A 56,022-nucleotide genomic window follows, 5' to 3' on the forward strand; every position below is an offset into this window, starting at 1 on the left:
AAAATCCATAACATGGTAATGTATATTTGTAACTATCGTAATGATTTATGGTCGTTACAAAAATCCTGAGACAACAACCTGATTATACTGCACTCCCTCTCAGGAAGACAGGTAAGGAGGCACAGGAATGAATACAAAGGATCTGCTTTTGCAGGAATGGAAGTACGTCTATGACCAGGAAGACTGGTATCCGCCGCTTCAACTTGCTCTGGAAGGAGTCGATGCCGCCCAGGCGAGCTGGAGACCGCCCGGTGAAGCACCAACACGATTTGGGAAAACGTCAGCCATCTGCTTTTTTACAAGGAGCGACTGCTGCATCGGCTTGCCGGAACGCCTTTTCCCCATGAGGATGCGACCAATGAAGAGACGTTTGCTCCCACCGGAGGCGCAGGTGACGAAGAAGCGTGGCAGGCGACGCTAAAGCGCATGGAAGAAGTTCATCTGCACATTCAGGAAGCACTTTCAGCCCTGACAGATGAAGAGCTGCTTCGCCCCTTGCCGACCAGGACAGTCCTCGATAGCGCGATGAGTCTCGTCCTGCACGACGCCTACCACACCGGACAGATTGTGCAACTGCGCAAGCTGCAAGGTTCCTGGCCGGCCCAGCGTTAAGGCCGACAGTATTCCACGTGCTGCCGCCCAAGCAAGCCGATCCATTGTAGTGGCGGTTTGAGGATTGCGACGATTCTGCTGACCCGCCCGGCGTGGAATCCGTTTTTTTGGACAGGGAAAAAATTGCAAACCGCCGAAAAGTATTGTAATCGATAAATTATTTTATATAATGGATGGGTATAACAATTTCATACACAGTATCCTCATCTTCACGATGGGGGTAGAGGTCGCGGTTTTTATAAGATTCTGTACGAGATGCAGCCGACATCGATGACTACAGATGAGGGAAAAACCGCCGAAGTCTGCGCTGAATCGCTGTTCGCGCAGGTTGGGGCTGTACTCGAAAGGGACAGAACTGTCACGTTTGTCAGCCAGGGCAAACGTGTTGAGCTATCTTCCGTGAAGGCTTGGTGGGGATTGGAGTATGCCGCCCTGTGCCTGTATGATGGCCACGGCGGTTTTTCATTTTCCGACCTTCCTTCCGCAAAAACTTCTATCATTATAGAAAGGTCGTGTTCACACATCATGTCTACGCAACAACTGCAACGGGGCCTGAAATCACGCCACCTGACGATGATCGCCATCGGTGGCTCGATTGGTACAGGACTGTTTCTGGCGAGCGGCGGGTCGATTCACTCCGCAGGTCCGGGCGGTGCCCTGCTCGCCTATATCGCAATCAGCTTTATGGTCTACTTCCTGATGACAAGCCTCGGGGAAATGGCTGCCTACATGCCTGTCCCTGGTTCCTTTAGCACGTACGCTACGCGGTTCGTCGACCCGTCGCTGGGCTTTGCCCTCGGCTGGAACTACTGGTACAACTGGGCGATTACGATTGCCGTCGAGCTGTCAGCCGCAGCCCTGATTATGAAATACTGGCTGCCGGACGTGCCCGGCATCGTCTGGAGCGCCCTGTTTCTCGCTCTGATGCTCGGCCTCAACCTGTTGTCGGTCAAGAGCTTTGGCGAATCGGAATACTGGTTTGCAATGATCAAGGTTGTCACGATTATCGTCTTTATCGTCATCGGCTTGCTGATGATTTTTGGCATCATGGGCGGGCAGGCAGTCGGCTTCAGCAACTTTACCAAGGGCGATGCGCCGTTCAGCGGCGGCTTCATGGCGATGGTCGGCGTCTTTATGATCGCGGGCTTCTCCTTCCAGGGTACAGAGCTGGTCGGTGTGGCCGCAGGGGAGAGCCAAAATCCGGCCCGCAATGTGCCCCGGGCAATCCGTCAAATCTTTTGGCGCATCCTGCTCTTCTACATCTTGGCGATCCTGATTATCGGTCTGCTCGTTCCGTACGACAACCCCAACCTGGTCAGCGGTGATATCACGGACATCGCCATCAGCCCGTTTACGATTGTCTTTGAAAATGCCGGCTTTGCCTTCGCAGCATCGGTGATGAACGCGGTGATCCTCACCTCGGTCCTGTCTGCGGGCAACTCCGGGATGTACGCTTCCACCCGGATGCTGTGGAACCTCGCCAAAGAAGGAAAAGCGCCAAAATGGCTGACCAAGGTCGCGCGCAACGGCGTACCAATCTACGCGCTGATGGTAACCACATTGGTCGGCGGCGTCGCCTTTCTGTCATCGCTGTTTGGCGATGGAGCGGTCTACATCTGGCTGTTGAACGCCTCCGGGATGTCCGGCTTTATCGCCTGGCTGGGAATTGCCATCAGCCACTACCGCTTCCGCAAGGCGTATCTCTTGCAAGGCAGAAGCCTCGCTGACCTGCCATACCGGGCGAAGTGGTTCCCGTTTGGCCCGATCTTCGCGTTCATTCTTTGCTGCATCGTGATTATCGGCCAAAACTACGGGGCATTCCTGGGCGAGAACATCGACTGGTACGGCGTGCTCGTCTCCTACGTCGGCGTCCCGCTGTTCCTCGTCCTCTGGCTCGGGTACAAGTGGAACAAAAAAACCAAGCTGGTACCGCTGGATAAAGTCGATTTTAGCGTGAAGGAATAGCATGCAGGCAAACGAAAGGCTCCGCCAAGCGATATGGCGGAGCCTTTTCTGCTATTTGGAAAGTGACTGTACAAAGCGCTCCATGCGATCGAGCGCCTTTTTCAACTGCTCCATCGATGTCGCGTAGGAGCAGCGGATATGTCCCTCGCCGCTTTGGCCAAATACATCGCCCGGTACGACCGCCACTTTTTCTTCCAGCAGCAGCCTTTCCGCGAAGTCAGGGGCGGACAGTCCGGTTGCCGCCACGGACGGGAAGGCATAGAACGCTCCTTCCGGCTCATGGCAGGCGAGGCCGATCTGCTGGAAGCCGTCGACCACGTAGTTGCGCCGCTGCCGGTAGCTCTCGATCATCCGCTCCATGTCCGCGCGACCGTGGCGCAGCGCTTCCAGTGCGGCCATTTGCGCCATCGTCGGGGCGCAGAGCATCGTGTACTGGTGGATTTTCAGCATGCCCGCGAGCAATTCCGGCTCGGCGCAGACGTAGCCCAACCGCCAGCCTGTCATCGCGAATGCCTTGGAAAAGCCGGAGATCAAAATCGTCCGCTCCTTCATTCCAGGCAGCGCGGCGATGCTGTCATGCATCTTGCCATACGTCAGCTCGGCGTAAATTTCGTCGGAGATGACCAACAGATCATGCTTTTCGAGAATCGGCAGAAGCGCCTTCCACTCCTCAGCGCTCATCGTGCTGCCGGTCGGGTTGTTCGGATAGCAGAAAATAATTGCCTTGGTGCGTGGCGATATATGCTTCTCCAGCTCTTCAGGAGTCAGCTTGAACTGGTTGTCCATCGTCGTTTTCAGGAAAACCGGCACGCCTCCCGCCAGACGGATCACCGGTTCGTAGGAGACGTAGCAAGGCTCCACGACCAGCACTTCGTCACCCGGGTCGAGGATCGCGCGCAACGCGATGTCGATCGCTTCGCTGGCCCCGACTGTGACGAGAATTTCCTTCTCCGGATGGTAGCTGACCGAAAAGCGCTCCTCCAGGTATTTCTGAATCTCGACGCGCAGCTCCAGCATCCCCGCATTGGAGGTGTAGGCTGTATACCCCCGCTCCAGCGAGGAGATGGACGCTTCCCGCATCCGCCACGGCGTCACGAAGTCCGGCTCCCCGACCCCGAGGGAAATGACCCCCTCCATCGACGCCGCCAGATCAAAAAAGCGGCGAATCCCCGATGGCTTGAGCGATGCGACAGTAGAGGACAAACGACGTTTGACGGTCAATTGCTGTGTACTCACGGAGTGACCACCATCCTGCGATCTTCGTCACGGTCTTCAAGCTGAATCCCGTCGTGCTTGTATCGTTTCAAAATAAAATGCGTCGCCGTGGAGACGACCGAGTCGAGCGTCGCCAGCTTTTGCGAAACGAACGAAGCGACTTCCCGCATCGTCTTTCCTTCCAGCACCACGGACAAGTCGTAGCTGGCCCCGGACATCAGGTAGACGGCCTTTACTTCGGGGAAGCGGCAGATGCGCTCCGCCACCTCGTCAAAGCCCACGTCGCGCTTGGGCGTCACCTTCACGTCGATCATCGCGTTTACGTACGGATGGTCGTCGACCCGCTCCCAGTTGATCAGAGCCGGGTATTTGACGATCACCTTTTCTTCTTCCAGAGCGGCGATCGCCTGCTCCACCACCTCTGCCGGCTCGGCCAGCATTTTGCCCAATTGCGCTGCCTCCAGCTTGCTGTCCTCTTCCAAGAGACGCAGCAATTCCATCTGTTTGTGACGATCCATTCTCCACCACTCCTGTCTTTTTTCTCGATATAAGCAAAAACGCCTCAGCAACCGGACCGATTTGTTGACTCGGTTCCGATTGCTGAGGCGAACGATCGCGGTACCACTCAGCTTTTTTGCCCTTTTCGCAAAAGGCAAACTCACGCAGTCCCAAAAGGACATGCACCCGGTAACGTGGGTTATCCGCTGCTTTCTACAGGAAGTTCCATTCAAAAGCAGTGCTCCGAGGCGGCGTTCAAAAAGAGTTTGCGGCCACCCTTCCAGCAAGCAGGCGGCTCTCTTGGCGTCAAATCCCTTTTTTACTGTCCTCTTCACGGCAGTTGTCGTGTTCATTTACTGAATGACTCAGATTATAGAAAGGTTTTCGCCCCTTGTCAACCGGGTTTTCCTGACAGAAACGGGACTTCTCCCCGATTTATCCGGCAAATATCGCGAACAATTCGACCAGTCCAAGCAGCGCGAAAAGCGCCAGGCAGCCGAGCAAGACGGCATTTGTCACGCTCTTGTTGCGGCAGTCGGCGGGGACCAGATTGGAATTGAGCAGCAGCAGCAAGGAGATGGCCAAAAACGGCATAAACAGCGATCCAAGTGCGCCGTAGACGAGAATCAACTCAACCGGCCTGCCGAAAAACAGCAAGATCATCGGCGGAAATGTGAGCCACGCCAGATAGAAGCGATAGGCTGGCGATTTTCCCGATACATCCTGCTCGGTTCTACCGGCGTTTTTGGCGCGGAGGATGCGGATGAAGTCGGCAAAAAGATACGGCCCCCCGTTCCACACACCGAGCAGCGACGTGCAGGCGGCAGACCAGAATGCGAGCAAAAACATCCAGCGCATCGGCGCACCGAATTGTTCCCCCAGCATCTCGGCGAGCGTGATCAGTCCGTTGTCGTCGCGGATGCTGACACCCGATCCGGCAAGAAACTGTGCCCCGATGACCAGCCCTGCCAGCGTGAACAGCGCGGTAAGGGTATAGGCGATTTTGGCATCGAGGCGCATCGTGGAGATCCACCTTTTGCCCGTCCAGCCTTTTTCACGCAGCCAATAGCCGTACGACGCCATCGTGACCGTCCCGCCGACGCCGCCGACAAGTCCCAGCATCAGCAGCACGGAGCCTTCTGGTACGCGCGGAACAAGACCTCCGGCCAATGCGCCGATCCCGGGCAGGAAGAGAATCGCCGTACCGATGACGGTCACAAACATCATCCCGGTCAACACGGTCATCACACGCTCAAACAGCACGTAACGGTCCGTCCAGACGAGCAAGAATCCGGCGATGGCGTGGAGGATAGCCCAGACCCACAGCGGCATGATCGGCAGCAGGGCGTGCATCGCCATGCCCGATGTCGATGCGGCTGTCGCGCCGTAGACGAGCCCCCAGACGATCACATATGCGCCAAAATAGTTTGTGGCCCACGAGCCGAGCTTCTGCCATCCTTCGAGGATCGTGCTTCCGGTAGCCAGATACCATCGTCCGACCCCTTCGTTCAACGTGTATTTGAGAATCGCGCCGACGATGACCGCCCAGACGAACGTCATGCCAAAAGCAGTGCCGATGACGAGCGATGTGACGAGGTCAGCAGTGCCTACCCCTGTCGCAGCCACGAGCAGTCCCGGTCCGATCTGCCGCAGCTTGTCTCTCCAGGATACAGGCGCAGTCGGGGGATGATGTCGCTCTGTGCGCTCGCTTTTCATCGCATGACCTCCGTTCTCGTCTGGAATTTCCCGCGTTCGCAAACAGTGTATTCAACGGGTCTCTCCATTATGGCTATTCCTTGTCCTCCTCTGGCATGCCCGGGTGCTGCTTTCCAAAATGAAAAAGGCAGTCAAATCGGGACGAAACCCTGAATTTGACTGCCCTTTTTGTTATGCTTCGAACGCTTTACACTTTGACTCGCTTCAGGAAAAAGGCGATAAACAGCCCGATGGCGGCAGCTATCGTCCCGAACAGGAAAGCACTTTGCACCCCTGTGGTAAAGGCGATTTGAAGCTGCAGAGGGTCCTCCGGATTGGGGGACTGGGCGAGAAATCGCGCTTGCCCGGCTGCCATGATGGACACAGCGACCGCTGTTCCGACAGCACCGGCTACTTGCGTCAATGTATTCATAATCGCCGTGCCATCAGGGTACAGCTCCCGCGGCAGCTGGTTCAGCCCGTTTGTCTGGGCTGGCATCATAACCATCGAAATGCCGACCATCAAGGCGACGTGCAGGCCGATAATAAACGCGGACGGTGTCTCCATGGAAATGTTCGTAAACAAGTACAGCGTCACAAGACAGATGCTCAAACCAGGAATCACCAGCCATCTCGGACCGTACTTGTCAAACAGGCGGCCCATGACAGGCGACAGAAACCCGTTGATCAAGCCACCCGGCAGCAGGATCAACCCTGCCGCGAAGGTCGTCAATGCGAGCGACGTCTGCAAGTACAGCGGCAGCATGATCATCGACGAGAGAATCACCATAAAGCTGGCGAGCACGAGCAACAGACCGATGACGAACATCGGATAGTGAAACACGCGCATGTTCAGCATCGGCTGTTCCATTTTCAACTGGCGCAAGACAAAGAGCAGCAGCGCAATCCCGCCGACGATCAAGGAAGCGATGACTACCGGATTGGCAAATCCGCCTTCGCCTTCCCCGGCATGGCTGAACCCGTATACGACGCCGCCAAAGCCAAGCGTGGAAAGCACGATCGAAAACACGTCAATTTTCGGTTTGGTCGGTACCGTGACATTTTGCATGTACGTCATCCCGAACAGCAGGGACAGCAGCAAAAACGGCAAGCTGATCCAGAAGATCCAATGCCAAGACAGGTATTGCAGAATCAATCCTGACAACGTAGGGCCTACCGCAGGGGCGAACATGATGACCAGCCCCATCATTCCCATCGTGGCACCGCGTTTGTGCGGAGGAACGATAATGAGAATGGTGTTGAACATCAATGGCAGCATCAGCGCAGTTCCGATTGCCTGGACACAGCGGGCGATCAACAAGAAGCTGAAACTAGGAGCAACAGCCGCAATCAGTGTGCCAACAATGGAAAAGGCCAGAGAAATGATGAACAACTGCCTGGTCGTGAACCACTGCAGCAACAGGCTGGATACCGGTACCAAGATCCCCAGGGTAAGCAGGTATCCTGTCGTCAGCCACTGAATCGTCGCGTGCTGGACACCAAAAATTTGCGTCAGGTCCCGAAGCGCCATATTCAGCGAGGTCTCACTGAAGAGACCGATGAATCCCGCGATCAGAAAAGAGGCGATGATGTGTGTGGTGCGGTACACCTTCTTCTCTTCCGCTTGGACGACATCATGTTTCGTTGCGACTTCCATTTTGTTTGTAGCTCCTCTCCTTCTATCCAATAACTCGGTTTCTCTATTTGTCAAATGTACCATATTCCATTACGTTTACGTCAAGAACCGAACTGCTGGGGAGTTTTCCATTTGCAAGTTGGCCCGCTTTCGTTACCATACATAGTAAGAGCTTTCATGCAAAGGAGGAAAATGCAAGATGAAAACGGCATTTCACGATATTGTTGACGAATCGCGAATCGGCTTGTCCGATCACGGAAACGTAAATGACATCCTCGCCAGAGCAACAGCCGAAACTCTCAGTCCTGCTGACGAAGACAGGCAAAAGGTGTTGTTTCTGGCGATCGACATGCAAAACGACTTCATGGAACGCGGCGAGCTTGCCGTGCCGGGCTCGCATCAGGACGTCGCCAGGGCAGCGCGTTTTCTATATGAAAACATGGAGAAAATCACACAGGTCGCCGTCTCCCTGGACACGCATCAGCCGCAGCAAATTTTTCATCCGAGCTGGTGGATCGACGAGCACCATCATCACCCCGCTCCCTTTACGATCATCAGGCGACAAGACGTGGAAAGCGGAAAATGGCGGGCCGTCAGCCATCCGCAGGAAAGCCTGGCGTACGTGACGCACCTCGAAGAGCAGAGCAAAAAGGAACTGTGCATCTGGCCTTACCACTGCCTGGAAGGAAGCTTTGGCGCCGCGCTTGAGAGCCAATTTTCCCACATGGTCTACTTTCACTCTATCGCCCGCCAATCCGTGCCGATACGCATCGTCAAGGGCAAGGAACCACTGAGTGAAATGTACGGCATTTTCAAACCGGAGCACGGTACATACAAAGAGGAGCAGCTCGGTTTTCTGCACAGCCTCAAGCAGTACGAGCGGATCATTGTCACAGGCGAGGCGAAGTCGCATTGCGTGCTGGAGTCGCTCGGGCAAATGCTGGAGTTTTACGCGGACGATCAGCAGGTTACGTCCAAAATCGTCGTCCTCGAAGACTGCATGAGCCCCATTCCCGGATTTGAGGAGCAGACCGAGCAGACATTTGCCAAGTGGAAAAAAGCGTACAACATTACACTCACTGACTCTGCTTCCTTTTTCCTGTAAGCGAGAAAGCAGAGCGGGCCATTCCCGGGATCGGACGAGCGGGAATGGCCTTATTCTGTAATGTGCAACTGGCCATCCAAGAGCTTGACGTTTCCCATTCGATATAACTATAATGGTTACAACGGTGGTGATGCCTTTTGAAGCAGATCAGTTCACGCTTTTCCATTGCAGTGCATACCCTCTCCCTGATCGCCCTCGAACCCCATGACTGCACCGGAGACTACATCGCGGGCAGCGTCAATACGAATCCCGTCGTCATCCGCAGAATCATGGGCATGTTGAAAAAAGCGGGGTTGGTAGAGGTGCGACCGGGAGTAGGAGGCGCTTCGCTGCTCAAACAGCCGGAGCAGATTACGCTGCTCGACATTTATCGGGCTGTGAACGTGGCAGAAGAGAGCCAGCTCTTTCGCATCCACGACAAGCCGAACATCGCATGCCCGGTCGGACGCAATATCGAACAGGTCCTGCAAGCGGAGCTAACAGATGCGCAAGCCGCGATGGAACAAAGGCTCGCCCAGACTTCGCTCAGCCAGTTGATCGGACAGTTTACGTAAAATACTTGCTCTTTTGTCAGGGCATTTATTTTATACACCTGTTGTAACTTTTGTTGTTATAACAGGAATACTTACAACAAAATGGAGGAATTGGCCATGAAGATGTTGGTGACAGGCGCAACAGGCAAACTCGGATCAAAAGTAGTAGAGGCTCTGCTGAAAACCGTACCGGCAAGCCAGATCGCTGTCAGCGTACGCGACCCACAAAAAGCGGAAGGCCTTCGCGCGCGCGGCATTGACGTACGCCCGGGAGATTTTAACGATCCGGCGAGCCTCGATGCTGCCTTTGCCGGAGTCGACCGAATCTTGATCATTTCTGCGGATGGCGACAATGAAACGAGAATTCGCCAGCACACGAATGCAGTAGAAGCGGCAGCGCGTGCAAACGTACGCTTTATCGCCTACACGAGCCTGGCAAATGCGAAAGAAAGCAAGCTGTTCCTCGCCCCTCCCCACCAGGCGGCAGAGCAAGCCATTTTGAAAACCGGCATCCCCTACTCCTTCCTGCGCAACAACTGGTACCTGGAAAACGAGACTGCGAGCATTCAAGGTGTGCTGGCAGGCGCTCCGTGGGTCACCTCAGCCGGTGCCGGAAAGGTAGGCTGGGCGCTGCAGCAGGATTATGCAGAAGCTGCGGCAGCCGTCCTCGCCGGCGAGGGGCATGAACATACGATCTACGAACTGTCCGGCAAGCTGCTCACGCAGGAAGAACTGGCGTCTGCTGTCGGCGCTGTTCTGGGCAAGGACGTGCCTGTACAGCAAGTCGACGACGCTGCCTATGCCGATATTATGAAGGGCGCTGGCGTACCGGACTTCGTGATCCCGATGCTGGTCGAGATTCAAAAAGGCATCCGCGAAGGTGCGCTCGAGGTAGAGAGCAACGATTTCGAAAAACTGCTCGGAAGACCTGCCACGCCTGTCGACCGGGCACTGCGTCAAATTGTGGACAGCATTTCCTGAACAAAAACACCGACCTTTCTTCTCCCCGATAGAAAGGTCGTTTTTTTTGGAAACATACGATTGACATTGACGTATACGGAAAGGTGTACAGTATGGGTGTCAGGAGGTGACGGCATGGAATACTCGGTGCACAAGCTGGGCCGATTGGCCGGAGTGAGTACGAGAACGCTGCGGTATTACGATGAGATCGGGATTCTGAAGCCGGCCAGAATCAACTCGTCGGGATACCGGATCTACGGGCAGGCAGAGGTTGGTCGCTTGCAGCAGATTTTATTCTACAAGGCATTGGGCGTCAAACTCGACGTGATCAAGCAAATAATGACCTCTCCCGGCTATGACGAAGCCCGGGCACTGCAGGAACATCGCGCACAGCTCCTCGACAAGCGAAAACAGTTGGATGCGCTGATCGCCAATGTGGAGAAAACGATCGCATCCCGGGAAGGGAGAGCTACGATGACCGACCAGGAAAAATTCGAAGGCTTCAAGCAGCAGTTGATCGAGGAGAACGAAGCGAAATACGGAAAGGAAATCCGTGAGAAATACGGCGAAGATGCTGTCAAACGCTCTAATGAAAAGCTGAAAAACATGACCCAGGAAGAGTATGACGAAATGAAGCGACTGGGGCAAGCGGTGCTGGATACGCTGGCAAAAGCGTTTGAGACCGGTGATCCCGGCAGCGAACTGGCACAACAAACGGCAGAGCTGCACAAGCAATGGCTGACTCATAGCTGGAGCGCCTACAGCAAGGAAGCGCATGCTGGCTTGGCGCAAATGTACGTAGATGACGAACGGTTTACCGCCTACTACGAGAAACAGCCGGGCATGACCGCGTTTTTGCGCGACGCCATTCACATCTACACAGGCGTGAAGTAAAAACAAGAAGGCCCCGTCACATTGATGGCGGGACCTTCTTCGTATTTCTCCGAGAGTCGCATGCTTCTAGCTCGTTTGCAGCAAGTAGCGGTCAAAGTCGGCCTTGGTCAGAGGCTTGCTGAACAAATACCCCTGCCCGTGGTCACAGCCGTTGACCTGCAAGGCTTTCACCTGGTCGGTCAGCTCGATTCCTTCGGCGATGACATTCATGTTCAGGCTTTCGGCAATCGTTACGATCGCTTTGACGATCGCCTGGCTTTCCTGATTGTGGTGAATATCGCGAATAAACGAGGCGTCGATCTTGATCGTATCGACAGGCAGGCTTTTGATGTAGCTAAACGAGCTGTAGCCCGTACCGAAGTCGTCGATGGAAATCTGGATGCCGATGCTGCGAATTTGCTGCAGCACCGCGGTAGCTTCCTCCATTTTCAGGAATATGCTCTCCGTGATCTCCAACTCCAGCCATTCGGGAGAAAGCTGCGTTTCCTCGAGGATCTGCTGAATGACCGACACCAGGTTCTTTTGATAGACTTGGCGCGCAGACAGGTTGACCGAGACTTTCAGGCTGTGTCCTTCGTCGTGCCACACCTTGTTTTGCCGGCATGCCTCGCGCAAAATCCATTCGCCCAGCGGCAGGATCATTCCCGTCTCCTCGGCGATCGGAATGAAACGGTTGGGGGCAATGACGCCAAGCTCCGGGTGAATCCAGCGGACGAGTGCCTCCATCCCTGTCAGTCGACCTGTCCGAATATCCATTTTGGGCTGGTAGTGCACCTGGAAATGCTCCAGTTCGATCGCTTTGCGCAGCTCGTTTTCCATCAGGATGCGCTCCAGTGATTTCGTCTCCATCGTCTCGTCAAAAAAGTCGTACCCGCTGCGGCCGCGCGCTTTGACCGTATACAGCGCCGTATCCGCCCGTTTGAGCAAGTCCTCGGCCTGATCGCCGTCCTTGGGGAACAGCGAAATCCCGATACTGCAGGACAGGTTCAGCTCTTGTCCCAAGATGGAAAACGGCTGCTGCATCCGCGAAATGATCTGCTCTGCCACGTTGGCTGCTTCCTGTTCATTCGCCAGTTGATGCAGCAAAATGGTAAACTCGTCTCCGCCCAGACGCGCGACCATATCGCCCGGCTTGACTGATTCGCCAAGGCGTTTGGCGGCTTCTACCAGCAACATGTCTCCCGCCTCATGTCCCAATGTGTCGTTGACGTCCTTGAACCGGTCCATGTCGAGGAAAAGGACGGCAAGCCGGGAACGAAAGCGCTTTGCCTGGCGTATTTCCCTGTTCAGGTGCTGGATGTACATCCGTCTGTTCGGCAAATCGGTCAGCGGGTCGTGGTACGCGAGATGATGGATCATCTCTTCGGAATGCTTGCGTTCGGTGATGTCGCGGGTCACGAGAAGCAAGCTCTTCACCTGATCCTGCTCGTCTGCGACCGGATTCATCTTCGTCTCTGTCCAGATCGTCTCTCCGGATTGTGCCTTGAGCCGACATTCCACGAGGTATTCCTTGCGCGAACTGCACGTGTAACGGATCGCCGACTCCATCACGTCGCGGTCCTCATCGACTACCCAGTCCAGCAGGCTGTACGTCTTCTCATTCGCGATCTCGTGTCCGAATACTTGTTTGTGCGAAGAAGACAGGTACTGAAAGTTCCCATCGGTGTCGATAATCGAAATGACGTCGGAAGTGTTTTCGGCGATGAAGCGGTACAGCTCCTCGCTCTTCTTGATTTCCTCTTCCATTTGCTTGCGGGCGGTGATGTCGTTGCGAATGGAGATGTACTGGTAAATTTTCCCTTCTTGGTTGATGAACGGTACGATCGTGGTATCGACCCAGTACAGGCTGCCATCCTTCGCCCGGTTGCAAATCTCCCCGCGCCAAATTTTTCCGGAGCCGATACACGCCCACATGTCCCGGAAAAACTGCTTGGGATGTGTACCCGAATTCAACAGGCGATGATCCTGACCGATAAGTTCGTGGCGTCCGTATTGGGAGATGCGGCAAAACTCGTCGTTTGCAGACAGAATCGCGCCGCGCTGATCCGTAATCGCGACGATCGTCGATTGATCCAGCGCGTAGCGGACATCCTTCAGTTTTTGCAGTGCCTGTTTGAGCTTGTCGTCCTTTTCGCGCAACAGGTCTTCCCATTCCTGTGCAGAAAGTTCTGCCATCGTTTGGTATGCCATATCTGATCCCTTTCCAATGTGAATGATATACGTAGCTTTTATACGGTACCGCGTGAATTTGCTTTATTGTACCATGGAACAGATTGGATTCGGGGATTTTGCAGGCGCCGATTCGTTACATTTTTGAAAACACGGGCACGGGATAAAAAAGAGCCATCCTTCTCGGGATGGCACGTCGCATGATTAAATGATCTTGTTTTCCGCCAGCTTTTGAATCTGCTCGTCGGTGTACGCCAGCTCTTTCAATACTTCCTCGGTATGCTGGCCGAGCAGTGGAGCAGGGCGGTTGATTTGTCCCGGTGTACGCGACATTTTGGCCGGGATGCCCAGGCTCTGGACTTTTCCCGCCAGCGGATGCTCGTATTCCACGACCATCTCCCGCGAACGAATCTGCGGATCATTCAAGGCTTCGTCGTAGCGGTTGATCGGACTGGAAGGCACGCCCGCCGCATCCAGTCTGGCCAGCCAGTAGTCAGTGTCCTGCTGTTCGAGCACTTCCTGGATCACCGTCTCCAGTTCATCGAGGTTGTTTTTGCGGTCCGTATTGGTCACAAAACGCGGATCGGCAATCAACTCCTCGCGCTCGATAACATCCCGGCAAAACGCTTCCCACAGCTTTTGATTGCCCGCGCCGACGAGAATGTGTCCATTGCGGGTGGCAAACCCTTGATACGGTGCCGTTACGCGGTGAGCGGAGCCATTCGCCATGGATACTTCTCCCGCGCCGAAGTAGGCGGCAGACTCCCATACCGTCCAGGCAAGACCCGAATCGACGAGGGAGATGTCGATATACTGTCCCTCGCCCGTCTGCAGCTTGTGGATGTACGCCGCCATGATCGAGTATACAGCCGTTACCCCTGCTGCGATGTCGTGGATGGCGATGCCGTTTTTCACCGGACGTCCGCCCTTCTCTCCAGTCATGCTCATCAGCCCGGACAAGCCTTGGGCCATGATGTCGTAGCCGCCCTTGTGGCTGTATGGTCCTGTTTGTCCGTAACCGGAGATCGAGCAGTAGATCAATCCGGGATTGATTTCACGCAATGTATCGTAGTCGATCCCCAGCTTTTTCACAGTTCCGGGGCGAAAGTTTTCAATGAACACATCTGCTGTCTTGACCAGGTCCAACAGGATCGCTTTGCCGGCTTCTTCTTTGATGTTGAGGCGAATTCCCCGCTTGTTCCGGTTTGCCATCATAAAGCTGTAGCTCTCCTGATCGACGTACGGCCCCATCGTCCGGCTGTCATCGCCGTTTGGATACTTCTCCACCTTGATGACGTCCGCACCGAGATCACCGAGCACCATCGTGCAGTACGGTCCGGCCAGAACTTGCGACAAATCCACCACTTTCATGTTTCGTAACGCTTGTTGCATTATTGTAAGCCTCCACGTTGTATTTACCGTTGTATCAGAATGCTCCGGTTGAGATCGGCTACGGACGTACTCCCGGAGAGAGCCATCGCCACATCCAGTTCGTTCAGCAGCGTGTCGATCACGCTGGCGACGCCCTTTTCTCCGGCAACTGCCAGGCCGTAAATGAATGGTCGGCCGATCAATACCGCATTCGCTCCCAATGCAAGCGCCTTGACGACATCTGCGCCAGTGCGTACGCCGCTGTCGAGCAGAAGCGGGATTTTACCGGCGACAACCTCGGCAATCGCAGGCAGCGCCTCCAGCGAAGCGATCGCTCCATCCATTTGTCGCCCGCCGTGGTTGGAGACGATGATTCCGTCTACGCCGTGCTCCAGCGCCAGCTTGGCATCTTCCGGGTGCAGGATTCCTTTTACGAGAATCGGCAATTTCGTCTGTTCGCGCAAATAGGCGATATCGTTCCAGGTGAGGGCAGGCGTATAGATCGTGCGCAAAATCTCTTCGACCGCTTTCTCCGGCGTCACTTCCGACAGACGCGAGCAAAAGACCGGGTCAGTGAGGTAATTCGCCATGCCTTTGCCTTCGCGCAGCGGCGAGTAGCCATTGCGGAAATCCCGCCGCTTCCAGCCGAGCATGATCGTATCTACGGTCAGGACGATTGCCGAATAGCCAGCCGCTTCTGCCCTTCTGACCATGCTGGCGCTGACTTCCCGATCGGTCGACCAGTAGAGCTGGTACCAGCGGGGAGCATCGCCCATGACTTCGGCGATTTCTTCCAGCGAGTAGGAGGACACGGTGCTGACCACCAGCGGTACGCCGGCTGCCGCTGCTGCCCGCGCCGTCGCCAGTTCGCCCTCGGGATGGGAAATCGCCTGCATCCCGACCGGAGCGAGAAATACCGGCGTTTTCAGGTTTTGTCCGAACAAGCTGATTTGCATCGTGCGGCTACTCACATCGCGCAGCATCCGCGGCACGATCGCCCAGCGGGAAAACGCTGCCCTGTTGGCGGCAACCGTCTCCTCCGCTCCCGATCCTCCGTACGTATAATCAAACGGACCTGGAGGCACGAGCTCTCGCGCCCTCTGCTCCCAATCCTCGAAGGAAATCGGCAGTGCCTCCGTCTCTTTTTGTACTTTTGTGAATAGCAAGGTTTCCTTATTTGTTGGCGCCATGTTGCTCTCTTCCTTTCTTGGTTAGCGAAAATGTGGTTTTCTCTTCTCCAAAAAAGCCTGTACGCCCTCTTTGTAGTCATCGGAATCAAACGATTGCAGCACCATCTGGGCGATTCTCTCGTCTTCCTCCGTATGGCCTTCGAGAATGGCTTGCACCATCTGTTTGGTTCCGCGCAGGGAAACCTGGGAGCGCTCCGCGAGCAACTGGGCGAATTCGTACGTCTTTTCCATGATCTCGTCCGTATCGTACAGGCGATCGATCAGGCCGATGCGGTACGCTTCGGCTGCATCCAGCGCGTTGGCCGTATACAAAATTTCCTTGGCCTTCGACGGACCTACGAGATCGACGAGGCGCTTGGTGCTCGTCAAATTGTAGACAATGCCCAGCTTGGCCGGGGTGATGGCAAAAATCCCGTCTCCCGCGCTAAAGCGGAAATCACACGACAGCGCGATGTCCAGTCCGCCGCCTACAGCGTACTTCTGAATCATCGCGATCGTCGGCTTGGGAAAGCGATGCAGACGGTCAACCGCCTCCATCGAACGGTCATTGTACGCCCTTGCCTTCTCCGCAGACGAGCGATTCGTCAAAAATTCGCTGATGTCCGCTCCGGCGGCAAACGCCGTATCGTCTACCCCGCGAATGACGACGATCTTGGTCTCGTCATCAGCTTCCAACTCATCCAGTATCTCCGTCAGTCCGATCCACATGTCCAGCGTAAACGCGTTGCGCTTTTGCGGCCGATTGAGCACAATCGTCGCCACCGCTCCCGTTTTGGTGATGTACAAACTTTTTTCTTCCATCCTATTTTCACACCTCCCTGTCAGATTTGCACTAATCTTTTTTATACTTCGCTGCTAGTTTGTTCCCCAGCGATTGCAAACTTTGTACCATCACAATCAAAATGAACACGGTCACGTACATGACGTCGACCTCGTAGCGCAGGTGGCCGAATCGGTACGCCAAATCTCCCAGACCGCCAGCTCCGACGAGACCGGCCATCGCCGTCGCGCCGATCAGGTTGATCAGGGCAATCGTCAAGCCGAGGATAATCGTAGGGCGAGCCTCGCGCAGCATCACATGCCAGATGATGTGGCGGGTGCGAATGCCCATCGATTTGTACGCTTCAATCACGCCGCTGTCCACTTCCACCAGCGCATTTTCCATGAGGCGTGCGATCGAAGGGGCAGCGTGTACGATCAGCGGAACGATCGCTCCCTTGATCCCGATCGAGGTGCCGACGATCAGCTTGGTAAACGGCAGGATAAAGAACAGGAGGATAATAAACGGAATCGAACGAACGATATTGATGATGACGTTTAACACCTGGTAAACCAGTCGATTTTCCAGCGCGTTTCCCGGTCGGGTCAAAATCAGCAATACCCCCAGCGGCAAACCGATCAGTACGGAAAACACGAGCGAGATCGATACCATCTGAAAGGTCTGGATGATCGACTCGCCGATGATGGGCATGCGCCCTTCGATAAACTGCTGCAGCTCACTCATCTGCCACTTTCACTCCTTCTACCTTTACTCCTTGCTCGACCAGATAGGCAATCGCCTTTTCCGTCTCCTCCTGTTCGCCCAAGAGATGCACGACCAGCGTACCGATCTTTTCCTGTTTGAGCTGGATGATGCCACCCGCGAGGATGTTGGCAGATACCGCAAAACGGCTGCTCATCGACGTCAGCACCGGCTTTCCTGTACTCTCACCGACAAAGGAGAGGCGAACCACCGGCCCTGTCGCCCGCAACTCTTCGAGCAGTGCGGGAGGCAGCTCCTTGTGGTAGGTGCTGTTGACGAACCGCTTCGTCGTCGGATGGGCAGGCTGTGCGTAAATATCGACGGTTCTCCCCTGTTCGATCACACGGCCATTTTCCATTACCGCTACACGGTCGCATATTTTTTGGATCACGTGCATTTCATGGGTAATCAACAAAATCGTGATGCCCAGCTTCGCGTTGATTTCCAAGAGCAGCTCCAGGATCGACTCTGTCGTTTCCGGGTCCAGTGCGCTGGTCGCCTCATCGCTGAGCAGGATTTCCGGCTCCTGGGCGAGAGCTCTGGCAATCGCCACCCGCTGCTTCTGCCCGCCGGAAAGCTGACTCGGGTAAGCGTCGTGCTTGTCCTCCAGTCCGACGATGCGCAAGTACTTGGAGACGCGCGCGTCGATCTCCTCCTGCTTCACATCCGTCAAACGCAAGGGAATGGCGATGTTCTCATACACCGTTGCCGTCTTGAGCAAATTGAAGCCCTGAAAAATCATGCCGATCTTGCGGCGCACCTGCAACAGCTCTTCGGCAGACAGATGGGTTACATCCTGCCCGCCGAGAATGACGGAGCCGGACGTCGGCGCTTCCAGCAGGTTGACACAGCGAATCAGCGTGCTTTTGCCCGCACCGCTGTAGCCGATAACGCCAAAAATTTCTCCCTTTTTGACTTCCAGGGAAACATCCTGAATTGCCTGAATTTGACCTTTTTTCGTATGAAACGTCTTGGATACATGCGAAAGCGTAATCACACCCGTACGGAACCTCCTTTAATCTCTGGCTGAAATGTTGTCTTTGGAAAAAGCTGTGACTCCACCCTCAGACGAGTGGAGCCAGTGGCATTACCAGACGGGAATTACGGAGCCCTCAAAATGTTCCTCGATGAAGGTCTTGACTTCGTCACTCTGATAGGCCTTAACCAGTTTTTGCACGGCTGCGTCATCCTTGTTCTCGGTACGGACGACGATGACGTTGTGGTGCTTGGAGTCTTTTTGCTCCAGGTAAATGGAGTCCTTGCCCGGCTGGAGATTATTTTTGATGGCGTAGCTGGTATTGATCGCAGCGGCTGCCAGATCGTCCAACTGCTTGGCAATTTGTGCCGCATCCAATTCTACAAACTTCAAATTTTTCGGATTTTCTTCGATGTCCAGTACCGTCGCTTCGTCGCCTGCACCGTCCTTGAGCTTGATCAGTCCGGCGCTCTGGAACACCAGCAATGCCCGTACGCTGTTGGTCGGGTCGCTCGGCAGCCCGATGATGTCGCCTTCCTTCAGCTCGTCCAGGCTCTTGATTTTATTGGAGTACACGCCCATCGGGTTGAGAACCGTCTCGCCCACCTGGGTCAGATCAGCGCTATGCTCGGATTTGTACGTTTCCAAAAAGGGAATTGTCTGATAGCTGTTTGCGTCGATTTCTTTTTCGACCAGCGCGATATTGGGCATCTGGAAGTCGGAGAATGCCTTGATCTCTACTTCCAGTCCGTCTTTTGCCGCCACTTCCTTTACTTTTTCCAAAATCTCTTCGTGAAGGCCTGACGTTACCCCAACTACGATCTTGTTTTCACTGATTGTGGTGCTTGCCTCCGAACTTCCGCAGGCAGCCAGTGCCAAAACAAGCAAACCCGATGCCAATACACGTACTACTTTTTTCATGTGATAAGTCCCCCTTCAATTTCCATGTAAACAGGTATGATTAGTGTGAATAGAATGTACAAGCATACGCTTTGCCACGCGCTTTACGGCGATCGACAAAGCACCATTCCCGCGTTTACAGGAAACCCACTCCATTCTGTATAGAAGAAACTATACATCAGAGCTATTTCCTAGTCAATAACTATGTTTAATCAGGATTAAACGCAAAAAAAGCCCCGCCAAGCAGCAGGGAAGCTGCTTCGGAGCCTTCTTACAAAACGCGCTGCAAAAACGCCTTCGTCCGTTCGTGGCGCGGATTGGCGAAAAATTGCTGCGGCGGACCTGCCTCGATAAACTCGCCGCCGTCCATGAACATGACCTGGCTGGCGACCTCCCGGGCAAAGCCCATTTCATGCGTGACCACGATCATCGTCATCTGCTCTTCGGCCAACTGCTTGATGACCTGCAGCACCTCTCCGGTCAGCTCCGGGTCCAGTGCGGAGGTCGGCTCGTCGAACAAAAGGATGTCTGGCTTCATCATCAGGGCGCGGGCGATTGCCACCCGCTGCTTTTGACCGCCGGACAGCTTCGCCGGATAGGCGTCCGCCTTTTGCTCCAGTCCTACCTTGGCGAGCAGCTCGATGCTGCGCTTCGCGACCTGGTCGCCTGACTCGCCTTTGACGATCTTGGGCGCGATCTCCAGATTTTCCTTGACCGTAAGATGAGGAAACAGGTTGAAGTGCTGAAACACCATTCCCATCCTGGAGGTAATCCGCCTGATCGCCTGGCTGCTGGCGTAGACCCCGTCTTTGACCAGGTAGTCGTCCTCGACGCGGATGCTGCCCCCGTTTACCTCCTCCAGGTGAATCAGGCTTCGCAGCATCGTGCTTTTGCCCGAGCCGGACGGTCCGATGACGGCGATGACGTCGTTTTTCGCGACCTCAAACGAGACATTTTTCAATACTTCCAGATTGCCAAACGACTTTTTCAGATGAGACACCTGTAACATTGCCATCTCACATGCTCCCTCTATTCAAACCTGTATCGTTTTTCCAGCCATTTGAAGAACATCGTCAGGACGAGCGTCATCAGCAAGTAGATAACCCCGGCGATAAAGAATGGCACAATCGTAAAATCACGGTTTACCGCTGTCTGCGCAAAATGCAGCAGCTCCGGAACGGCGACCGCGTACAACAAAGCCGTGTCCTTCACCAGCGTAATCGATTCATTGGCTACAGCAGGCAGAGCCACACGGAACATCTGCGGCAAAATAATCTTGCGCGTCGTCTGCCATTTGGAAAATCCGAGAACCTGCGCGGCTTCGTACTGGCCCTTGTCGATCGCAAGCAATCCGCCGCGAAAAATCTCCGCGAAGTAGGCAGCGTAGTTGAGGACGAAGCCGACACAAGCCGCGACGAAGCGATCCATGACCAGGTATTCGCCAATGAAAGGGAGCAGCGGCAATCCGAAGCAAATAAACAACAACTGCAAGAGAAGCGGGGTTCCCCGCATCACGTAAATGTAGGCGTGGGCAAACCCGGCCAGTCCCCTGTTGCTGCTTTTTGCCATCAAGGTAATGAGAAAGCCCAGCGGAATCGAGCAGATGATCGCGATCAAAAAGAGCAGTACCGTCATCTGCGCCCCTTCCAGCATGGGCACGGTTATCGTAATCAGGTAATCGATACTCATCTTCGTATACTCCTAATCTGTATACTGCACTTCTCTGTAACAAGGGCAAAAACCGGACTGTCAGTCGTCATCCGGTTTTTGCTTGCAGCTTCGTTATTTCAATACGCGATCTTCGCCGAACCACTTCTCGGAAATCTGCGCTGCCGTTCCGTTGGCATTCAGCTCGTCCAGCGCTTTTTGCAGCTCCTCAAGCAGTGCCTCGTTGCCTTTTTTCACGCCGATTCCGTACTCTTCCGGCGCCAGGGAGTCATCCAGCAGCTTGAACGTCCCCTCTTCCTTCGCCATATAGTAGTCCGCCACGATCTGGTCGATCACGACCGCTTCGATGCGGCCGATTTTCAAGTCGTTCAGAGCGAGTACGTTGTCTCCAAACTCGACGATTGTTTTGATCTCGTCCTTGATCGGATTGGCGTTCAGCGCGTCTGCTGCGGAAGACAGCTTTTGCAGCCCTACTTCCTTGCCTGCCAGATCGTCGATGCTTGCGATCTCGGAGTCGGCCAGGGTGACGATCACCTGCGCGTTCTTCAGGTACGGCTTGGTGAACAGCACTTTTTCCTTGCGATCCTCAGTAATGGTATAGCCATTCCAGATCAGGTCGATACGGCCGCTGTTCAGCTCCGATTCCTTGGCACTCCAGTCGATCGGCTGGAACACCGCTTCCTTGCCCATCAACTCTGCGGCTGCCCGGGCGTAATCGATATCAAAACCGACGATTTCATTGTTTTCATCGCGAAAACCCATCGGCGCAAATTTGTCGTCAATTCCGATGATGAGCTGCTCTTTCGCTCCTTCTGCGGCACCTGTGGCATCGCTGCCCGTATTTGCACTGGAGCAGCCGACAACCAACGAGAGCATCGCTCCTACCATCAGACAGATTCCTGCTAGCTTTTTCATGTTTCTCCCCCTGTTTCTCTGTTTACTATGGTAAAGTGGTAACTCATTAACAAGATAATATGATAGCACAGCTAAAAGAAAGAGTCGAGAGTATAGTTATACTATATGCAAAAACAGAAACAGGCTCTTCTTTGCATCTCGCAAAAAAAGAGCCTGTTACACTCGTATACGCGTTTAGCCGGACCTACGCCCGCACGCTTTTATACACCTGCACAAACTGCTTCGCGGCACGTTCGATCTCCTCGGCCGTCTCGTACTGGTAGAGCGCGCCGCCCACGCCCACACAGACCGCTCCCTGGCGCAGGTAGTCGGCGAGATTGTCCAGATTGATTCCTCCGGTCGGCATCAGCGGGATATGCCCCAGCGGGCCTTTTACATGCTTCAGGTACTCGGGTCCCAGCGCATCGGCCGGGAAGACTTTGACGATGTCTGCCCCCGCTTCGTAGGCGGTCAAAATCTCCGTCGGAGTCATCGCACCCGCAGCCATCAGCACGCCGTAACGATTGGCCAAGGCGATGACGTCCGTCTTCACCACCGGGGTGACGAGAAAATCAGCGCCGGACTCGATCGCCCGCTTGGCTGTCGGCGCATCCAGCACCGTGCCCGCTCCGAGCAAAATGTCCTGGCCGAATTCTTTTTTCAACACTTCGAGACAAGCGTAGCCATCGGGATGCTCGACCGTGATTTCCACCGCCGTCACCTCTGCCCGCTTCAATGCGGAGACGATCTCCACGACGGTCTGCGGCTTCATTCGCCGCATGACCGCCACGATTCCCGCCTGCTGCAGACGCTGATAGACATCCAGCCGTTTGCTCATTTCCCACACTCCTCTTCATCCAGCGTAATCATCGACTTGATCACGCCTCGATTGGGCTTCATCAATTCCTCGTGCTCCTTGGCAAAGCGCGTAAACGGAATGATTTCGGAAATATACGCGGCAGAGTTGATCTTGCCTTCATTCATGCAGTCGATCACGTAGGAAAAATCATCCCGCGTCGCATTGCGGCTGCCCATCAGCGTAAGCTCCTTGGCGTGGAAGTCAGGATCGGAAAACGCGATCTGATCCTTGACCAAGCCTACGTAGACGAGCGTTCCGCCATGCGCCACAAAGTCAAAAGCGCCGCTCATCGAGTGCTTGTTCCCGGTCGCGTCGAACACGACGGTCGGCAAATCTTGCCCGTTCAGCTCCAGAATACGCTCCTTCGGCTGATCGGAAGCGAGCACGATCTCGTCACACGCATCCCACTGTTTGCAAAACGCAAGCCGCTCCTCGCTCATGTCCATGGCGATGACCTTGGCTCCCTGCAGCTTGGCAAAACGCGCTACCCCAAGTCCAATCGGCCCCATCCCGATCACCAGCACAGTCTCCTGCTGCTGCAGGCGGGCGCGGCGCACCGCGTGCGCACCGATACACAGCGGCTCGACGATCGCCGCTTCCTCCCAGGACAGATGCGGTACAGGCAGCACATGGGTGGCAGGTACGACGAGCGACTCGCGCATTCCCCCGTCAATATGGACGCCCAGTACGCGCATCTGCGTGCAGCAGTTCGTTTTTCCGCTGCGGCAGGATACGCAGGTGCCGCAGTGCATGTACGGGATGATCGTGACCTTGTCTCCTGCTTTGACCGCGGTCACACCTGCGCCTGTTTCGGCGACCTCGCCTGACAGCTCATGGCCGAGCACCCGCGGGTAGGCAAAAAACGGCTGATTCCCGGCATATGCGTGAATGTCTGTGCCGCAGATGCCGATCCGCTTGATGGTCACGCGCACTTCATGCTCCCCCACGCTGGCGGGAGCTGTCTCGATCATCTCCATGTTTCCCGGTTGCTGACATACGATTGTTCTCATCGCTCTACCCCTTCCGCTGTTGAAAACCCGATTTGCTGCAATGCCTGGCGAATGCCGTGCCGTACGATTGCCTCCACGTGCCGCGTCACTTCCTCAGTCAGTCCGGCGACCTGATTCAGGTCCTCATCCCAGATCCCGGTCATGCCGAGGAAATGCTCCACACCAGCCGAAAGCGAGTCTGCTCGTTCCCACACTTCGCCCAGCTCGGCGACAAACACCGCATGATCGCGAATTTCGTATGATTCATTGTTGTCCCTGTGACCGACGAACTTCTCCCCATCGCTCTTTCCGCGATAGAAGACGAACAATGCTGCCAGGCCAAACGTCAACGCCAACGGCAGCGTCCCTTTTTCCGCCTGGTAGGCACGGACGCAGGGAAGCACCCTCGTCTTGTACTTGGACAGCCCGTTTAAGCTGATGTCGTGCAGACGGTGGTGCAAATACGGGTTGGCGAAGCGCTGCAGCACATCGTCGATGTAACCCTCCGCCCGCTCGCGGTTTGTCGCCGACAGCGTCTCTGTGATTTCTGCCGACATCGCCTGCAGCAAATAGCCGCGCAACTGCCGATCCTCTACCGCTTCTCTCACTGTATCCACCCCGGCCAAAAAGGCCACTGCCGCCAGCAGCGTATGCGGGGCGTTCAGCAGCTTCACTTTCAACTCGCGGTACTGGTCGATCCGGTCAAAGTGGACGCGCAGGCCTGCCTGCCGAAACGGCAGCTCATCTGCCAAACCGTCCGGTCCTTCGATGACAAACAGGTGGTACGGTTCGCACACCGTCAAAAGCTCGTCCTGATAGCCCAGCCTGCTCGCCCACGCTTCTTCCTCCCCGTGCGGATAGCCTGTGACAATCCGGTCCACCAGCGTATTGGCAAACACGCAAGAGTGGTCCATCCAGTCAAGAAAGTCGTCAGACAGCCCCCAATGGACGGCTGCCTGCTTGCACAGTTCCTGCAAGACGCGGCCATTGTCCTCGACCAATTCCAACGGCAAAATCACCCAGCCAGCTTCTGCCGCCCCCTCAAAATGCCGATAGCGATGATACATCAGCGCAACCAGTTTGCCCGGGTATGACAGGGGCGATTTTTCCGGCTCCCACGCTTCCTCGCTCCATTGCAGCCCGGCTTCGGTCGTATTGGATACGACGAAGCGAATGTCGGGCGATTCAGCCGTCCGCAGCGCTGCCGCCCAGTTGTCATACGGGTTGATTCCTCTGCTGATCGCATCGACCAGTTCGATCCGCTCGACGGCCTCGCCGTTTTCCAGACCGCGCTGCACCAAGGTATACAACCCGTCCTGCCTGTTCAGCTTGGGCACGACTTTGCCGCGCGGAGTGGGCTGGATCGCCACGGCGCGACCGGAAAAGCAGCCGCTGCGGTTCATGCGGTACAACATCCAGTCGAGAAAGCCGCGCATGAAGTTTCCTTCACCGATCTGCAAAACACGCTCCGGGAGCGCAGCATAGCTCCCCGGATCGCTTGCCTGCAGTCTGTTACGGTTGAGTGCCGGGATCTGTCCTTGATCCATCGCCGCTCCCTCCTTACAGCATGACGCCATCTTTGAAGATCGCGATCTCTTTGTAGCCGTACAATTCATTTTTCGTCTGGACGCGACCGGAGGCGAGATCGAGCACGTATTGGAAAAAGTCTTCGGCCACTTCTTCCATCGCCGCGCCCTCGACCAGTTTTCCGGCATTGTAGTCAATCCAGTTTTTCTTGCGCTCGTACAGCGGCGTGTTCGTGGAAATTTTCACGGTCGGCACAGGGCCGCCAAACGGCGTCCCGCGTCCGGTCGTAAACAGCACGATCTGACAGCCGGAAGCAGCCAGGGCCGTCACCGAGACGAGGTCATTTCCCGGCCCCTGCAACAGGCTGAGCCCGTTGCGGGTTACGCGATCGCCGTATTGCAGGACATCGTCTACCCGTCCGAATCCGCCTTTTTGAACACAGCCGAGCGATTTTTCCTCGAGAGTGGTAATGCCGCCTTTTTTGTTGCCCGGCGACGGATTTTCGTAGATCGGCTGACCGTTTTTGGCGAAGTAGTGTTTGAAATCGTTGACGAGCTCGACGATCTTGGCGTACACCTGCTCGTCTTTTGCCCTCTCCATCAGGATCGTCTCCGCGCCGAACATCTCGGGTACCTCGGTCAGTACCGTAGCGCCCCCCAGCGAGATGAGCTGATCGGAGAAAACGCCGACCAACGGATTGGCAGTGATCCCAGACAAGCCGTCCGACCCTCCGCACTTCAAACCTACCTTCAGCTTGGATACAGGAACTTCCTGCCGCTTGAACTGGGAAGCATAGGCCACCAACTCTTCGATCAGCTCCAGACCTTCTTCCATCTCGTCTTCCACCTGCTGGACGGCGAGGAATTTGACCCGATCGGCGTGGTACGGACCAATCGCCTCTTTGAACAAGTCAATGTAATTGTTCTCGCAGCCCAGTCCGAGTACCAGGACGCCGCCTGCATTGGGATGATTGACGAGATCGGCGAGAATTTTTTGCGTGTGCACCAAATCGTCCCCGAGCTGCGAACACCCGAACGGATGCGGGAAATGGTAGACGCCGTCGATATGCTCGGATTTATACGTCTGATCCGCCATCTTTGCCAGTTGCTCCGCTACCTTGTTGATGCAGCCTACAGTGTTGACAATCCAGATTTCGTTGCGAACCCCTACGTCGCCATTCTCCCGCACATAGCCGAGAAAGGTCCGGTTCTCGTCACGCGCATGCGGGTAGACACTGGTCGCAACCGGATTGTAGGAATAGCTCACTTCGCCTTCCAGATTCGTTTTTACATTGTGGCTGTGTACCCATTCACCGGCCGAGATGCCTGCCGTCGCGTGTCCGATCGGAAAGCCGTACTTGACGATGTCAGATCCTGCCGCAATCGACTGGTTGGCGATTTTATGTCCGCTCGGAATGTCTTCACAGGCGACGACAGTCTGTCCGTTTACTTCGACGCTCTCCCCTTTTTTGACATCCCGAAGGCAAATCCACACATTGTCCGATTTGTGTATCTGGATGAAGCCTTGTTTGGTTTCTTCCACAGTCCCACCTCATTTTTGTTCAAACTGTTTGGTCGTCAGTACAGCAAGTTCGGCAGCCACAGCGAAATGCCCGGAATAAAGGCGATCAGCAGCGTGGCGATGATCAGCAGGGCGAGAAACGGAAAGCTGTGCTTGACGAAGTCTTCGATTTTCGTACCGGTAATCGCACTCGTTGCGATCATAATCGTTCCGACTGGCGGCGTCAGCGTCCCGATACTCAGGCACATGATAAAGAAAATCCCGAAGTGAACCGGGTCGATCTGATAGGCCTGAAGCATCGGCATGAACAGCGGCGTGAGGATGACCAGTGCGACGTTTCCTTCGACGAACATCCCGATCAGCAGCAGGAAGACCATCACGATCAAAAAGAACATCGTAGGGCTGGAGACGTATTCCAGCATGAAGCCGGTCAGCGTCTGCGGCACCTGCTCCAGCGTCAAGATCCAGCCAAAAGCCGAACCGGCAGCGATAATCAGCAGGATAGATGCCGATGTTTTCACCGTCTCGACAACCGCGATGACCATGTGTTTCATCTTCATTTCACGATAAATCCCCAGTCCCAGGAGCAGAGCGAACACGACCGCGATCGCTCCCGCTTCTGTCGCACTGAATATGCCGAAACGAATCCCGCCGATGATAATTACCGGAAGCATGAACGCGAGCAGAGCGTCTTTCAAGGAAAACACGAATTCCTTTGCCGTCGGCCAGCCGCGTGTTTCCGTTTCATAATTGCGCTTTTTGGCAATGTAATGAACATACAGCATGTAGATCACGCACAGCACCAGTCCCGGCAAAATCCCGGCCATAAACAGCTTCCCGATCGACACGTTGCCGACGAAGCCGTACATAATCATCGCGATGCCCGGGGGTAGAATTGGCGTGATCAGGGAGGAGGCAGCCGTCAAAACGGTGGCAAACGATTTGGGATAGCCTTTCTTCTCCATCTCCGGCACCAGGATCTTGGAGCTCATGGCTGCATCCGCTACGTTGGAACCGGAAATTCCGCCCATCATCGTGCTGAGCAGGACATTCACCTGACCGAGACGGCCCGGCAACGGCTTGGTAACGACTTGCGCAAAATTCAGCATACGCTGCGTGATTCCCGTGTAGTTCATCAATATCCCTGCGGCGATAAAAAATACGATGGCAAGCAAAGGAACCGATTCGATCCCTCCGACCATTCGCTGGATCAAAATCGCATCAGGGACGCTGTCATTAAACAGGATGTAAAAGGCGACGCTGCCTGCCAGGGCAAACGAAATGGGGATGTCAATAAACAGCAAAACCAGCAAGACAATCAGGGTCAATGTGAGCAGCATACTAGGCGTTTTCCCCCTTCCCGGCAGATTTCCTCGAACGAATCAGAAGGATCGTGTAGTGAATGGCCGCAAGCAGTCCGCCAAGCGGCACAGCCATGTCGATGTATTGATAGCTAATTCCCAATATCGGCGTAAGTTTGCTTGCTGCCTGGGCTGTCAATTGATAGCCGAAGCCTACGAAGATTCCGAGCAGCACGAAGTAAATCACGACCACTTTTACGGCACGGACAAAACGGGCAGCAGGCTTTGGCAGCTTGCGCACGAAGTAGTCGACACCAATGTGGCCATTGTCTTTCATAGAGGAGCTCAATCCGATAAACACCATCCAAATCAACAGCCCCAGCGTCACTTCCTCTGCCCAGCCTATCGGGTTATTGAACACAAAGCGGGCAACTACGTTGAAAAACGTCAAGAAAATGACCCCGGCGCAGGCGATTCCGGCAATTGCATCATCAACGAAATACAGCCATTTTTTCACCATTTATTCCCTCCTGTATGAAAGGGGGGCCTTCGCCGAAGGCCCCTTTAAATCCAGCCCTACTGCCGGTTTTTCAGCAGTTCTTGAACGGTGTCGTAAAGGTTGGGAGACCATTGCGGGAATGCATCGTACACGCTTTTGGTTTTTTCCTTAAACGCGTTCAGATCCACTTCCGTTACAGTGACACCCTGTTGCTTGAATTCTTCCAGTACCTTTTCCGATTGCTCATTCGTGATTGCTTTTGCGTATTCTCCAGCTTCGTCACCGGTTTCTTTCAGGATTTGCTGCAGATCTTCCGGCATGGTGTCAAAGAACGCTGTACCAGCCACCCACGGGCTGATAATTTTTGTATGCTCGGTCAATGCCAGGTATTTGGCTACTTCATTTGTCTTGGAACCTTGCAGAACCGGCAGTGGATTTTCAGCGCCGTCGATCAGGCCTTGCTGGAGCGAAGTGTAAACCTCAGCCAGCGGCATCGGTGTCGGTGTCGCTCCCATCGCTTCAAATGTCTTGGTGTAGATGTTGCTGTTTGGCACGCGGATTTTCATCCCGCTCAAATCTTCCGGTGTTTTCACTTCTTTTACGGTCATCAGGTGGCGATGGCCGTACAGTGTATTGGTCGTCACTACTTCCAGCCCTTTTTCACGCAGGTCGGAGCGCAGTCCGTCGAACCACTCTGTCGTCGTCAGGTAGAAAAGGTCATCTGTGCTGTCCGTCAAATACGGAGCGGTAAAGATCCCCATGTCGGGAACGTAGTCCATCAGGAAGTCGTAGCCTGTCAGGATGACGGTGTTGTTCCCCATCATCGCCTGCTCGATCACGTCTTTTTCAGAGCCGAGCTGCGAGCTTGGGAACAGCTTCAGTTCCAGGCGGCCGCCGCTTTTTTCCTCGGCGAGCTCTTTCCATTTGTTGGCCTGCTGGTCGATTGGCTCGCCGGGCTGGTTGCCGTACGCGATATTCACGACGATCTTCTCGCCGCTGCCACCCGTCTCACCGCCCGGAGCAGCGGAATTGCCGCCGGAGGAACATGCTGCAAGCGACAGAGCTGTTACCACAGAAAAAATCACTTTTGTCCATTTGGTGCTTTTTTTCATGTTTCATTACCCCTCTTACTTGTTTATTTTGTATTTTGTTGAAAGCGTTTACGAGGAATCGATTGAAATCCCCCCGAGCTGATGTTTCCCGAGGAAATTTACGCTGACCGTCGTTTAACGCTCAATTCGCTTTTTATGGCCGAGGTAAACCTCGATCTCATCCAGATAAGGCAAGCCTTCGTTGTCACCGCGTACGCCTACGACGATCGAGCCGATCAGGTTGGCCAGGTGCAGCGATTGCTGCAAATCCCATCCTTGCAACAGGCTGTACAGATAGCCTACGGCAAAACCGTCACCTGCTCCGACCGTATCGACGACGACCGGTGCGGGGATCGCCGGATGATGCAGGACTGCGCCATCGCGGCAGCCGACCGCTCCTCGCTCGCCCTGCTTGATGATGACGTGGTCGACGCCCAGCTTCGCAAATCGGGCGAACACTTCAGCAGGCTCCGATGTCCCGACAAGCAGCTCGGCTTCTTCTTCGCCGGCCAGTACCACATCGACGTACGGCATCAGCGCAAGCAGTGTTTCCCGCGCTTCGTCCGGCGTCCACAGCTTCAGGCGGATATTCGGGTCAAAAGTGACCAGCACGCCGTTTTTCTTCGCCAGTCGGACGAGATGCAGCAGCACATCGCGATTGGATTCGGTAACGGCCGGAAACACGCCCGATACGTGCACAATCTTGGCCTGCGCCACATACGATTCGTCGATCTGCTCCGGACGCATCGTCGCGGTCGGCGAATTTTGGCGGTAGTAGTACGAACTGGCTCGTCCATCGTCAAACATTTCTTTGAAATACAGGGAGGTCGGACAGCCATCGACCATTTGCACATGTGTGGTGTCGATTCCCTCGCCGCGGACAACCTGCCGAATGTAGTGGCCGAATTCATCATTTCCCAAGCGGCTGATCCAGCCTGCCCTAAGTCCCAGGCGGGCACAGCCCATGGCCACGTTCAGTTCGGCACCGCCCACTTTTTTCTCGAAGGTATGGACGAATCTCAACCTCCCTGAACTCATAGGGGTCATCGCTACCAGGGCATCCCCTATTGTGATTACGTCTAGCAATGTGATCTCTCCTTACGTCTCCTCATCCCTTACTTCGTCTGCTCAGGTCGATTCCCGAATGATGATCGTCGGCGTAAACCGCCGCACTTCCTTTTGCTCCTCGTAAGATCCCTTGATCTGTTCCAGCAGCTTCTCCGCAGCCTTTTTGCCCATTTCGAAAGCAGGCTGGGCAATCGTCGTCAGCGCAGGATGGTAAATGCCGGAGAACGACACTTCGTCGATCCCGATGAGTGCCACCTGCTGCGGGATGGACAAATCACGTTTTTTGGCGAACTTCAAGATTTCCATAATCGTCAAGTCGTTGCCGGCGATCAGCGCTTCCGGGGGTTCCGGCAAGCGAAACATCTCGTCGAGCACCGCTTCCATCCTGCTCACATCGACACCCGTGTAGTACTCTTCGAGAACCGGCAGCCCGTGCTTTTTCAACGCCTTTTTATAGCCCGAAATCCGCTCGATACGCGGTGTGATATTCGTCTCGAGGGAGGTGGTCAGCATGCCGATCCGTTTGTATCCGTTTTCAACAAGGTGATCAACTGCCAGCTCGGACGCTTTTTCGTTATCCAACAAAAAGCTGTCTACTTGCAAATCGTGTACGAGACGGTCGACGAACAAAAGCGGATACTGTTCCTTTACCATGCTCTCGTACAAAGCCATGTTTCCACCTGTCGGAAAGACGATCAGTCCGTCGATCTGCTTGGCTCGCAACATTTCGATGTACTCTCTCTCCTGTTGCGGGTTGTCGTCGGCATTGCAGACGATGACGTGGAAATTGGCCTCGCGACAGACGTCTTCGATCGAACGAATCACTTGGGTTGAAAACGTGTGCAAAATATTCGCTACGATGACGCCGATCGTTGATGTTTGCTTTTGCTTCAAACTTTTGGCAACGTAATTCGGCTTGTAGCCCAACTGTTGGATCGCATCCTGGATGCGGAGCTTGGTCTCTTCGCTCATGTAGTCATACCGATTGTTGATGTACTGGGAAACCGTACTCTTCGAAACATTCGCCAGGGCAGCTACATCTGCCATCGTGACTGGTTTCATAGAACACCCCTTCTCGTTTCTCTCTCCTAAATCGGTTTACTAAATCGGTTTATTAAATAATAAACGAGGTTATTGTAAAAAATCAATCTAATTTTCGAAATGATTTGGAAAGCAGATTCCCTCATACGCCGTCAACCGCTACATGCCAACGATTTGCCAATTATATCTTGACAGTTATATAACATAACGGAAATATAAGGAGAGAACTTCTGCATAAAGAAGGGATGGATCGACGTCGACAATGAGACAAGGTAGTGTGTTTGATGTACTGGCCGAACCAAATCGCCGCCATATCCTCGATCTCTTGCTTCTCAAGGAGCGTTCGGTCGGGGAGCTGGTCGAGCAGTCTCATTTGAGCCAGCCCGGGGTGTCCAAGCATCTGCGCATTTTGCGCGAGGCTGGACTGGTCCAAGTCCAGCGGCGCGGCCAGACCCATATCTATCGCCTGTGTCCGGAACCGCTCGCCGAGATGGACAACTGGCTACTGCCGTACCGGAAATTCTGGTCCAAAAAGCCGGACAATCCGGAAACATGGTTACATGAGGAGGAGTAGATATGCTTGGAAGAGTCGAACAAGTGGATGGAGGGTACGTGGTTCGTTTTATCCGTCATCTCAATCACTCCCTGGAAAAAGTATGGGCAGCGATTACAAGCCCCGACATGGTCGCCCAGTGGCTGACGGCTGAAACAGAGATCGAGCTGGCAGCAGGCGGCAAGGTGGGATTCCGCTTTGGCAACACAGGGGATGTAGCGAGCGGTGCGATCACGCAGGTCAATCCCCCGACCCTGATCGAATATACCTGGAACAGCCCCGACGCAGGACAGTCTGTCGTGCGCTGGGATTTGTCGGCGGAAGGAGAAGGCTGCCTGCTCATCCTCAGCCACACTTTTCTGGGCGCATACGACCTGCCGCGCATGCAAGCTGGTTGGCACGTCCACCTGGAGATGCTGGATGGAGCGCTGGCGGACAACCCTATCGCATTCCCCTGGAATCGCTGGGAGGAGTACCACGACAAGTACCGCAGCATGCAGGCAGAAGCCCCGTCTTCCTCCCCGGCCGCACGCATCGTCCGGCAGTTGGAAGCCGCTCCCGAGCATGTCTTCCAGGCCTGGATCGATCCCGAACAAGTAAAACAGTGGATGTTTCCCCAGGATGAAATCGTGCAGACCGCAATTGACGCGCGTGTCGGCGGCAGCTTCTCCTTTGTCGTCCGGCGCGACGACGCATTAATCGAACATATCGGGACGTACCTGGAAATCGATCCTCTCCGGCGGCTCGTATTCACCTGGGCGACCGTCGATGACCTGCCGGATGCCGATGAGGTAACCGTCGAAATCGTACCGTCGGGAACAGGCTCAGCGCTCACGCTTACCCACCGGATGCATCCCAACTGGAGCGAATACGCGCCGCATGCGGAAAAAGCATGGAATTCGATGCTGGATGCGATGGCTGGAACATTGGAATAAGTGAAAAGAAAAAGCAAAGACAGGAGAATGATTATGCCTTTTTCCGGCCGTCCCGTCGAAGGGGAACATATCAGGCTGCGATATGCCCGTCTGGATGATGTAGAAGCGTATGCTGCCTTTTTGCAGGATGAAGAAATGAATCGTCTGACAGGCTCGCAAACGGAATTTTCACGTAAAGACATAGAGGAATGGTTGCGCAAAATCAGTATCGTAAACAGCGGGGAACGCGTCGATTACATGATTGTCGAGAAATCCTCCGGTATGCTTGTCGGAGAGGTTGTGCTCAATGAAATGGACACCGTCAACCGCAGTGCCAACATCCGCATCGGCATCCAGGGCAGCACATTCAGAGGCAAAGGCTACGGTACCGAGGCGATGCTGCTCATGCTGCGCGTAGGATTTGTTTCATTGAACCTGCACCGCATCCATCTCGGGGTCTACACATTTAATCCGAGAGCAATCCACGTGTACGAAAAAATCGGCTTCAAACGGGAAGGCGTTCAGCGCGATGTCTTGTTCGCAAACGGGACGTTCCATGATATGGTAATGATGTCCATGCTTGAAAACGAGTTTTACGAGAGGTACGGTAAGGAAGAACCGGCGTGGGGGTAATCATTTTGTACATTCTTGAAAGCAAGGGGGGTCCTCATGTTCCTTCGCGCTCTGTCACTCGAACCATCACCCGCTTCCCCATCCGACAGGTACCCGTTTACGATCCCGGCTTTGCGCAGTCTGGAGACGATTGAATTTACGAGTCGGGTTACGTTTTTCGTCGGGGAAAACGGCACGGGCAAGTCCACCCTCCTGGAAGCGATCGCCTACCAGTGCGGATTCCATGCCGCGGGTGGCGGCAGAAACAACAGCTACCGGGTCGATCAGCTAGAGCTACCTGCTCTCGGCAATCACATTCGCCTTTCCTGGCTTCCCAAGGTGTCCAACGGCTTTTTCTTTCGGGCCGAGACGTTCTACCAATTTTCCTCTCATCTGGAATCGGCGCGGGGAACTTTGGACTACTACGGAGATTCTTTCAAGGAACAGTCGCACGGAGAGTCGTTTTTTTCGCTGTTTGCCCATTGCTTCGGGAAACGGGCCATTTATTTGCTGGACGAGCCCGAGGCGGCACTCTCCCCTGCCCGTCAATTGGCCATGCTGCGGCTGCTCAAAGATTTCGAAGACGAAGCACAGTTTATTATCGTGACTCACTCGCCCATTTTGCTCGCCTATCCCGGAGCCCAAATCCTGAATTTTGATTCCGCTCCGCTCTCGGAGATCGCGTATGAACAAACGATGCACTATCAAATTACGAAGCGCTTTTTTGACAACCGTACATCCATGCTGGCCGACTTGTTCGCTGACGACTAGTATCGAAAATACTGATCAAGAGATTGCTTGCGGACAGAGCCGACGATCTGAAAGAGCCGCAGGAGTAACCGTGAACAGCAAAAACCCGCCCCTCTTCCTTTGGGGCGGGTAGCTGTGTGTGATGCGCAAACTGTGGCATCGCGGCTTTTTATGGCTCGCTCAGAAAAAATCCTGGAGACTTTTCAGCTTTGGCTTCTCGATTTTTTTGCCGTCTTTCTTCTCCGCTTCCGCCACTTCCCACACGTTGGTTATTTCCCCTTCTGCGTTCATACTGACTTGCCTTTGCGGATTGAGTTGCAGCCAATAGATGTAATTTTCACCCGTTTCCAATTGCTTAAACGTGAGAAAGGCGCGCGAGCCATCTTTGTGTACAAAGAGTCCGGGCATGAAGTCTCCGGTCTGAATATCTTGCACCACCGCCTCCAGAGCAGCTTTTTTCAAGAGATAGGAGTGCGTCGGAGATGTGATTTCCTTGATATTCTTCGATGCTTCATGCAGGCTGTAATAACTGAACTCGCTTGCATCGATCTCGAAAGATCGGAAGGCATCCTGATAGCTTGCGAGCAATACCGCTTCGATTTCTTGATCTACATAATCGCTCCATGCTTTTTCTTTTGTTGTTTCAGCTTTACACTCATGATAGGACGGCTGAGAATTACTTGAATTCGCTTCTGTGTTCCCGTACCCGGCTCCCAAAACAAGTGCAGCAGCAAAGAAAGACGTCATTCCCAGAGCTTTGCGCACTTTCATCATTTTCTCCTCTCGTTTTGATAGAATGCGATATTTACTACCGGCTTATCGTTACACCGGATTCAATTTTATCCCACCCCATCCATTATTATCAAATTTTTTCTTTTACGAAAGCCAGTACACGACAGCCCAAAATACGCTGGAGCAGCAAGAAGTCGCCCTGCAAAAACTCCAGGCCGGGGCTACAGCGGAGGAACGCAATCAAGCTGTCTTGCCGACGGAGAAAGCCCAAACTGCCGTCAAACAGGCAGAACAGCTCAAGGATGAGATTGCCAACAGCCTATACAACATAGACCTCCTTTACAAACAAAAAGACGCCTTGCAAGTCCAATTGGAAACACTGCATACGCAAAAAGAACGACTCGTCCGTCGGCAAGCTGAAAGCGATGGGCATGACAGACCTGCAGGCAATGGGGACGCTCAACGGCCTGTCCTTGCAGCAGCAAATGCTCTACAACCCCACGAATGACGCGATGAACATTGGTGTGATCGGGTTTGTGAATACGAATTTTATTTCCCTGCTCACGGCGGCGACGATTACGATTGTGCCTCGCCTCCGAAGAATGCGCGGCGGTGAACTGAGCCACTTCGCCACTGAATTGGGCATCTACCTGATTATGACTGCCATCCTGATTTTAGGAATCTCTCTCATGGCCTGGCGGGAGATTCGCGCATCGCGCAAGGCAGCCCCAACCGAAGAAGCGAGCGTCCAACCGGAGCCAGCCGCCCAGACCGGGTAAAGCTAGCTGCGTACGCACATAAAAAACAACCCAGCAAGCCGTCTCCCTCTCATTACGGCTTGCTGGGCGCAGAAATTTTCCCATAAGTCAGACCTTTTGACTTGTGGGACTTTCTTTTCTACATCGCAAAATAACTGTGGCATTGACCTAGTTATACCCAAAGTTTTTTTGACATATTCCGGTCATGCAGAATCCCCTTGTTGGACTCTCGAACGAATCGACTGTTGGGTAGTGCTCAAGCTTTTATCGTGGGGAGGCACTCGCTCATCATACACTAGAGCAAAGGTTGAAAGGTATATGATTTCTGGTGGCAAACTTATCTTTGCAGGTCACTTTACATGCATTACCAAAATACCGACAAATAAAACTATGATAGTTTAGATATGGAAAGAAATTCAATTTTCTATCATTTTATAATTTACAAATAATTGAAAATATGGTAATTATGTAATGTGTAGTGTTCGAAGGGGGTTGTTGTAATTGAAATTAACAACAAGGTTATCTTTACTAACCTTAATTGCTGCAATTTCATTATCTGCTTCAACAGGATTAGCCGCATCACACCGTACGCACTACGATAAGTTTTTCTTCTACGACAAGTGGCCAAGGGCAAATAACGGAACAGTTTATATTGATTACCATTACTCTGCCAATGGTAACTATGATTATTCAGATGAAATCAAAGATGCATCAGATTCATGGGAAAACATCGATTATTCACCATTTGTGATATCCAAAACTTCAAAAAAATCAAGAGCAAATTTAATTGTTACGAGTGATGATTTTGGCGATACAGGATGGTTGGGAAAAGCCTATTACAATAGAGACCCAAAAGAAATTCGATTAAATGAGTGGTATCACGCCAACAGCCCTGTAGATGGCCATAGGTTCAGATATTCCTGTTATGAGAATACAATGCTGCACGAATTTGGACATACACATGGTTTAGATCACTACGATTGCCCAGACGAGGTTATGAATACATTTCATACTCATGTCTTCACTCCAAATGACGGTGATGTTCAAGGAATAAAAGATAGGGGTGGATTCAGTGAAGAAAGTAATTCTAATTGCTGGATTTTTAGCAGTAATCGGCTCCGGTTTTGTGGGATACAATTATCTCAAAGACAACAGCGTCTCCTCAGCCCAATTGGTAGAATACTATGAGGATATGGATGAATTGTCGGCTTCTTCACCTTTCGTGATTTCTGGTTCAGTGGCTGATGATACAGAAAGTATCGTTTATAATGATGTGACATTTCACATCACGAAGATTACGATTAACAAATTGTATAGAGGTATGGATAGCGTATCAGAAGGTGATACAATTACGTTATTACAAACGGATATTCTTGAAGATCCTCTTGTGGAAGAGAGGAAAGAACTGATACTTTTTTTAAAAAAATATCAAGGGCCAGTGATAGATAATGCCTATCGAATTGTCGGCTTAAAACAAGGCCACTTTACACTGAACAGTGATGGAAAAGTATACCCTATATCGGTTAACTTAGCTAAGAGTTCCCATGCCAAAGATCGTGAATCCAGTCTTGTGGGGGTAGAGGCAGAAACAGCATCTGGAATTCCGCTAGAAGAGTTAGTGGAAATTATTGACAGTACCAGCTACAATCCTCCCCAAAATCGTTAACAGTCGTGAATCGAAAAACCCGCCTCCGCTAGATGTGGAGACGGGTTTACCTCTCTCTGGCGGGAGATTCGCGCATCGCGCAAGGCAGCCGCAACCGAAGAAGCGAGCGTCCAACCGGGGCCAGCCGCCCAGACCGGGTAAAACTAGCTGCGTACGCATATAAAAAACAACCCAGCAAGCCGTCTCCCTCTCATTACGGCTTGCTGGGCGCAGCTTTGTGCAGTCGCCCCGCTCTCCTCTCCCTCACGAAAAGCTACTTCGGCGCATCCTTTTCCGCTTTCGATACCTTCAGGTTAAATTCGCGCTCCTGCTCTTCGATAATCGCTTTGTCCTCTTCATTGTCCCGCACCACTTTTTGCGTCAGGATCGCCCCTACTGCCACGAGCAGCATGCAGGCGATGTAATACCCCTTTTCATTCAGCTCCAGCGTCGTTGCATTGTACAGACCGATGGAAAACAACAGCACCCCTGCACCCAGGGTAAAGTACGCGAGGAACGTAAAAGCTGGCGTATTGCGCCTGCGATGTTTTTGCGGATACATCGGTAAACCTCCTCATCGATATCGTCCCTACAGTGTATTTTTTTGCCCCGGTTATATAACCCGCGCGCTTCCATTCCGCAAAAAAAACCAACCGGACGATTGTGCGCCCGGTTGGTTGTGATTTTTACGTAGCGACTTCCTTTTTCCCAAAAAACGTCCGAAGCGCTTTGTACACCTCGCCCTTTTCGCGGATCACGCAGTGCATGAACTTCGGCTCCTTGATATGCCGGTAAGCCGACATCAGGGTGCTGTGCCGGTTGTACTGGTTGACTTCTCCGTAGCCAAACATGTTGCAGCGTTCTATCAGTTCCTTGACCAGCTTCACGCAGCGTTCGTTGTCCGAGGTGAGGTTGTCGCCGTCGGAGAAGTGGAAGGGATAGATGTTGTACTGCGACGGCGGGTAACGGCTGTCGATGATCTCCAGCGCCTTTTTGTAGGCCGAGGAACAGATCGTTCCGCCGCTCTCCCCTTTGGAGAAAAAGTTTTCTTCGTTTACTTCCTTTGCGTCCGTATGATGGGCGATAAACACAATCTCGACCTTCTCGTATTTGGTGCGCAGGAAGCGGAGCATCCAGAAGAAAAAGCTGCGGGCAATGTACTTTTCGAACACGCCCATCGAGCCTGAAGTGTCCATCATGGCGATAATGACCGCATTGGAGTGAGGCTTGATGATGTCCTCCCACGTCTTGAAGCGCAGGTCCTCGTCTGTAATCCCCAGCTCCAGATCGCTGTAGCCGGCCAGCCCGTTGCGGCGGATGGCGGCGATTAGCGTCCGTTTTTTATCGATATTGCCCATCAAGCCTTTTTTGCGGACGTCGTTGAAGCGCGTCTCCTCGATGACGATCTGGTCCTCGTCTTTTTGCTGCAAATTGGGCAGCTCCAACTCGGCGAACAGCATTTCCTCCAGCTCTTCCACGCTGATCTCCGCCTCGTAATAATCCAGACCGGGTTGGTCCCCCGCTCCTTGTCCTTTGCCGGGTGCTTGCGCCTGGTCGCCGTCCTGGGCTACGACATCTCCTACCTTGCTGTTTCCCTTTCCCTGGCCGCCGTGCTGGCCTTTTTGAAAGTTATAGCGAAAGCGATACTCATCCAGCGAACGAATCGGGATTTTGATCACTTCCCGACCTTTGGACATGATGATGCTTTCTTCACTGACCAGATCGGGAAGATTTTTCTTGATCGCTTCTTTTACCTTTTCCTGGTGGCGAGTTTGGTCCTGGTACCCTTTGCGGTGCAGCGACCAGTCTTCCCGGGAGACAATGAACGATGTCTCATCTTTCATGCCGTCTCCTCCTAGCAACTGGCGCAATCTGCGCCGAATGTATGATGCGAATGCTTCGCGCCCTCGTTATCTGTTGAGCAGGCTGCCGACGTAGCGCAGCAGTTCGTTGGCGCATACCGGGCAGTACTGATGCTCCTCGATCAGCCGTTTGGTCACCTCATTGATCTTTTTCAGTTGGTGTTCATCCGGCGTTTTGTTGGAAGTGGTGATTTTCACGACGTCTTTCAGGTCGGCAAACAGCTTCTTCTCGATCGCTTCGCGCAGCCTGTCGTGTGTGCTGTAGTCAAAACGCTTCCCTTTCCGCGCATAGGCAGAAATGCGGATCAGGATTTCTTCGCGGAACGCCCGTTTGGCGTTTTCGGATATGCCGATCTGCTCCTCGATGGAGCGCATCAGACGCTCATCCGGGTCCATCTCCTCGCCCGTTACGGGATCCCGCAGTTTGTTCATATTGCAGTACGCCTCGACGTTGTCGAGGTAGTTATCCATCAAGGTTTTGGCCGACTCTTCGTAGCTGTAGACGAACGCTTTCTGCACTTCCTTCTTGGCCAGCTCGTCGTACTCTTTGCGGGCGATGGAGATGAAGTTCATGTACCGCTCCCGCTGCTCCTTGGTGATCGACGGATGCTGGTCGAAGCCTTCCTTGAGCCCGCGCAGAATGTCCAGGGCATTGATGCACTCCGTATCGCGGCGGATCAGGGCACTGGAGATCCGGTTGATCACATAGCGTGGGTCAATTCCCGACATCCCCTCATCGGCGTGTTCATTGCGCAGCTCTTCCAGATCGGAGCCCTTGAAGCCTTCCACCGATTCCCCGTCGTACAGCCGCATTTTTTTCAGCAGATCTGCTCCCTGCTTTTTCGATTCCTTCAACCGGGTCAAAATCGAGAAGATCGCCGCTGAACGCAGGGCATGCGGCGCGATATGCACGTGGCCGAGATCAGACTGCTTGATCAGCTTGGCATAAATCTTTTCCTCATCGCTGACCCTGAGATTGTAGGGGATCGGCATGACGATAATACGCGACTGCAGCGCCTCGTTTTTCTTGTTGGCGATGAACGCTTTGTACTCCGATTCGTTTGTATGCGCGACAATCATTTCATCAGCCGAAATCAGCGCAAAACGGCCCGCCTTGAAATTGCCCTCCTGAGTGAGCGACAACAGGTGCCAGAGAAATTTTTCATCGCATTTCAACATTTCCTGAAATTCCATCAAGCCGCGATTTGCCTTGTTCAGCTCGCCGTCAAAGCGATACGCGCGCGGGTCTGACTCCGAGCCGTACTTGGTGATCGTGGAAAAGTCGATGCTTCCCGTCAAGTCGGCAATATCCTGCGATTTCGGGTCGGACGGGCTGAACGTCCCGATCCCTACGCGATTGGCTTCGGAGAACAAAATACGGCGAACCGGGAAATTTTCAATGCGTCCCCCGAATTCCTCCTCCAGCCTCATCCGGTTGTACGGCGTCAGTTCCCCTTCGATCTTGATGCCCAGCTCTTCTTCAATCTCCGGGCGCAGCTCGCGGGGGATCAGGTGCAGCGGTTCTTCCTGCATCGGGCAGCCGTCCAGGGCATAGACAGCTCCTTCGTCCGTTCGCGAGTATTCCTCCAGCCCGCGCTTGAGCAGCGTGACAAGTGTCGACTTGCCGCCGCTGACCGGTCCCATCAGCAGCAGGATGCGTTTGCGTACATCGAGACGCCGGGCAGCCGAGTGAAAATATTCCTCCACCAGCCGCTCAATGGAACGGTCCAACCCGTAAATCTCCTTGCCAAAAAAGCGATACGAACGAGAGCCATCCTCGTTTTCTTCCACACCAGCACTTTTGATCATGTTGTAAATGCGCGAGTGAGCTGTCTGGGCAATTTGCGGATTTTTACGAACCAGTTCCAAATATTCGGCAAATGTGCCTTTCCACATCAATTTTTCTTCTCGGGCCCGATGTTCCGCTATGCGTTTTACAATATCCATCTTTTCTGTCACTCCTCCCTCATAAGCCCCTCTCTCTTTCCCCTACGACAATGTATTCTCCAGTATATGTCCGTCTGCTGTCGTACATTCTTCCTGTACAGCGGTGCAAGGCAATTTCGAATGGGCTGACAGATGCAGCCTTTTCATATGTGTATGCAAGCTGTCTTCGCAAGTTTCGGGTATCTTCACGGCAGCATTCCGTGGAAGGAGAGAAAATTTACCTGTATCCGCATCGATTCCTCTTTTATCTCTTTTGCAAAATGGGCAGGCTACGCTATAATGGGGGTAGTTTGGTGTCGAAAGGAGGAGTCCAACATGGGTACGTTTATCGTAGGGTTGGTCTTCGCATCTTTTGTCTTCTTCATTCTTACAGCAGGTTACGACAAGGACAAAACCTGGAACCTGTAAGTCTGATGGACTCCCAGTAAAAAAGCAGGCTGCCTCTTTTCGGGCACCTGCTTTTTTCGTGGCTGTCGGCGGTCAGCGGGCAAATACGCCGCTGCGCTCGGCAATCGCCGTATGCAATTGTTCCAGCGTTCCCCGCTGATCGACCGGATACTGCGGCTCGCCGCGATCCTCCAGCCAGTTCGTGACGAGGAATGTCTTCATACCGACCTGGGAGGCGACCATATCCTCCTGCATGTGATTGCCGACCATGATACAGTCTGCCGGCTGTACGCCCAGCTTTTCGCATATCTCCAGGTAGTAGCCGGGATTGGGCTTGGTGTAGTGCGACTCTTCGTATACCGTCACCAGGTCGAACTCATCTGCTTGCATGTCGATCCAGGACAGACGGGAATGGATGGCATCCCGCGGAAATACCGGATTCGTCGCCACGACGACGCGGTAGCCTTGCGCTTTGGCCGTCTCCACGATCTTTTTGGCCCACGGCGAAGGATAGGTCAGGTGGGACAAGCCGGGAAACACATCCCGATAAAAAGCCTCAAACAGCGGCCACAGCTCTTCCTTCTTCCACTCGCCATGCTTCAGTACATAGTCCATGAACACCTGCTCATTCGTTTTCTCGGGCTCCTGGCTGACAATCATCGCCTTCGTCGCTTCCCAGATCAAACCGAGCAGCTGTTTCGTGTCGACGCGATCTCCCACGTGTTTGCCCAATTCCTTCAAGTATTCCTGAACGAACGTCTCCGTCTTCATTTCCAGCAACGTACCGTCCAGATCAAACAAAATCGTCTGTGCGCTCATCGTATTACGCTCCTTTTTTTCGCAGTCGCCAACAGGTCAGGCTCGTCCCTTTCGATCGTCACTTCAGACCGGGGAAGCCCAACTGTCGCAAGCCTTCAAACAGAACAATCGCCGCGCAATTGGAGAGATTGACAGACCGGGTCGCGCCGCTCATCGGAATCCGGATCGTCTGCTCGCGGTAGCGGTTGGTCAATTCTTCCGGCAGGCCTGTCGTCTCCTTGCCCAAAATAATGTAATCTCCGTCGCGGAAGGAAACATCGGTGTACAATGTCTCTCCCCACGTCTCCACGAAATAAAACGTGCCTCCATCCCCCTGCAGCTCGGCAAAATGCTCGAAGCTCTCGTAGTGATGGACCTGGACAGCGTGCCAATAGTCCAGTCCCGCCCGTTTCAAATAGCGGTCTTCCGTCGAAAAACCGAGCGGATGAATCAAATGCAAATGAGCACCGGTCGCCGCGCAGGAACGGGCAATATTTCCCGTGTTGGCGGGGATCAACGGCTCGTGCAAAACAATGTGCAACGGCATGGCAGCAAAAACTCCTTATGTACCGAACTTCAATCCAACATTCCTTATTATACCGAAACTGATGTGACGATGACCACCCTGGCAGGCGGCAAAGCACACTTGCCTGTGACAAAATCGGGTCAGCCGCATCAAAAACGAGAGTGTTTTCCGCACAGCCGCAAAACTACCTTCGGGAGAGTGAGTAACACATGAGAGAAATTCATGCCGTTCGCCTGTACACGTACATCGTCTGTCTCGTATTGCTTGTCCTGACCGCACTGTGGATCAAGCCGCAGTATGCCGCCTTTCCGCCGCTGGAAACGTGGAGCATGATCCTCGGCTATCTCGCCTATGTATGTATCGCAATCACGCTGTTGATCGGGCCGATCCGTCCGTGGCTGCCGAAGCGCTGGACTGCGCACAGCCAGTACCTTCGCCGCGATCTGGGGATCCTGGCCGGACTGGCGGCGATCGCTCATGTGCTCCTGGTGTTCATTCTGTTTTCCGGTGAGCACCGGCTCATGCTGATCAATAGCGGCGCCAATCCGCCAAACAGCATCCTGTCCTTGTTCATTCATGTCTATCCTGGTGAAGAAACAGCCCTCTACCCTAACTGGTCGCTCGTCGGTATCGCCAACTACCTGGGACTGGCAGCCCTGCTGATCGTGCTGTGCCTGTGGCTTACTTCCTCCGACAAGGCGACGAGCTGGCTCGGCGCTCCTGCCTGGAAACGTCTCCACATGGGCAATCCGTTTCTGTTTGTTCTGGTCGTCTTTCACGCTCTTATCTACGTCCATTCGATTAAAGGAAATCCCCACAGCTTTGCCGACTTCCTCTGGCTCGCGGCGATTGTCGCGGCGGTGCGAAGCATTTCCTTTGCAAGAACAATTCGGGCACGACACAAGCGATAATCGGGTCGCGCCCCACACGTTTTTCTCCTACGTCCCGCGAATATGAAAAAATGCGTAGCGAATATTGGGCGTGTACGCGGTCGAATCTTCGTACTTCCAGGGACGCAACTGGCTGTTGGAGGAACGCGCGTTGACCAGCGGCATGTTGGAAGCATCCCTGGCGACGACAATCGTATTGTGCTGAAACCGGCCATTGCCGTCGAAGTCATAGCAAATGACGTCGCCAGGCTGCAATTCCTCCACCGTGCTTTTTTGCTCCGCATACATGGGCGCCTTGCCTGACTTGAGCAGCAAATACAGACTGTGCGCCACCGACCAACTGTAGCTCCACACGCTCGTCTTGCCCGGCCGCATCCACCAGCCCTTCGTCTTTTCATTGGCGTACACCATCGGAATTCCTCCCGCATGCAAACACTGCGAGATGAAATTGGTGCAGTCGTCGTTGAAGCGCGGATAGGCCGGATTGGCCGAATTCCAATGCCTGTGGGCGTAAGCGACAGCCCGTTCGCGGTCGTAGCCTGGCTTGCGCTGGACGTTTGCTGCAGGCTGGATTGTTTCTTGCGAAGCGGTATTTCGCTCCTCGTCCTCTTCATTCAGCTCGTAAATGTGTTCGATCGACCACGCTTCCCCTGCCTTTTTGATCTGAATGACAAACAGGCGGCTGTTTTCGTCCAGCTTGCGTTGTTCTCCCACTCGCGAATGTCGCCAGCCTTTCCAGGAAAATACGGCCTGAATATCGGTTTCCCTCTCCAGCCAGCCTATCGGCACTACCTGCCCGCTCACGGCGAAAATGACCTCTTCCTGCTCCGCCCTTTTCCCGAGCCTGCTGACCAGACGCTGCCATTCCGCTGTCTCCATCCATCCCTGATTGGCAAAAAAAGAAGCCAGACGCTCGTATTTTCCGTCCATCCACGACCAGTGGAGAGCATCAAAAAACGATTGAATAAATCCCCTCCAGTCCATCCCCGCTCCTCCCTCTTCTCGATATTCTTTTGGCGTAAAAAAACACTCCGCCCTTTTCTTACATAGCCATATGTTCGAAGCAGAGGTTTCAGAAGAAAAAGAAAAGCCATCCGCGACTAACGGATGGCTGTACGGGATGTATGGTGATCGGGCAGCGCCACTTTTTCCAGCTTAAGCAAGTATTCCTTGATCGGCAAACCTCCACCGTACCCGACCAGGGCACCATTGGAGCCGATGACACGATGGCAGGGGACCACGATCGGAATCGGGTTGCGGTTGTTGGCTCCGCCGATTGCCCGGACCGCTTTGGAAGCCCCGATGGCCAGCGCAATATCCTTGTACGAACGCGTCTGGCCGTACGGAATCCTGGTGAGCTGCGTCCAGACTTCCTTTTGAAAAGGCGTCCCGTGCAGTACGAGCGGCAGTTCAAACTCGCGCCGTTTGCCTGCAAAATACTCCTGCAACTGTTGCTTGGCCTGCTGGTTCATCGCTTCATCGGGCACGGGATGGACACCGAGAAAATTCTTCTTGCACCAGCGCTGCAACGCCGCAACACTATCCTGCTCTTCCCCGAATTCGATGAAGCACAAGCCTTCCTCCGTCGAAGCGAGCAACAGCGCTCCGATCGGCGAATCCATCGTCGTATACCCTACTGCCAGTGTCATCCGCCCCAATCCCCTTCCGTCTATTAATTTTCGATATAAACGCAATGTGTGTGCTACACGGCTGTCTGTTCACCCAGCAACTTGATTCCTTTTTCTATTTCTGTCACGACTTCGGCGCTCTGTTCCGCTTGGCGCGCCCGCTCCAATGCTTCCCTGGCCTGTTCGCCACCGATCTTGCCCAGTGCCCAAGCGGCAGTCCCGCGAATAACCGGGCGCGGATCACTCTCAAGCAGGCGGATCAAAGCCGGGACGGCAGTGCGATCCTTGAAATGGGCCAAAGCCAAAATCGCATTTCGCTGGATCGGCTTTTTCCCTCGCCACGATGAAGACGAGAGGCCGAATTTTTCCTTGAATTCCTTGTTGCTCATATCCAGCAGCGGAACGAGCAACGGCTTGGCCACTTCCGGGTCGGGGATAAATTCGCTGTGGTGGGTAACATGAATCCCCCTGTTTTTCGGGCATACGGTCTGGCATGTGTCGCAGCCGTACAGGCGGTTGCCGATTTTTGCCCGAAACTCGTCCGGAATGAAGTCCTTCACCTGTGTCAAATAGGCGACACAGCGCTGCGCATTCAACTGCCCGCCCTGCACCAGAGCGCCTGTGGGACAGGCATCGACGCACTTGTTGCAGTCGCCGCAGCCTTCTTCTATCGGCTGGTCGGGCGGAAGCGGCAGATTGGTAATCAGTTCGCCCAGGTAGACCCACGATCCGTACTCCGGCGTGATCAGGGCGCAGTTTTTCCCTACCCAGCCAAGCCCGGCCCGCTCGGCCACAGCCCGGTCGGAAAGCGCTCCAGTATCGACCATCGACTCGATCCTCGCTCCCGGTTCAAGCTCTACGAGAAAACGGCTGAGCTTGTCCAGCTTCTCGCGCAGGACGTGATGGTAATCCGTTCCCCAGGCTGCGCGGCAGAGAATGCCGCGGTACGCACCCGGCTCCGACTTGGGCGGATTCTCCAGCTTGGACGGATAGGCCAAGGCGATGGAGATGAGCGAGCGCGCTCCCGGAAGCAACAGCTCCGGCTCCGTCCGCTTGTCCAGATCGGGCTCCTCGAAGCCTGATTCGTACCCTTTCTCGCGATGTTCGACCAGTCGCTCCCGCAGTTCCGTAAACGTGTCTGCGGCGGCAAAGCCGATCTTGTCTATTCCGATTTCCTTGGCATATGCACGTATCGCCTGCTTCGTCTCTTCCCAGTACTGGAGGTCTCTCACAGTTGCTTTACCGCTCCTGTGGCCAGCTCGTCGCAACGGTTGTTCCACTTGTTGTCGGCATGGCCTTTGACTTTGACGTACTCCACTTGGTGAATGTCCATCAGACGAAGCAGTTCCTTCCATAAATCCTGGTTTTCGACCGGCTGTCCCTTGCTGTTTTTCCAGCCGTTTTTCAGCCAGCCTTTGTACCAGCCCTGATTAAAGCAGTTCACCAGATAGGCGCTGTCGCTGTGCAGCGTGACCTTGCACGCTTCCTTGAGAACGCGGAGAGCCTCAATCGCTGCTGTCAGCTCCATCCGGTTGTTCGTAGTCTCCCGTTCGGCTCCGGACATTTCCTTGATGTGCTGGCCATACATCAGCACTGCACCCCAGCCGCCGGGTCCCGGATTTCCCGAACAAGCACCATCGGTATATATGATTACTTCGCGCATGTTTCCAGGCCTCCTGTTCTCTTTTATTGTAACGAACATTAGTCGCTTCCACAAAAATATTTTGTTATACTACCAAAAATAGGTCTTTCAAGGAGGGACATACGATGACTGTACGGCTGGACTCTTCTGTAACCGATCGTCTTCCCGGCTTGTCCCTGGGCATTTTACATTATACGGATGTCGCTGTGGCGGATTCCCCGAAAATGCTGCAGGGACGCATCAACTATTTTGTCGAGAAACTCCGCCTCGATTACGAGCTCTCCCGCCTGACAGATGTGGAGGGCATTGCCGAATGGCGCTCCTGTTTCAAGCAGCTCGGGATCGACCCATCGCGTTACCGTCCTTCCTCGGAAGCGCTTTTGCGTCGGCTGCTGCAGGGAAACCCGTTTTTTTGGATCAACAGCGCCGTTGACGTCAATAACTTTTTCTCCGTGCTGTACGCTCTCCCCTGCGGGATTTACGACCAGGACAAGCTCGACGGGGACGTGCTGTGCCGGATCGGGCAAGCCGATGATCGCTACGAAGGCTTGAACGGACGCGAGGTGCACATGGAGGGCAAACTGCTCTTGTCCGATGCCACCTCCGCTTTCGGCAGCCCCATCGTCGACTCCACGCGTTCCTGCGTGACCGAAGCGAGCCGCAATCTGATGCAGGTGATCTTCTTTCACGAGCAGCTTCCCGCAGCCAAAAAAGACGAGATTCTCGGTTCGGTCGGCCGCATGTTTACCGAGATCAATGGCGGCAATCTGGAACAATCGTATATTGCCTCTGCCCCTGCACTGCGCTAGGAGCTATGCAAAAGACGGCCTTTTTACAGATGGCCGTCTTTTTGTGGTTGTGTATTTTCACGTTGGCGAAACACGACATGTTCGAGCACGAGACAGACGATGACGCCGAGCAGCAAACCGTTTCCAAACAGGAAGCTGAACAGCGGCGGCATGCTTTGCCAAGCGGTCGCCGGCACGAACATGATGCCGATCCCGACCAAAAGAGAGCTTCCCCCTACCGTCAGCGTCCGCTCATCCATCGGCAAGGAGGCGAAGTCTTTCAAGCCGAAGCCGAGCAGTTTGGTATAGGTGATAAACAGCGCGGCGTATGCCACAGGCGTCGGGATTGCCGCGAGAAAATGCGAGACGGCCGGGAATACCCCGATCAACATGATGACGCCCATCGCCACGAAAAAAGGCAGGCGGGCGGCTACCCTGCTGGTCTGGATGACGGCTGCCGCGAGCGACAGCGGAATCATCCCCACGACGCCGGACAGACCCGAGAGGATGTGCGAAACACCGGTGAACACACCGCCGCGGTTGTACTGCTTCGCACTCGGCTCGGTATTCGTCGCTTTTCCCATGACGACGATACTGGTGACCAGGTTGGTCAAGAGTACAAAGCCTGTCAGCATGCTGGTCAGCACGACACCCCAATCCCAGCGAGGCGTTCCCCAAAAGAACAGCGACGGCATGGAAATGAACGCGTCAGCAGGTCTGACCGGTTCTGTCCAGCCCATGATCGCGTAAAACAGCCAGCCGCCGACCATTCCGAACAGTACCGCGAAGCTGGAGAGACGCTGAATCCGCATCAGCCAGATGACGACCGCGACAATCGCGACCGAGACGACGGCAATGACGGGATTTACTTCTGTAGCATGGGCATATCCGATTCCCAGCATACCGCCCAGCATATTGCTGCACAAGGAGACTGCGAGCAAGATCATGTACGTTCCCGTCACGAGCGGAGTAAACCACTTTTGCAGCTTGTCGATCCAGCCAGCCAGGCCGAGAACGAGAAACAAAAGCCCCGCCATGATCAGACCGAGCTGAAACGATTGCCCGATCTCTTTGGGATGCAAGCCGATACTCGTGCCGATCTGCGCCAAAATAACAAAAATGCCCCACCATAGTCCGGCCGGACCTTCCATCATCGGGTAGCGATGCCCGATCCATACTTGAAGCAAGGAAGCGAGCCCGATAAAAAATAATGTCTGCTGCATCAAATTCCCGATCTCGTCGGGCTGCAAGCCGTATATATCGCCAATCATCAAAGGCACGGCGACACTGCTGGAAACCGTAACAATCACCCATTGCAAGGCGGTCAGTACCGTCGCAATGAGAGGCGGCTTGTCGTATAGTCCGTATTTCATCGGGAACACCTTGCTTTCTTTTCGCTGAACATAACGACTTGTTCAAGTATACTCCTCCCTGAAAGCGACGGTCAATTCCTAAAGACATTGTCAATTGCGGAGGCATAATTTTACATTATTTTGGCTGTTACTGTACAACTGTCACAATACATGCAGTTCCAGATTATGCAGCTTGGTCAAGTGTAACTGCAGATGTAACAGGTAGCTTTTCAAACTTCTTCAATTCTTACAAAGTTATTTAAAATTGATCAATCCGAGTACACACCCTACAGGCTCCATGAAAAAAGCCCGTAATCGCGCGTCCAAGAAAAAAGGAATTCCCCTGGAGGAATCCCTTCGCTATCAAAACTATAGTGTTCGACTTACATCCTCTTTAGTTAGCAGCTGGGGCTGGGCCAGCACCTTCTGTTGGAGGTGTGTTTTGCATTTTTTCCTTTGCTTTCTCGATTTCTTCCTGCTTCAGAGGTGCGCCAACCTTGAAATTTTCAATAATTTTGCCCAGTGTCGCCGTATCAAAATCGTCTTGTGCATACAGTTCTACCGTGAAGCCATTGTTCTCCCAAATCACAATCCCGTTTGCGAAGTAAACTGTGGTTCCCTTGATCACTTCTTTTTTCACTTCGCCTGTGGTACCGATGCTGTTTTCGCCGCCCTTGGAAATTAGGAAGTTGACGGTTTGCTCACCTTTACTGAACTGTACTTCCGCCATGTTATTGCCATGAATGACCGTGTTGACGTACTTGTAATCTGCCAGCCAAGATGGGGCCGGGAAGTTTAGCCCTGATACGGCACGAGCCTCTTCCACAGTCAGATTAGGACGTGCCTGAAGTTCGACCATATGGGAAGCATCGCCCTCTGCTTGTTCAGATGCGCTATTATCTACAATCGGCTCCTTGTCGTACTGGACGATTTGCATATTTCCCACCTGAAAACGTGCCAGAATGGTTTCTATCATATCTTGTGCAAAAGAGGTAGTCGAGAAAGTGCCTGTCAAGATAGCAACAGCCATAGCACTGACGATTACAGTTTTCCGTGTATTTTTTTTCATCACGATCTCATCCCTTTTCATTAAATTGGATTGAATGGTTCCTGATCTCATTTTGAACAGGAGACGATGGTAGATTCGCTCTTTGGAGGCTTTGTCAGTAAGCTCCAAATTGGCAAGCAAGTTGGTTAGGTCGGAAAATTCATCTACATTCTTCCTATTTTTCATATTGAAACCCTCCTTTTTCCAGTTCCTGTTGCAGCTTCTTTAGACATCTGTAAAGGACTACACCGATATTTGAACCGCTGACTCCGAGCAGGTCAGCAATTTCCGCGTTTTTCAACCCCGCCGCATACTTCATGCCAATAATATTGCGTTCCTTATCGCTTAGCTTTGCCAGAGCCTTGTACAAGATTTCGTTGCTGTCATCAAGGATGACAACTTCTTCTGGAGTTGACCTTGGTAAAATCACGTCCAGAATGGAGTCCAGAGAAAAGGTGGCCCTTTTTTTCTGTGAGCGGAAGTAATCAGTTACAGCGTTTCTAACAATCGCAAACAACCAAACTTCAAAATTGGACTTTTGTGGCGAGTAGCTGTTGTATTTTGAAATCACTACTTCAAATACATGACTGCAAATCTCTTCCGCATCATAGTGGTTATTGATACGGTAGCAAATATATTTGTAGACACGGCTATAGTACGCATCGTAGATCGCTGTAAATTTTTCTTCTGACATGATCCCTTTTTGAAGATCACGAATATTGCTGTGGCTGATTCCTGTATTCACATTAGAAACCTCCAACTATTTCCCCTCCCCTCACTTGCTAAGATGCAACTAACAAGACAAATTGCGCAATTTGCTGTGGTTGTATGAGCCTCACATTAGTTAATACGGAAATTGAATCATTTTATTAACAAATTGGTTTTTATTTTCGCTTGGAAATAGTCAGCTTAACGAAATCATCGTAAGCGATGAAACACACTTCTTGGATCGGAGAAAGGTCGCAAGGGCGGGATTCCACACCGTGATGCTCGTAAACGTGGTCGTAGAGAAGAGGACGAAAGGAAGGAGAAACGTAGGCGCGGCATTTGCAAGGAACAGGTCCGCATTGTTGTAGCGTATGGGCGAAATGACAATATCACCAGACCGGCTCACTTGGAGTACAGTTCCAATATTTATTCAGCCAATACAATGAATGAAGATATAAAAAAATAAAAAAAGCCCATTAGAATTCTATCTAATGGACTGTTTGTTGTTAATATGGTGCCGGTAGAGGGACTTGAACCCCCACGGTTTCCCTCACGATTTTGAGTCGCGCGCGTCTGCCAATTCCGCCATACCGGCCTATTCAGATGGAGGAGGCACCCGGATTCGAACCGGGGATAAGGGTTTTGCAGACCCGTGCCTTACCCCTTGGCTATGCCTCCATAGATACATGTAAAAGATGGAGCGGACGACGGGTCTCGCTTCGCTGGCGTCTCTTCCTCGAGATCCCTCTTGGAAAAGCCAGATCAGAAGTACCCGTGCACTTACCCGCTTATTCACTTCAGGGTAAACCCGGTACGGGTGAGAGACCCTGTGAATACTTATGGAGCGGACGACGGGTCTCGAACCCGCGACCTTCGCCTTGGCAAGGCGACGCTCTACCAATTGAGCTACGTCCGCATAAATGGCTGGGGCACTAGGATTCGAACCTAGGCATGACGGAGTCAAAGTCCGTTGCCTTACCGCTTGGCTATGCCCCAATAGAGTTAATAATGGGGCGATCGATGGGACTTGAACCCACGAATGCCGGAGCCACAATCCGGTGCGTTAACCACTTCGCCACGACCGCCATGGTAAATGCCTATCCAAAAGTGGCAGGGGCAGTAGGAATCGAACCCACACCAAAGGTTTTGGAGACCTTCGTTCTACCGTTAAACTATGCCCCTGTACATGGTGGCTCGGGACGGAATCGAACCGCCGACACGAGGATTTTCAGTCCTCTGCTCTACCGACTGAGCTACCGAGCCTCATATAAATACCGCCATTGCAGAAAAGAAATGGCGGAGCTGACGGGACTCGAACCCGCGACCTCCGGTGTGACAGACCGGCGTGAACTCCAACTTCACCACAGCTCCAGATGTTTTTGGAAATTTCGCTATTAAGACAACAGTGCATCTGCACGACGCAGTACAGAAAGAGTATTGGTTGCACCCTGCGGGTACTACCTTCCTTTCTGAACAATGATGCCTAATCGACGTAGTACAGAAAGAGTATTGGTTGCGGGAGCAGGATTTGAACCTGCGACCTTCGGGTTATGAGCCCGACGAGCTACCGAGCTGCTCCATCCCGCGACGATATGATCCACTTCCCAGTGCACTCGTTCGTGTACAAGGATATGGTGGAGGCTGACGGGATCGAACCGCCGACCCTCTGCTTGTAAGGCAGATGCTCTCCCAGCTGAGCTAAGCCTCCCAAACAGAATGTGGTTGGGAATCCCCACAAAGGAACTTTCCACTCGCTTTGTGGGGAGGTATGGTGACCCGTAGGGGATTCGAACCCCTGTATGACAGCGTGAAAGGCTGCTGTGTTAAACCGCTTCACCAACGGGCCATATGGCGGATGGAGTGGGATTTGAACCCACGAGACGAGTTATCCCCGTCTACACGATTTCCAATCGTGCTCCTTCGGCCTCTCGGACATCCATCCATAACTATGGCTCCTCGGGACGGACTCGAACCGCCGACCGATCGGTTAACAGCCGATTGCTCTACCAACTGAGCTACCGAGGAACAAGGAAGGATTATTCCTTCAAAACTGGATCTGCATGCATGCTGTAGATTGTGTGTGGATAAGTCCTCGACCGATTAGTATTCGTCAGCTCCACGCGTTGCCGCGCTTCCACACCGAACCTATCAACCTCATCGTCTTTGAGGGGTCTTACCAGCTTGCGCTGTGGGAAGTCTCATCTTGGAGGGGGCTTCACGCTTAGATGCTTTCAGCGCTTATCCCTTCCGCACATAGCTACCCAGCTGTGCCACTGGCGTGACAACTGGTGCACCAGCGGTGCGTCCATCCCGGTCCTCTCGTACTAAGGACAGCTCTCCTCAAACTTCCTGCGCCCGCGACAGATAGGGACCGAACTGTCTCACGACGTTCTGAACCCAGCTCGCGTACCGCTTTAATGGGCGAACAGCCCAACCCTTGGGACCTACTTCAGCCCCAGGATGCGATGAGCCGACATCGAGGTGCCAAACCTCCCCGTCGATGTGGACTCTTGGGGGAGATAAGCCTGTTATCCCCAGGGTAGCTTTTATCCGTTGAGCGATGGCCCTTCCATGCGGAACCACCGGATCACTAAGCCCGACTTTCGTCCCTGCTCGACTTGTAGGTCTCGCAGTCAAGCTCCCTTCTGCCTTTACACTCTACGAATGATTTCCGACCATTCTGAGGGAACCTTTGGGCGCCTCCGTTACCTTTTGGGAGGCGACCGCCCCAGTCAAACTGCCCACCTGGCATGGTCCTCTCGCCCGATAAGGGCGACGAGTTAGAAACTCCGTACATCAAGGGTGGTATCCCACCGACAGCTCCACAGAGGCTGGCGCCCCTGCTTCAAAGCTTCCCACCTATCCTGTACATGATGCACAAAGTTCCAATACCAGGCTACAGTAAAGCTCCATGGGGTCTTTCCGTCTTGTCGCGGGTAACCTGCATCTTCACAGGTATTATGATTTCACCGGGTCTCTTGCCGAGACAGCGCCCAAGTCGTTACGCCTTTCGTGCGGGTCGGAACTTACCCGACAAGGAATTTCGCTACCTTAGGACCGTTATAGTTACGGCCGCCGTTTACTGGGGCTTCGGTTCAAAGCTTCGCTTGCGCTAACCCATCCCCTTAACCTTCCAGCACCGGGCAGGCGTCAGCCCCTATACTTCGCCTTGCGGCTTCGCAGAGACCTGTGTTTTTGCTAAACAGTCGCTTGGGCCTTTTCACTGCGGCCCCCTCGGGCTCAGCCCGCCCGACACCAGCTTACGCTCGCGTCGGGCGGGGACCCTCACCCTACCGGGGCGCCCCTTCTCCCGAAGTTACGGGGCCATTTTGCCGAGTTCCTTAGCAAGAGTTATCCCGCGCACCTTAGGATTCTCTCCTCGCCTACCTGTGTCGGTTTGCGGTACGGGCACCTTGTTCCTCGCTAGACGCTTTTCTTGGCAGTGTGAAATCAGGGACTTCGGTACTTGAATTTCCCTCGCCATCACAGCTTGTGCTTGACAGTGTGCGGATTTGCCTACACACCACACTTGCTGCTTGGACGGCCATCCAGTAGGCCGCTCACCCTATCCTCCTGCGTCACGCCATTGCTCAAACGGTACAGAGGTGGTACAGGAATATCAACCTGTTGTCCATCGCCTACGCCTTTCGGCCTCAGCTTAGGTCCCGACTAACCCTGGGAGGACGAGCCTTCCCCAGGAAACCTTAGGCTTTCGGTGGACAAGATTCTCACTTGTCTTTTCGCTACTTACACCGGCATTCTCACTTCCAAGCGCTCCACCGCTCCTTCCGGTACGGCTTCACCGCTGCTTGGAACGCTCCCCTACCCAGTCCGTAAGGACTGCCATAGCTTCGGTGATACGTTTAGCCCCGTTACATTTTCCGCGCAGAGTCACTCGACCAGTGAGCTATTACGCACTCTTTAAATGGTGGCTGCTTCTAAGCCAACATCCTGGTTGTCTGGGCAACTCCACATCGTTTCCCACTTAACGTATACTTGGGGACCTTAGCTGATGGTCTGGGCTGTTTCCCTTTTGACGATGGATCTTAGCACTCACCGTCTGACTCCCGGACATAAGTCATTGGCATTCGGAGTTTGACTGAGTTCGGTAACCCGATGAGGGCCCCTAGCCCAATCAGTGCTCTACCTCCAAGACTCTTCATTCCGAGGCTAGCCCTAAAGCTATTTCGGGGAGAACCAGCTATCTCCGAGTTCGATTGGAATTTCACCGCTAGCCACACCTCATCCCCGCACTTTTCAACGTGCGTGGGTTCGGGCCTCCAGTAGGTGTTACCCTACCTTCACCCTGGACATGGCTAGATCACACGGTTTCGGGTCTACGGCAACGTACTCTCGCCCTATTCAGACTCGCTTTCGCTGCGGCTCCGTCTCTTCGACTTAACCTCGCACGCTACCGTAACTCGCCGGTTCATTCTACAAAAGGCACGCCGTCACACATTGATCGTGCTCCGACTATTTGTAAGCACACGGTTTCAGGTACTATTTCACTCCCCTCCCGGGGTGCTTTTCACCTTTCCCTCACGGTACTGGTTCACTATCGGTCGCTAGGGAGTATTTAGCCTTAGCAGATGGTCCTGCCAGATTCATACGGGATTTCACGTGTCCCGCACTACTCGGGGTTGGTCTCGGAGAGACGCGCGTTTAGGTTACGCGACTGTCACGCTCTATGGTCAGCTTTCCCAAACTGTTCACCTACGCGCGTCTTTTGTAACTCCGTGTGAGACGCCCCACAACCCCGTCAGGTAAACCTGACGGTTTAGGC

50 protein-coding genes, 13 tRNA genes, 1 rRNA gene, 1 pseudogene, 1 riboswitch and 1 other annotated feature (1 of these 67 running past the window's edge) are annotated in these 56,022 nt (G+C 53.7%); of the genes and pseudogenes, 15 read left to right on the forward strand and 50 right to left on the reverse strand.

From position 1 onward, the window contains the following. The first annotated feature begins 127 nt into the window (after nucleotides 1-127). Nucleotides 128-612: pseudogene (locus ACAF76_RS16840) on the forward strand (DinB family protein). A gap of 213 nt (nucleotides 613-825) precedes the next feature. Further along, nucleotides 826-1,013, forward strand: a riboswitch (Lysine riboswitch). A 124-nt stretch (nucleotides 1,014-1,137) separates the two neighbouring features. After that, the gene (locus tag ACAF76_RS16845) at nucleotides 1,138-2,577 is read left to right on the forward strand and encodes an amino acid permease (RefSeq protein WP_400162023.1); all 1,440 of its coding nucleotides are present in this window, start codon (nucleotides 1,138-1,140) and stop codon (nucleotides 2,575-2,577) included. 51 nt (nucleotides 2,578-2,628) lie between these two features. Here ACAF76_RS16845 and ACAF76_RS16850 read toward each other — a convergent pair whose 3' ends face one another. The 4 genes from ACAF76_RS16850 to ACAF76_RS16865 form a co-directional block, all read right to left on the reverse strand. After that, nucleotides 2,629-3,813 carry an aminotransferase gene (locus ACAF76_RS16850; protein WP_400162024.1) on the reverse strand — a complete coding sequence of 395 codons (1,185 nt, stop codon included), beginning with the start codon at nucleotides 3,811-3,813 and terminating at the stop codon, nucleotides 2,629-2,631. After that, a complete protein-coding gene (locus tag ACAF76_RS16855) occupies nucleotides 3,810-4,310 on the reverse strand; it encodes an Lrp/AsnC family transcriptional regulator (protein ID WP_400162025.1) in 501 nt (166 codons plus the stop codon). Before ACAF76_RS16855 ends, ACAF76_RS16850 begins: the two co-directional genes overlap by 4 nt. Nucleotides 4,311-4,390: 80 nt before the next feature. After that, nucleotides 4,391-4,634, reverse strand: a binding site (T-box leader). A 91-nt stretch (nucleotides 4,635-4,725) separates the two neighbouring features. Further along, nucleotides 4,726-6,006: an Nramp family divalent metal transporter gene (locus ACAF76_RS16860; RefSeq protein ID WP_400162026.1), complete on the reverse strand. Its 1,281-nt coding sequence runs from the start codon at nucleotides 6,004-6,006 to the stop codon at nucleotides 4,726-4,728. A 187-nt stretch (nucleotides 6,007-6,193) separates the two neighbouring features. Continuing rightward, entirely contained in the window at nucleotides 6,194-7,642 is a 1,449-nt protein-coding gene (locus tag ACAF76_RS16865; protein WP_400162027.1) for a DHA2 family efflux MFS transporter permease subunit, read from the reverse strand. Nucleotides 7,643-7,820: 178 nt separating this feature from the next. Here ACAF76_RS16865 and ACAF76_RS16870 point away from each other — a divergent pair, with 178 nt between their 5' ends. The 4 genes from ACAF76_RS16870 (at nucleotide 7,821) to ACAF76_RS16885 (ending at nucleotide 11,113) form a co-directional block, all read left to right on the forward strand. Then, nucleotides 7,821-8,726, forward strand: coding sequence for a hypothetical protein (locus tag ACAF76_RS16870; RefSeq protein WP_400162029.1), 906 nt, complete (start codon nucleotides 7,821-7,823; stop codon nucleotides 8,724-8,726). A gap of 137 nt (nucleotides 8,727-8,863) precedes the next feature. Further along, entirely contained in the window at nucleotides 8,864-9,280 is a 417-nt protein-coding gene (locus ACAF76_RS16875) for an Rrf2 family transcriptional regulator (protein WP_400162030.1), read from the forward strand. A gap of 96 nt (nucleotides 9,281-9,376) precedes the next feature. Then, entirely contained in the window at nucleotides 9,377-10,240 is an 864-nt protein-coding gene (locus ACAF76_RS16880) for an SDR family oxidoreductase (protein ID WP_400162031.1), read from the forward strand. Nucleotides 10,241-10,354: 114 nt separating this feature from the next. Then, the gene (locus ACAF76_RS16885; RefSeq protein ID WP_400162032.1) at nucleotides 10,355-11,113 is read left to right on the forward strand and encodes a MerR family transcriptional regulator; all 759 of its coding nucleotides are present in this window, start codon (nucleotides 10,355-10,357) and stop codon (nucleotides 11,111-11,113) included. 66 nt (nucleotides 11,114-11,179) lie between these two features. Here the strand turns inward: ACAF76_RS16885 and ACAF76_RS16890 are convergent, their stop codons facing one another. The 19 genes from ACAF76_RS16890 to ACAF76_RS16980 form a co-directional block, all read right to left on the reverse strand. After that, complete coding sequence (locus tag ACAF76_RS16890) at nucleotides 11,180-13,303, reverse strand: EAL domain-containing protein (protein WP_400162033.1); 2,124 nt, start codon at nucleotides 13,301-13,303, stop codon at nucleotides 11,180-11,182. Nucleotides 13,304-13,486: 183 nt separating this feature from the next. After that, a complete protein-coding gene (locus ACAF76_RS16895) occupies nucleotides 13,487-14,674 on the reverse strand; it encodes a CaiB/BaiF CoA transferase family protein (protein WP_400162034.1) in 1,188 nt (395 codons plus the stop codon). Between the two features lie 23 nt (nucleotides 14,675-14,697). Continuing rightward, the gene (locus ACAF76_RS16900; protein WP_400162035.1) at nucleotides 14,698-15,843 is read right to left on the reverse strand and encodes an alpha-hydroxy-acid oxidizing protein; all 1,146 of its coding nucleotides are present in this window, start codon (nucleotides 15,841-15,843) and stop codon (nucleotides 14,698-14,700) included. A gap of 21 nt (nucleotides 15,844-15,864) precedes the next feature. Further along, the gene (locus ACAF76_RS16905) at nucleotides 15,865-16,644 is read right to left on the reverse strand and encodes an enoyl-CoA hydratase-related protein (protein ID WP_400162036.1); all 780 of its coding nucleotides are present in this window, start codon (nucleotides 16,642-16,644) and stop codon (nucleotides 15,865-15,867) included. A gap of 31 nt (nucleotides 16,645-16,675) precedes the next feature. Then, nucleotides 16,676-17,347: a methionine ABC transporter permease gene (locus ACAF76_RS16910; protein ID WP_400162037.1), complete on the reverse strand. Its 672-nt coding sequence runs from the start codon at nucleotides 17,345-17,347 to the stop codon at nucleotides 16,676-16,678. Further along, entirely contained in the window at nucleotides 17,340-18,362 is a 1,023-nt protein-coding gene (locus tag ACAF76_RS16915) for a methionine ABC transporter ATP-binding protein (RefSeq protein ID WP_400162038.1), read from the reverse strand. The genes ACAF76_RS16910 and ACAF76_RS16915 overlap by 8 nt, the downstream gene beginning before the upstream one ends. Nucleotides 18,363-18,452: 90 nt before the next feature. Further along, nucleotides 18,453-19,262 carry a MetQ/NlpA family ABC transporter substrate-binding protein gene (locus ACAF76_RS16920; protein WP_400162039.1) on the reverse strand — a complete coding sequence of 270 codons (810 nt, stop codon included), beginning with the start codon at nucleotides 19,260-19,262 and terminating at the stop codon, nucleotides 18,453-18,455. Nucleotides 19,263-19,512: 250 nt separating this feature from the next. After that, nucleotides 19,513-20,256: an amino acid ABC transporter ATP-binding protein gene (locus ACAF76_RS16925; RefSeq protein WP_400162040.1), complete on the reverse strand. Its 744-nt coding sequence runs from the start codon at nucleotides 20,254-20,256 to the stop codon at nucleotides 19,513-19,515. 14 nt (nucleotides 20,257-20,270) lie between these two features. Beyond that, nucleotides 20,271-20,930 (reverse strand): amino acid ABC transporter permease, encoded by a 660-nt coding sequence (locus ACAF76_RS16930; protein ID WP_400162041.1) that lies wholly within the window; start codon nucleotides 20,928-20,930, stop codon nucleotides 20,271-20,273. 93 nt (nucleotides 20,931-21,023) lie between these two features. After that, complete coding sequence (locus ACAF76_RS16935; protein ID WP_400162042.1) at nucleotides 21,024-21,824, reverse strand: amino acid ABC transporter substrate-binding protein; 801 nt, start codon at nucleotides 21,822-21,824, stop codon at nucleotides 21,024-21,026. A 184-nt stretch (nucleotides 21,825-22,008) separates the two neighbouring features. After that, entirely contained in the window at nucleotides 22,009-22,641 is a 633-nt protein-coding gene (locus ACAF76_RS16940; protein ID WP_400162043.1) for a bifunctional 4-hydroxy-2-oxoglutarate aldolase/2-dehydro-3-deoxy-phosphogluconate aldolase, read from the reverse strand. Next, entirely contained in the window at nucleotides 22,638-23,672 is a 1,035-nt protein-coding gene (locus ACAF76_RS16945; protein WP_400162044.1) for a zinc-binding alcohol dehydrogenase family protein, read from the reverse strand. Before ACAF76_RS16945 ends, ACAF76_RS16940 begins: the two co-directional genes overlap by 4 nt. Then, a complete protein-coding gene (locus tag ACAF76_RS16950; RefSeq protein WP_400162045.1) occupies nucleotides 23,669-25,198 on the reverse strand; it encodes a tagaturonate reductase in 1,530 nt (509 codons plus the stop codon). The genes ACAF76_RS16945 and ACAF76_RS16950 overlap by 4 nt, the downstream gene beginning before the upstream one ends. 13 nt (nucleotides 25,199-25,211) lie before the next feature. Continuing rightward, entirely contained in the window at nucleotides 25,212-26,720 is a 1,509-nt protein-coding gene (locus ACAF76_RS16955) for a UxaA family hydrolase (RefSeq protein WP_400162046.1), read from the reverse strand. A gap of 35 nt (nucleotides 26,721-26,755) precedes the next feature. Further along, complete coding sequence (locus tag ACAF76_RS16960; RefSeq protein ID WP_400162047.1) at nucleotides 26,756-28,039, reverse strand: TRAP transporter large permease; 1,284 nt, start codon at nucleotides 28,037-28,039, stop codon at nucleotides 26,756-26,758. Nucleotide 28,040: 1 nt separating this feature from the next. Beyond that, entirely contained in the window at nucleotides 28,041-28,520 is a 480-nt protein-coding gene (locus tag ACAF76_RS16965) for a TRAP transporter small permease (RefSeq protein ID WP_400162048.1), read from the reverse strand. A 56-nt stretch (nucleotides 28,521-28,576) separates the two neighbouring features. Then, nucleotides 28,577-29,611: a C4-dicarboxylate TRAP transporter substrate-binding protein gene (locus ACAF76_RS16970; RefSeq protein ID WP_400162049.1), complete on the reverse strand. Its 1,035-nt coding sequence runs from the start codon at nucleotides 29,609-29,611 to the stop codon at nucleotides 28,577-28,579. A 114-nt stretch (nucleotides 29,612-29,725) separates the two neighbouring features. After that, on the reverse strand, nucleotides 29,726-30,676 hold the full coding sequence (locus ACAF76_RS16975) for a sugar kinase (protein ID WP_400162050.1): 951 nt from the start codon (nucleotides 30,674-30,676) through the stop codon (nucleotides 29,726-29,728). Nucleotides 30,677-30,718: 42 nt separating this feature from the next. Then, nucleotides 30,719-31,720, reverse strand: coding sequence for a LacI family DNA-binding transcriptional regulator (locus ACAF76_RS16980; RefSeq protein WP_400162051.1), 1,002 nt, complete (start codon nucleotides 31,718-31,720; stop codon nucleotides 30,719-30,721). A gap of 256 nt (nucleotides 31,721-31,976) precedes the next feature. Between ACAF76_RS16980 and ACAF76_RS16985 the strand changes: the two genes are divergently transcribed. Genes ACAF76_RS16985 through ACAF76_RS17000 form a run of 4 tightly spaced genes read left to right on the forward strand, consistent with a single transcriptional unit; the run spans nucleotide 31,977 to nucleotide 34,549 of the window. Next, nucleotides 31,977-32,273 (forward strand): ArsR/SmtB family transcription factor, encoded by a 297-nt coding sequence (locus ACAF76_RS16985; RefSeq protein ID WP_400162052.1) that lies wholly within the window; start codon nucleotides 31,977-31,979, stop codon nucleotides 32,271-32,273. 2 nt (nucleotides 32,274-32,275) lie between these two features. After that, the gene (locus ACAF76_RS16990) at nucleotides 32,276-33,187 is read left to right on the forward strand and encodes an SRPBCC domain-containing protein (RefSeq protein WP_400162053.1); all 912 of its coding nucleotides are present in this window, start codon (nucleotides 32,276-32,278) and stop codon (nucleotides 33,185-33,187) included. A gap of 33 nt (nucleotides 33,188-33,220) precedes the next feature. Further along, nucleotides 33,221-33,799 carry a GNAT family N-acetyltransferase gene (locus ACAF76_RS16995; RefSeq protein WP_400162054.1) on the forward strand — a complete coding sequence of 193 codons (579 nt, stop codon included), beginning with the start codon at nucleotides 33,221-33,223 and terminating at the stop codon, nucleotides 33,797-33,799. 36 nt (nucleotides 33,800-33,835) lie between these two features. After that, nucleotides 33,836-34,549 (forward strand): AAA family ATPase, encoded by a 714-nt coding sequence (locus ACAF76_RS17000; protein ID WP_400162055.1) that lies wholly within the window; start codon nucleotides 33,836-33,838, stop codon nucleotides 34,547-34,549. A gap of 159 nt (nucleotides 34,550-34,708) precedes the next feature. Here ACAF76_RS17000 and ACAF76_RS17005 read toward each other — a convergent pair whose 3' ends face one another. Further along, entirely contained in the window at nucleotides 34,709-35,299 is a 591-nt protein-coding gene (locus tag ACAF76_RS17005) for a hypothetical protein (RefSeq protein ID WP_400162056.1), read from the reverse strand. 386 nt (nucleotides 35,300-35,685) lie between these two features. Here ACAF76_RS17005 and ACAF76_RS17010 point away from each other — a divergent pair, with 386 nt between their 5' ends. The 3 genes from ACAF76_RS17010 (at nucleotide 35,686) to ACAF76_RS17020 (ending at nucleotide 37,684) form a co-directional block, all read left to right on the forward strand. Continuing rightward, a complete protein-coding gene (locus ACAF76_RS17010) occupies nucleotides 35,686-36,039 on the forward strand; it encodes a hypothetical protein (RefSeq protein ID WP_400162057.1) in 354 nt (117 codons plus the stop codon). A gap of 480 nt (nucleotides 36,040-36,519) precedes the next feature. Then, nucleotides 36,520-37,206 carry a hypothetical protein gene (locus ACAF76_RS17015; protein ID WP_400162058.1) on the forward strand — a complete coding sequence of 229 codons (687 nt, stop codon included), beginning with the start codon at nucleotides 36,520-36,522 and terminating at the stop codon, nucleotides 37,204-37,206. A gap of 4 nt (nucleotides 37,207-37,210) precedes the next feature. After that, nucleotides 37,211-37,684: a hypothetical protein gene (locus ACAF76_RS17020; RefSeq protein ID WP_400162059.1), complete on the forward strand. Its 474-nt coding sequence runs from the start codon at nucleotides 37,211-37,213 to the stop codon at nucleotides 37,682-37,684. A 253-nt stretch (nucleotides 37,685-37,937) separates the two neighbouring features. Here the strand turns inward: ACAF76_RS17020 and ACAF76_RS17025 are convergent, their stop codons facing one another. The 5 genes from ACAF76_RS17025 to trmL form a co-directional block, all read right to left on the reverse strand. Further along, the gene (locus ACAF76_RS17025) at nucleotides 37,938-38,225 is read right to left on the reverse strand and encodes a YiaA/YiaB family inner membrane protein (protein WP_400162060.1); all 288 of its coding nucleotides are present in this window, start codon (nucleotides 38,223-38,225) and stop codon (nucleotides 37,938-37,940) included. A 124-nt stretch (nucleotides 38,226-38,349) separates the two neighbouring features. Beyond that, complete coding sequence (gene yhbH, locus ACAF76_RS17030; RefSeq protein WP_400162061.1) at nucleotides 38,350-39,507, reverse strand: sporulation protein YhbH; 1,158 nt, start codon at nucleotides 39,505-39,507, stop codon at nucleotides 38,350-38,352. 66 nt (nucleotides 39,508-39,573) lie between these two features. Continuing rightward, a complete protein-coding gene (locus ACAF76_RS17035) occupies nucleotides 39,574-41,472 on the reverse strand; it encodes a PrkA family serine protein kinase (protein ID WP_400162062.1) in 1,899 nt (632 codons plus the stop codon). A 480-nt stretch (nucleotides 41,473-41,952) separates the two neighbouring features. Further along, the gene (locus tag ACAF76_RS17040; protein ID WP_400162063.1) at nucleotides 41,953-42,678 is read right to left on the reverse strand and encodes an HAD family hydrolase; all 726 of its coding nucleotides are present in this window, start codon (nucleotides 42,676-42,678) and stop codon (nucleotides 41,953-41,955) included. A 58-nt stretch (nucleotides 42,679-42,736) separates the two neighbouring features. Continuing rightward, complete coding sequence (gene trmL, locus ACAF76_RS17045) at nucleotides 42,737-43,204, reverse strand: tRNA (uridine(34)/cytosine(34)/5-carboxymethylaminomethyluridine(34)-2'-O)-methyltransferase TrmL (RefSeq protein WP_400162064.1); 468 nt, start codon at nucleotides 43,202-43,204, stop codon at nucleotides 42,737-42,739. Between the two features lie 188 nt (nucleotides 43,205-43,392). On the opposite strand from trmL, the gene ACAF76_RS17050 reads away from it, so the two are divergent. Continuing rightward, nucleotides 43,393-44,094: a ferric reductase-like transmembrane domain-containing protein gene (locus tag ACAF76_RS17050; RefSeq protein ID WP_400162065.1), complete on the forward strand. Its 702-nt coding sequence runs from the start codon at nucleotides 43,393-43,395 to the stop codon at nucleotides 44,092-44,094. 27 nt (nucleotides 44,095-44,121) lie between these two features. Here the strand turns inward: ACAF76_RS17050 and ACAF76_RS17055 are convergent, their stop codons facing one another. The 4 genes from ACAF76_RS17055 to rnhA all read right to left on the reverse strand — a co-directional run bounded on the left by ACAF76_RS17055 (nucleotide 44,122) and on the right by rnhA (nucleotide 47,364). Then, entirely contained in the window at nucleotides 44,122-45,057 is a 936-nt protein-coding gene (locus ACAF76_RS17055; RefSeq protein ID WP_400162066.1) for an amidase domain-containing protein, read from the reverse strand. A gap of 116 nt (nucleotides 45,058-45,173) precedes the next feature. Then, a complete protein-coding gene (locus ACAF76_RS17060) occupies nucleotides 45,174-45,722 on the reverse strand; it encodes a methylated-DNA--[protein]-cysteine S-methyltransferase (protein WP_400162067.1) in 549 nt (182 codons plus the stop codon). A 53-nt stretch (nucleotides 45,723-45,775) separates the two neighbouring features. Beyond that, a complete protein-coding gene (gene queG / locus ACAF76_RS17065) occupies nucleotides 45,776-46,933 on the reverse strand; it encodes a tRNA epoxyqueuosine(34) reductase QueG (RefSeq protein ID WP_400162068.1) in 1,158 nt (385 codons plus the stop codon). Continuing rightward, nucleotides 46,930-47,364, reverse strand: a complete 435-nt coding sequence (gene rnhA / locus ACAF76_RS17070; protein WP_400162069.1) for a ribonuclease HI — start codon at nucleotides 47,362-47,364, stop codon at nucleotides 46,930-46,932. Before rnhA ends, queG begins: the two co-directional genes overlap by 4 nt. Before the next feature lie 104 nt (nucleotides 47,365-47,468). Between rnhA and ACAF76_RS17075 the strand changes: the two genes are divergently transcribed. Further along, nucleotides 47,469-48,152 carry a B3/4 domain-containing protein gene (locus ACAF76_RS17075; RefSeq protein ID WP_400162070.1) on the forward strand — a complete coding sequence of 228 codons (684 nt, stop codon included), beginning with the start codon at nucleotides 47,469-47,471 and terminating at the stop codon, nucleotides 48,150-48,152. A 23-nt stretch (nucleotides 48,153-48,175) separates the two neighbouring features. Here ACAF76_RS17075 and ACAF76_RS17080 read toward each other — a convergent pair whose 3' ends face one another. The 17 genes from ACAF76_RS17080 to ACAF76_RS17160 all read right to left on the reverse strand — a co-directional run. Next, a complete protein-coding gene (locus ACAF76_RS17080; RefSeq protein WP_400162071.1) occupies nucleotides 48,176-49,504 on the reverse strand; it encodes a purine/pyrimidine permease in 1,329 nt (442 codons plus the stop codon). A 373-nt stretch (nucleotides 49,505-49,877) separates the two neighbouring features. Further along, nucleotides 49,878-50,717, reverse strand: a complete 840-nt coding sequence (locus ACAF76_RS17085) for a hypothetical protein (RefSeq protein ID WP_400162072.1) — start codon at nucleotides 50,715-50,717, stop codon at nucleotides 49,878-49,880. Further along, entirely contained in the window at nucleotides 50,707-51,276 is a 570-nt protein-coding gene (locus ACAF76_RS17090; RefSeq protein ID WP_400162073.1) for a sigma-70 family RNA polymerase sigma factor, read from the reverse strand. Before ACAF76_RS17090 ends, ACAF76_RS17085 begins: the two co-directional genes overlap by 11 nt. A 475-nt stretch (nucleotides 51,277-51,751) precedes the next feature. Beyond that, nucleotides 51,752-51,834 (reverse strand) — tRNA-Leu (locus tag ACAF76_RS17095). 9 nt (nucleotides 51,835-51,843) lie between these two features. Further along, nucleotides 51,844-51,917 (reverse strand) — tRNA-Cys (locus tag ACAF76_RS17100). A gap of 162 nt (nucleotides 51,918-52,079) precedes the next feature. Beyond that, nucleotides 52,080-52,155: transfer RNA gene (locus ACAF76_RS17105), tRNA-Gly, on the reverse strand. Nucleotides 52,156-52,160: 5 nt separating this feature from the next. Continuing rightward, nucleotides 52,161-52,235 (reverse strand) — tRNA-Gln (locus ACAF76_RS17110). 13 nt (nucleotides 52,236-52,248) lie between these two features. Next, nucleotides 52,249-52,324 (reverse strand) — tRNA-His (locus ACAF76_RS17115). Between the two features lie 23 nt (nucleotides 52,325-52,347). After that, nucleotides 52,348-52,421, reverse strand: a tRNA-Trp gene (locus ACAF76_RS17120). Between the two features lie 5 nt (nucleotides 52,422-52,426). Further along, nucleotides 52,427-52,502: transfer RNA gene (locus tag ACAF76_RS17125), tRNA-Phe, on the reverse strand. A 31-nt stretch (nucleotides 52,503-52,533) separates the two neighbouring features. After that, nucleotides 52,534-52,610 (reverse strand) — tRNA-Asp (locus tag ACAF76_RS17130). Nucleotides 52,611-52,749: 139 nt separating this feature from the next. Next, a tRNA-Met gene (locus ACAF76_RS17135) sits at nucleotides 52,750-52,826 on the reverse strand. Nucleotides 52,827-52,871: 45 nt separating this feature from the next. Next, nucleotides 52,872-52,947: transfer RNA gene (locus ACAF76_RS17140), tRNA-Val, on the reverse strand. Nucleotides 52,948-53,008: 61 nt separating this feature from the next. Further along, nucleotides 53,009-53,085: transfer RNA gene (locus ACAF76_RS17145), tRNA-Glu, on the reverse strand. 3 nt (nucleotides 53,086-53,088) lie between these two features. After that, nucleotides 53,089-53,181: transfer RNA gene (locus ACAF76_RS17150), tRNA-Ser, on the reverse strand. A gap of 7 nt (nucleotides 53,182-53,188) precedes the next feature. After that, nucleotides 53,189-53,264, reverse strand: a tRNA-Asn gene (locus ACAF76_RS17155). A 55-nt stretch (nucleotides 53,265-53,319) separates the two neighbouring features. Next, nucleotides 53,320-56,022 (reverse strand): 23S ribosomal RNA (locus ACAF76_RS17160); it runs 268 nt beyond the window's last position.

Origin of the sequence: Brevibacillus sp. TJ4, from assembly GCF_044627595.2 — a bacterium.
Taxonomy (GTDB): Bacteria; Bacillota; Bacilli; order Brevibacillales; family Brevibacillaceae; genus Brevibacillus.

Coding starts and splice junctions, on each gene's coding strand:
- ACAF76_RS16940 (WP_400162043.1), bottom strand. CDS start 22,641: ATGAGCAAACGGCTGGATGTCTATCAGCGTCTGCAGCAGGCGGGAATC.
- ACAF76_RS16860 (WP_400162026.1), bottom strand. CDS start 6,006: ATGAAAAGCGAGCGCACAGAGCGACATCATCCCCCGACTGCGCCTGTA.
- ACAF76_RS16865 (WP_400162027.1), bottom strand. CDS start 7,642: ATGGAAGTCGCAACGAAACATGATGTCGTCCAAGCGGAAGAGAAGAAG.
- ACAF76_RS17055 (WP_400162066.1), bottom strand. CDS start 45,057: ATGGACTGGAGGGGATTTATTCAATCGTTTTTTGATGCTCTCCACTGG.
- ACAF76_RS16995 (WP_400162054.1), top strand. CDS start 33,221: ATGCCTTTTTCCGGCCGTCCCGTCGAAGGGGAACATATCAGGCTGCGA.
- ACAF76_RS17000 (WP_400162055.1), top strand. CDS start 33,836: ATGTTCCTTCGCGCTCTGTCACTCGAACCATCACCCGCTTCCCCATCC.
- ACAF76_RS16935 (WP_400162042.1), bottom strand. CDS start 21,824: ATGAAAAAGCTAGCAGGAATCTGTCTGATGGTAGGAGCGATGCTCTCG.
- yhbH (WP_400162061.1), bottom strand. CDS start 39,507: ATGAAAGATGAGACATCGTTCATTGTCTCCCGGGAAGACTGGTCGCTG.
- ACAF76_RS16990 (WP_400162053.1), top strand. CDS start 32,276: ATGCTTGGAAGAGTCGAACAAGTGGATGGAGGGTACGTGGTTCGTTTT.
- ACAF76_RS16905 (WP_400162036.1), bottom strand. CDS start 16,644: ATGGAAGAAAAAAGTTTGTACATCACCAAAACGGGAGCGGTGGCGACG.
- ACAF76_RS16845 (WP_400162023.1), top strand. CDS start 1,138: ATGTCTACGCAACAACTGCAACGGGGCCTGAAATCACGCCACCTGACG.
- trmL (WP_400162064.1), bottom strand. CDS start 43,204: ATGCCGTTGCACATTGTTTTGCACGAGCCGTTGATCCCCGCCAACACG.
- ACAF76_RS16900 (WP_400162035.1), bottom strand. CDS start 15,843: ATGGCGCCAACAAATAAGGAAACCTTGCTATTCACAAAAGTACAAAAA.
- ACAF76_RS16960 (WP_400162047.1), bottom strand. CDS start 28,039: ATGCTGCTCACATTGACCCTGATTGTCTTGCTGGTTTTGCTGTTTATT.
- ACAF76_RS16890 (WP_400162033.1), bottom strand. CDS start 13,303: ATGGCATACCAAACGATGGCAGAACTTTCTGCACAGGAATGGGAAGAC.
- ACAF76_RS16945 (WP_400162044.1), bottom strand. CDS start 23,672: ATGAGAACAATCGTATGTCAGCAACCGGGAAACATGGAGATGATCGAG.
- ACAF76_RS17040 (WP_400162063.1), bottom strand. CDS start 42,678: ATGAGCGCACAGACGATTTTGTTTGATCTGGACGGTACGTTGCTGGAA.
- ACAF76_RS16895 (WP_400162034.1), bottom strand. CDS start 14,674: ATGCAACAAGCGTTACGAAACATGAAAGTGGTGGATTTGTCGCAAGTT.
- ACAF76_RS17005 (WP_400162056.1), bottom strand. CDS start 35,299: ATGAAAGTGCGCAAAGCTCTGGGAATGACGTCTTTCTTTGCTGCTGCA.
- ACAF76_RS16910 (WP_400162037.1), bottom strand. CDS start 17,347: ATGAGTGAGCTGCAGCAGTTTATCGAAGGGCGCATGCCCATCATCGGC.
- ACAF76_RS17080 (WP_400162071.1), bottom strand. CDS start 49,504: ATGAAATACGGACTATACGACAAGCCGCCTCTCATTGCGACGGTACTG.
- ACAF76_RS16950 (WP_400162045.1), bottom strand. CDS start 25,198: ATGGATCAAGGACAGATCCCGGCACTCAACCGTAACAGACTGCAGGCA.
- ACAF76_RS17020 (WP_400162059.1), top strand. CDS start 37,211: ATGGATGAATTGTCGGCTTCTTCACCTTTCGTGATTTCTGGTTCAGTG.
- ACAF76_RS17060 (WP_400162067.1), bottom strand. CDS start 45,722: ATGACACTGGCAGTAGGGTATACGACGATGGATTCGCCGATCGGAGCG.
- ACAF76_RS16965 (WP_400162048.1), bottom strand. CDS start 28,520: ATGGTGAAAAAATGGCTGTATTTCGTTGATGATGCAATTGCCGGAATC.
- ACAF76_RS17025 (WP_400162060.1), bottom strand. CDS start 38,225: ATGTATCCGCAAAAACATCGCAGGCGCAATACGCCAGCTTTTACGTTC.
- ACAF76_RS16870 (WP_400162029.1), top strand. CDS start 7,821: ATGAAAACGGCATTTCACGATATTGTTGACGAATCGCGAATCGGCTTG.
- ACAF76_RS16920 (WP_400162039.1), bottom strand. CDS start 19,262: ATGAAAAAAGTAGTACGTGTATTGGCATCGGGTTTGCTTGTTTTGGCA.
- ACAF76_RS16930 (WP_400162041.1), bottom strand. CDS start 20,930: ATGAGTATCGATTACCTGATTACGATAACCGTGCCCATGCTGGAAGGG.
- ACAF76_RS17010 (WP_400162057.1), top strand. CDS start 35,686: ATGGGCATGACAGACCTGCAGGCAATGGGGACGCTCAACGGCCTGTCC.
- rnhA (WP_400162069.1), bottom strand. CDS start 47,364: ATGCGCGAAGTAATCATATATACCGATGGTGCTTGTTCGGGAAATCCG.
- ACAF76_RS17075 (WP_400162070.1), top strand. CDS start 47,469: ATGACTGTACGGCTGGACTCTTCTGTAACCGATCGTCTTCCCGGCTTG.
- ACAF76_RS16880 (WP_400162031.1), top strand. CDS start 9,377: ATGAAGATGTTGGTGACAGGCGCAACAGGCAAACTCGGATCAAAAGTA.
- ACAF76_RS17035 (WP_400162062.1), bottom strand. CDS start 41,472: ATGGATATTGTAAAACGCATAGCGGAACATCGGGCCCGAGAAGAAAAA.
- ACAF76_RS16970 (WP_400162049.1), bottom strand. CDS start 29,611: ATGAAAAAAAGCACCAAATGGACAAAAGTGATTTTTTCTGTGGTAACA.
- ACAF76_RS16925 (WP_400162040.1), bottom strand. CDS start 20,256: ATGGCAATGTTACAGGTGTCTCATCTGAAAAAGTCGTTTGGCAATCTG.
- ACAF76_RS17050 (WP_400162065.1), top strand. CDS start 43,393: ATGAGAGAAATTCATGCCGTTCGCCTGTACACGTACATCGTCTGTCTC.
- ACAF76_RS16980 (WP_400162051.1), bottom strand. CDS start 31,720: ATGAAACCAGTCACGATGGCAGATGTAGCTGCCCTGGCGAATGTTTCG.
- ACAF76_RS16855 (WP_400162025.1), bottom strand. CDS start 4,310: ATGGATCGTCACAAACAGATGGAATTGCTGCGTCTCTTGGAAGAGGAC.
- ACAF76_RS17085 (WP_400162072.1), bottom strand. CDS start 50,717: ATGAAAAATAGGAAGAATGTAGATGAATTTTCCGACCTAACCAACTTG.
- ACAF76_RS16885 (WP_400162032.1), top strand. CDS start 10,355: ATGGAATACTCGGTGCACAAGCTGGGCCGATTGGCCGGAGTGAGTACG.